Source organism: Enterobacter sp. BIDMC93 (assembly GCF_001037805.1).
Taxonomy (GTDB): domain Bacteria; phylum Pseudomonadota; class Gammaproteobacteria; order Enterobacterales; family Enterobacteriaceae; genus Enterobacter; species Enterobacter hormaechei_C.
Map to the genome: position 1 here is coordinate 2792907 of NZ_KQ089962.1, position 57292 is coordinate 2850198.

The 57292-nt window shown below is 55.5% G+C and carries 58 protein-coding genes (2 of these 58 only partly in view); 15 read left to right on the forward strand and 43 right to left on the reverse strand.

Features of this window, described 5'->3' with window-relative positions:
* Together SK58_RS13085 and SK58_RS13090 are read right to left on the reverse strand one after the other, a co-directional pair.
* Positions 1–1110, reverse strand: partial view of a glycoside hydrolase family 28 protein gene (locus SK58_RS13085; RefSeq protein WP_048220045.1) — the 5' portion only. It extends 183 nt beyond the left edge of the window; 1110 of the gene's 1293 nt are visible here — the first part of the coding sequence; it begins with the start codon at positions 1108–1110; the stop codon falls past the left edge of the window.
* 104 nt (positions 1111–1214) lie between these two features.
* Positions 1215–1973, reverse strand: coding sequence for a DeoR/GlpR family DNA-binding transcription regulator (locus SK58_RS13090; protein ID WP_048220047.1), 759 nt, complete (start codon positions 1971–1973; stop codon positions 1215–1217).
* A gap of 86 nt (positions 1974–2059) precedes the next feature.
* Here SK58_RS13090 and SK58_RS13095 point away from each other — a divergent pair, with 86 nt between their 5' ends.
* Both SK58_RS13095 and tam read left to right on the forward strand, forming a co-directional pair.
* On the forward strand, positions 2060–2644 hold the full coding sequence (locus SK58_RS13095; RefSeq protein ID WP_032653590.1) for an NUDIX domain-containing protein: 585 nt from the start codon (positions 2060–2062) through the stop codon (positions 2642–2644).
* 84 nt (positions 2645–2728) lie between these two features.
* Complete coding sequence (gene tam, locus SK58_RS13100; protein WP_048220049.1) at positions 2729–3487, forward strand: trans-aconitate 2-methyltransferase; 759 nt, start codon at positions 2729–2731, stop codon at positions 3485–3487.
* Positions 3488–3493: 6 nt separating this feature from the next.
* On the opposite strand, the gene SK58_RS13105 is transcribed toward tam, so the two are convergent.
* The 9 genes from SK58_RS13105 to SK58_RS23080 all read right to left on the reverse strand — a co-directional run bounded on the left by SK58_RS13105 (position 3494) and on the right by SK58_RS23080 (position 13227).
* Complete coding sequence (locus tag SK58_RS13105; protein ID WP_048220051.1) at positions 3494–4684, reverse strand: cytochrome c biogenesis protein/redoxin; 1191 nt, start codon at positions 4682–4684, stop codon at positions 3494–3496.
* A 135-nt stretch (positions 4685–4819) separates the two neighbouring features.
* Positions 4820–6115: an ATP-binding protein gene (locus SK58_RS13110; RefSeq protein ID WP_048220053.1), complete on the reverse strand. Its 1296-nt coding sequence runs from the start codon at positions 6113–6115 to the stop codon at positions 4820–4822.
* Positions 6112–6852, reverse strand: a complete 741-nt coding sequence (locus tag SK58_RS13115; RefSeq protein ID WP_022651194.1) for a response regulator — start codon at positions 6850–6852, stop codon at positions 6112–6114. The genes SK58_RS13110 and SK58_RS13115 overlap by 4 nt, the downstream gene beginning before the upstream one ends.
* Before the next feature lie 45 nt (positions 6853–6897).
* Complete coding sequence (locus tag SK58_RS13120; RefSeq protein ID WP_047719556.1) at positions 6898–7893, reverse strand: alpha/beta fold hydrolase; 996 nt, start codon at positions 7891–7893, stop codon at positions 6898–6900.
* Positions 7894–8038: 145 nt separating this feature from the next.
* The gene (locus SK58_RS13125) at positions 8039–8266 is read right to left on the reverse strand and encodes a GNAT family N-acetyltransferase (RefSeq protein ID WP_255299318.1); all 228 of its coding nucleotides are present in this window, start codon (positions 8264–8266) and stop codon (positions 8039–8041) included.
* Between the two features lie 11 nt (positions 8267–8277).
* On the reverse strand, positions 8278–10485 hold the full coding sequence (locus tag SK58_RS13130) for a peptidase domain-containing ABC transporter (RefSeq protein ID WP_017382355.1): 2208 nt from the start codon (positions 10483–10485) through the stop codon (positions 8278–8280).
* Complete coding sequence (locus SK58_RS13135; RefSeq protein ID WP_032624257.1) at positions 10485–11738, reverse strand: HlyD family secretion protein; 1254 nt, start codon at positions 11736–11738, stop codon at positions 10485–10487. Before SK58_RS13135 ends, SK58_RS13130 begins: the two co-directional genes overlap by 1 nt.
* A 14-nt stretch (positions 11739–11752) precedes the next feature.
* Positions 11753–12397 carry a CPBP family intramembrane glutamic endopeptidase gene (locus SK58_RS22370; protein ID WP_032103015.1) on the reverse strand — a complete coding sequence of 215 codons (645 nt, stop codon included), beginning with the start codon at positions 12395–12397 and terminating at the stop codon, positions 11753–11755.
* Positions 12398–12894: 497 nt separating this feature from the next.
* Positions 12895–13227, reverse strand: coding sequence for a hypothetical protein (locus SK58_RS23080; protein ID WP_075262148.1), 333 nt, complete (start codon positions 13225–13227; stop codon positions 12895–12897).
* 444 nt (positions 13228–13671) lie between these two features.
* Here SK58_RS23080 and SK58_RS13140 point away from each other — a divergent pair, with 444 nt between their 5' ends.
* Positions 13672–14220, forward strand: coding sequence for a GNAT family N-acetyltransferase (locus SK58_RS13140; protein WP_032619665.1), 549 nt, complete (start codon positions 13672–13674; stop codon positions 14218–14220).
* Here SK58_RS13140 and SK58_RS13145 read toward each other — a convergent pair.
* The 8 genes from SK58_RS13145 to sad all read right to left on the reverse strand — a co-directional run bounded on the left by SK58_RS13145 (position 14208) and on the right by sad (position 22977).
* Positions 14208–15122, reverse strand: coding sequence for a bestrophin family protein (locus tag SK58_RS13145; protein WP_003857155.1), 915 nt, complete (start codon positions 15120–15122; stop codon positions 14208–14210). The genes SK58_RS13140 and SK58_RS13145 overlap by 13 nt on opposite strands.
* Positions 15123–15323: 201 nt before the next feature.
* Positions 15324–16775, reverse strand: coding sequence for a tagaturonate reductase (locus tag SK58_RS13150; RefSeq protein ID WP_048220056.1), 1452 nt, complete (start codon positions 16773–16775; stop codon positions 15324–15326).
* A gap of 117 nt (positions 16776–16892) precedes the next feature.
* The gene (locus tag SK58_RS13155) at positions 16893–17420 is read right to left on the reverse strand and encodes a GNAT family N-acetyltransferase (RefSeq protein WP_023296618.1); all 528 of its coding nucleotides are present in this window, start codon (positions 17418–17420) and stop codon (positions 16893–16895) included.
* Positions 17421–17502: 82 nt separating this feature from the next.
* Entirely contained in the window at positions 17503–18468 is a 966-nt protein-coding gene (locus SK58_RS13160; protein WP_048220057.1) for a sensor domain-containing diguanylate cyclase, read from the reverse strand.
* A gap of 58 nt (positions 18469–18526) precedes the next feature.
* Complete coding sequence (locus tag SK58_RS13165; protein WP_003857163.1) at positions 18527–18889, reverse strand: DUF4186 domain-containing protein; 363 nt, start codon at positions 18887–18889, stop codon at positions 18527–18529.
* Positions 18889–19815 carry a glutaminase B gene (gene glsB, locus SK58_RS13170; protein WP_023303730.1) on the reverse strand — a complete coding sequence of 309 codons (927 nt, stop codon included), beginning with the start codon at positions 19813–19815 and terminating at the stop codon, positions 18889–18891. Before glsB ends, SK58_RS13165 begins: the two co-directional genes overlap by 1 nt.
* A gap of 62 nt (positions 19816–19877) precedes the next feature.
* Complete coding sequence (locus tag SK58_RS13175; protein ID WP_048220058.1) at positions 19878–21467, reverse strand: methyl-accepting chemotaxis protein; 1590 nt, start codon at positions 21465–21467, stop codon at positions 19878–19880.
* 127 nt (positions 21468–21594) lie between these two features.
* Positions 21595–22977 carry a succinate-semialdehyde dehydrogenase gene (gene sad / locus SK58_RS13180; protein WP_048220059.1) on the reverse strand — a complete coding sequence of 461 codons (1383 nt, stop codon included), beginning with the start codon at positions 22975–22977 and terminating at the stop codon, positions 21595–21597.
* A 99-nt stretch (positions 22978–23076) separates the two neighbouring features.
* Between sad and SK58_RS13185 the strand changes: the two genes are divergently transcribed.
* Entirely contained in the window at positions 23077–23955 is an 879-nt protein-coding gene (locus SK58_RS13185; protein WP_017382364.1) for a putrescine utilization regulator PtrR, read from the forward strand.
* On the opposite strand, the gene SK58_RS13190 is transcribed toward SK58_RS13185, so the two are convergent.
* Positions 23952–24764, reverse strand: a complete 813-nt coding sequence (locus SK58_RS13190; protein ID WP_032619672.1) for a PhzF family phenazine biosynthesis protein — start codon at positions 24762–24764, stop codon at positions 23952–23954. The two genes, SK58_RS13185 and SK58_RS13190, sit on opposite strands and share 4 nt — an antisense overlap.
* A gap of 22 nt (positions 24765–24786) precedes the next feature.
* Positions 24787–25575, reverse strand: a complete 789-nt coding sequence (locus SK58_RS13195; RefSeq protein ID WP_048220060.1) for a PhzF family phenazine biosynthesis protein — start codon at positions 25573–25575, stop codon at positions 24787–24789.
* Positions 25576–25751: 176 nt separating this feature from the next.
* On the opposite strand from SK58_RS13195, the gene SK58_RS13200 reads away from it, so the two are divergent.
* On the forward strand, positions 25752–26948 hold the full coding sequence (locus SK58_RS13200; RefSeq protein WP_017693434.1) for a sugar transporter: 1197 nt from the start codon (positions 25752–25754) through the stop codon (positions 26946–26948).
* Between the two features lie 237 nt (positions 26949–27185).
* On the opposite strand, the gene SK58_RS13205 is transcribed toward SK58_RS13200, so the two are convergent.
* Complete coding sequence (locus SK58_RS13205) at positions 27186–27851, reverse strand: MarC family NAAT transporter (protein WP_003857180.1); 666 nt, start codon at positions 27849–27851, stop codon at positions 27186–27188.
* 255 nt (positions 27852–28106) lie between these two features.
* On the opposite strand from SK58_RS13205, the gene marR reads away from it, so the two are divergent.
* The 3 genes from marR to marB are packed head-to-tail and all read left to right on the forward strand — an operon-like array spanning position 28107 to position 29190.
* Positions 28107–28541: a multiple antibiotic resistance transcriptional regulator MarR gene (gene marR / locus SK58_RS13210; RefSeq protein ID WP_017383983.1), complete on the forward strand. Its 435-nt coding sequence runs from the start codon at positions 28107–28109 to the stop codon at positions 28539–28541.
* Between the two features lie 20 nt (positions 28542–28561).
* Positions 28562–28942 carry an MDR efflux pump AcrAB transcriptional activator MarA gene (gene marA, locus SK58_RS13215; protein ID WP_001303241.1) on the forward strand — a complete coding sequence of 127 codons (381 nt, stop codon included), beginning with the start codon at positions 28562–28564 and terminating at the stop codon, positions 28940–28942.
* 32 nt (positions 28943–28974) lie between these two features.
* Entirely contained in the window at positions 28975–29190 is a 216-nt protein-coding gene (gene marB, locus SK58_RS13220) for a multiple antibiotic resistance protein MarB (protein WP_015570538.1), read from the forward strand.
* A gap of 38 nt (positions 29191–29228) precedes the next feature.
* On the opposite strand, the gene eamA is transcribed toward marB, so the two are convergent.
* The gene (gene eamA / locus SK58_RS13225; RefSeq protein WP_048220061.1) at positions 29229–30128 is read right to left on the reverse strand and encodes an O-acetylserine/cysteine exporter; all 900 of its coding nucleotides are present in this window, start codon (positions 30126–30128) and stop codon (positions 29229–29231) included.
* A gap of 193 nt (positions 30129–30321) precedes the next feature.
* On the opposite strand from eamA, the gene ydeE reads away from it, so the two are divergent.
* Positions 30322–31539: an efflux MFS transporter YdeE gene (gene ydeE, locus SK58_RS13230; protein ID WP_048220062.1), complete on the forward strand. Its 1218-nt coding sequence runs from the start codon at positions 30322–30324 to the stop codon at positions 31537–31539.
* Between the two features lie 46 nt (positions 31540–31585).
* Here the strand turns inward: ydeE and zinT are convergent, their stop codons facing one another.
* The 8 genes from zinT to SK58_RS13270 all read right to left on the reverse strand — a co-directional run bounded on the left by zinT (position 31586) and on the right by SK58_RS13270 (position 39594).
* Entirely contained in the window at positions 31586–32224 is a 639-nt protein-coding gene (gene zinT / locus SK58_RS13235) for a metal-binding protein ZinT (RefSeq protein ID WP_017383986.1), read from the reverse strand.
* 52 nt (positions 32225–32276) lie between these two features.
* Positions 32277–32975 (reverse strand): urea ABC transporter ATP-binding subunit UrtE, encoded by a 699-nt coding sequence (urtE, locus tag SK58_RS13240; protein ID WP_032103021.1) that lies wholly within the window; start codon positions 32973–32975, stop codon positions 32277–32279.
* Between the two features lie 9 nt (positions 32976–32984).
* A complete protein-coding gene (gene urtD / locus SK58_RS13245; protein WP_015570541.1) occupies positions 32985–33782 on the reverse strand; it encodes an urea ABC transporter ATP-binding protein UrtD in 798 nt (265 codons plus the stop codon).
* Positions 33782–34855, reverse strand: coding sequence for an urea ABC transporter permease subunit UrtC (gene urtC, locus SK58_RS13250; protein ID WP_015570542.1), 1074 nt, complete (start codon positions 34853–34855; stop codon positions 33782–33784). The genes urtD and urtC overlap by 1 nt, the downstream gene beginning before the upstream one ends.
* Positions 34855–36429 carry an urea ABC transporter permease subunit UrtB gene (urtB, locus tag SK58_RS13255; RefSeq protein ID WP_015570543.1) on the reverse strand — a complete coding sequence of 525 codons (1575 nt, stop codon included), beginning with the start codon at positions 36427–36429 and terminating at the stop codon, positions 34855–34857. Before urtB ends, urtC begins: the two co-directional genes overlap by 1 nt.
* A gap of 22 nt (positions 36430–36451) precedes the next feature.
* Positions 36452–37723, reverse strand: a complete 1272-nt coding sequence (gene urtA, locus SK58_RS13260; protein WP_015570544.1) for an urea ABC transporter substrate-binding protein — start codon at positions 37721–37723, stop codon at positions 36452–36454.
* 200 nt (positions 37724–37923) lie between these two features.
* Positions 37924–39027 carry a cobalamin-independent methionine synthase II family protein gene (locus tag SK58_RS13265; protein WP_015570545.1) on the reverse strand — a complete coding sequence of 368 codons (1104 nt, stop codon included), beginning with the start codon at positions 39025–39027 and terminating at the stop codon, positions 37924–37926.
* 156 nt (positions 39028–39183) lie between these two features.
* On the reverse strand, positions 39184–39594 hold the full coding sequence (locus SK58_RS13270; RefSeq protein ID WP_017383989.1) for a rhodanese-like domain-containing protein: 411 nt from the start codon (positions 39592–39594) through the stop codon (positions 39184–39186).
* A gap of 73 nt (positions 39595–39667) precedes the next feature.
* Here SK58_RS13270 and ftrA point away from each other — a divergent pair, with 73 nt between their 5' ends.
* Positions 39668–40666, forward strand: a complete 999-nt coding sequence (ftrA, locus tag SK58_RS13275) for a transcriptional regulator FtrA (RefSeq protein WP_032653544.1) — start codon at positions 39668–39670, stop codon at positions 40664–40666.
* A gap of 148 nt (positions 40667–40814) precedes the next feature.
* On the opposite strand, the gene SK58_RS13280 is transcribed toward ftrA, so the two are convergent.
* Positions 40815–41177: a hypothetical protein gene (locus SK58_RS13280; RefSeq protein WP_015570547.1), complete on the reverse strand. Its 363-nt coding sequence runs from the start codon at positions 41175–41177 to the stop codon at positions 40815–40817.
* 243 nt (positions 41178–41420) lie between these two features.
* On the opposite strand from SK58_RS13280, the gene SK58_RS13285 reads away from it, so the two are divergent.
* Positions 41421–41654 (forward strand): DUF2554 family protein, encoded by a 234-nt coding sequence (locus tag SK58_RS13285; RefSeq protein WP_015570548.1) that lies wholly within the window; start codon positions 41421–41423, stop codon positions 41652–41654.
* Here SK58_RS13285 and SK58_RS13290 read toward each other — a convergent pair.
* Together SK58_RS13290 and SK58_RS13295 are read right to left on the reverse strand one after the other, a co-directional pair.
* Positions 41651–43615: a peptidase U32 family protein gene (locus SK58_RS13290; protein WP_015570549.1), complete on the reverse strand. Its 1965-nt coding sequence runs from the start codon at positions 43613–43615 to the stop codon at positions 41651–41653. The two genes, SK58_RS13285 and SK58_RS13290, sit on opposite strands and share 4 nt — an antisense overlap.
* An 80-nt stretch (positions 43616–43695) precedes the next feature.
* Positions 43696–44223 (reverse strand): helix-turn-helix domain-containing protein, encoded by a 528-nt coding sequence (locus SK58_RS13295; protein WP_015570550.1) that lies wholly within the window; start codon positions 44221–44223, stop codon positions 43696–43698.
* Between the two features lie 92 nt (positions 44224–44315).
* Here SK58_RS13295 and SK58_RS13300 point away from each other — a divergent pair, with 92 nt between their 5' ends.
* Positions 44316–45482 carry a benzoate/H(+) symporter BenE family transporter gene (locus tag SK58_RS13300; protein ID WP_048220063.1) on the forward strand — a complete coding sequence of 389 codons (1167 nt, stop codon included), beginning with the start codon at positions 44316–44318 and terminating at the stop codon, positions 45480–45482.
* Here SK58_RS13300 and SK58_RS13305 read toward each other — a convergent pair.
* The gene (locus tag SK58_RS13305) at positions 45462–46334 is read right to left on the reverse strand and encodes a helix-turn-helix domain-containing protein (protein ID WP_006810606.1); all 873 of its coding nucleotides are present in this window, start codon (positions 46332–46334) and stop codon (positions 45462–45464) included. The genes SK58_RS13300 and SK58_RS13305 overlap by 21 nt on opposite strands.
* Before the next feature lie 174 nt (positions 46335–46508).
* Here SK58_RS13305 and SK58_RS13310 point away from each other — a divergent pair, with 174 nt between their 5' ends.
* Positions 46509–47405, forward strand: coding sequence for a DMT family transporter (locus tag SK58_RS13310; RefSeq protein ID WP_017693442.1), 897 nt, complete (start codon positions 46509–46511; stop codon positions 47403–47405).
* Positions 47406–47439: 34 nt separating this feature from the next.
* Here the strand turns inward: SK58_RS13310 and SK58_RS13315 are convergent, their stop codons facing one another.
* Positions 47440–48114: a DUF3313 domain-containing protein gene (locus SK58_RS13315; protein WP_003857221.1), complete on the reverse strand. Its 675-nt coding sequence runs from the start codon at positions 48112–48114 to the stop codon at positions 47440–47442.
* A 133-nt stretch (positions 48115–48247) separates the two neighbouring features.
* Complete coding sequence (locus SK58_RS13320) at positions 48248–49843, reverse strand: ABC transporter substrate-binding protein (RefSeq protein ID WP_048220064.1); 1596 nt, start codon at positions 49841–49843, stop codon at positions 48248–48250.
* A 111-nt stretch (positions 49844–49954) separates the two neighbouring features.
* Here SK58_RS13320 and pepT point away from each other — a divergent pair, with 111 nt between their 5' ends.
* A complete protein-coding gene (pepT, locus tag SK58_RS13325; protein WP_047365007.1) occupies positions 49955–51184 on the forward strand; it encodes a peptidase T in 1230 nt (409 codons plus the stop codon).
* Here pepT and tehB read toward each other — a convergent pair.
* Both tehB and tehA read right to left on the reverse strand, forming a co-directional pair.
* A complete protein-coding gene (gene tehB, locus SK58_RS13330; RefSeq protein WP_048220065.1) occupies positions 51181–51774 on the reverse strand; it encodes a tellurite resistance methyltransferase TehB in 594 nt (197 codons plus the stop codon). The genes pepT and tehB overlap by 4 nt on opposite strands.
* The gene (gene tehA, locus SK58_RS13335; RefSeq protein ID WP_023296595.1) at positions 51774–52769 is read right to left on the reverse strand and encodes a dicarboxylate transporter/tellurite-resistance protein TehA; all 996 of its coding nucleotides are present in this window, start codon (positions 52767–52769) and stop codon (positions 51774–51776) included. Before tehA ends, tehB begins: the two co-directional genes overlap by 1 nt.
* A gap of 121 nt (positions 52770–52890) precedes the next feature.
* On the opposite strand from tehA, the gene ydcK reads away from it, so the two are divergent.
* Positions 52891–53871, forward strand: coding sequence for a YdcK family protein (gene ydcK / locus SK58_RS13340; RefSeq protein ID WP_048220066.1), 981 nt, complete (start codon positions 52891–52893; stop codon positions 53869–53871).
* Here the strand turns inward: ydcK and rimL are convergent.
* From rimL to SK58_RS13360, 4 genes are all read right to left on the reverse strand, one after another.
* A complete protein-coding gene (gene rimL, locus SK58_RS13345) occupies positions 53866–54405 on the reverse strand; it encodes a 50S ribosomal protein L7/L12-serine acetyltransferase (RefSeq protein WP_048220067.1) in 540 nt (179 codons plus the stop codon). The two genes, ydcK and rimL, sit on opposite strands and share 6 nt — an antisense overlap.
* 95 nt (positions 54406–54500) lie before the next feature.
* A complete protein-coding gene (locus SK58_RS13350; RefSeq protein WP_017384001.1) occupies positions 54501–56156 on the reverse strand; it encodes a glucan biosynthesis protein D in 1656 nt (551 codons plus the stop codon).
* A 229-nt stretch (positions 56157–56385) separates the two neighbouring features.
* Entirely contained in the window at positions 56386–57159 is a 774-nt protein-coding gene (locus SK58_RS13355) for an ABC transporter substrate-binding protein (RefSeq protein WP_003857237.1), read from the reverse strand.
* Between the two features lie 10 nt (positions 57160–57169).
* On the reverse strand, positions 57170–57292 hold the end of the coding sequence (locus SK58_RS13360; RefSeq protein ID WP_048220068.1) for a pyridoxal phosphate-dependent aminotransferase. 1047 nt of this gene lie beyond the right edge of the window; 123 of the gene's 1170 nt are visible here — the last part of the coding sequence; the start codon falls outside the window, past its right edge — the gene reads right to left on this strand; its stop codon occupies positions 57170–57172.

Below are 57292 nucleotides of genomic sequence, written 5' to 3' on the forward strand. Positions count from 1 at the left end.
GAAATATTTGTTGTCTGAGCGACGCGCCGTCATATTTTTAATCGTCAGTCCGCTGACCGCAGTAAGACCGGCTTCGCCCTCAACACCTTCAGCCAGCTTGCGCCAGTGTTCTGGTTTATCAGATAAATTTCCCCGGTCGCCATAGCTGTACTGCGGAAACCAGTTCAGCTGGATCAGCACCGGAAAACGCACGTCCATAAGCCGTAAATTTTGGACGGTGATATCACGGATAAACCCGCCCCGGTTGCGGGCCGACTTAATGCGAAACCCGACGCCCGTACCGTTAAACGCGTTATCTTCTATCAGGACGCGTTCAATGCCGCCTGTGGTTTCGCTCCCCAGCGTGATCCCGGACCCCTTATTCAGCGTACATCCGCGAACCACTATATCCCTTGCGGTACGTGCTTTTTGCGCCGCTTCGCGTCCTCGTCCTGATTTTATGCAGATATTGTCGTCATTACAGGAAACAATGCAGCGTTCAACCCGCACCTGTTCACAGGAATCGATATCAATCCCGTCGGTGCTCGGCCCCGCAGAATTGCTGATTTTCACGCCCTCAACCGTGATATGGCGCGAATAACAAAGGTGCACGTTCCAGAATCCGGACTCCCGACTGGTAACATCACGCAGCAGAATGCTCTGGCTTTCAAAGACCAGAATATTGCGCGGGCGCTGACAGTCGTAATCAACCACCCAGCGCAATCCTCTGGCGCTGTAATCGCCGACCATGCCGCTGCGCTCGTCATCGCCCCAGAAGCGTTGCCACCAGATAACACCCTGCCCGTCTATCGTGCCTGTACCGGTAATACTGACGTTTTCACAATCGATGATATTAATAATGCCTGCCGGCCAGCGCATATCAATGCCCGCCACCCGGGTGTTTATCAACGGATAATCAGCCAGATCCTGGCTTCCAACGAGCTGTGCGCCAGCGTCCAGGCGAAGCGAAACACCGCTTTTCAGGAACAGTGCTCCGGTCAGAAAACGGCCTTGCGGAATAACAATGACATCGTTCTGTTGAGCGCTATTTATGGCCTGCTGAATGGCAGACGTTGACAGGCGTTGCGCGGTTGGGTCCGCGCCGCACGTCAGAATGGAGACCGCTTTCATGGCTTGTCCTTAAACAGATGAAAGCCTTAGTCTAGAAATCCGCGTGAAGGATAACCTTTGTCTGTTTGACAGCCACGCGGTCAGGCTGGCAAAAAAGCAGATATTTACTGGCTTGCGATCACCGCAACGCCCTTTTCTTTCAGAGCGCTCACCCAGCGTTCATCCGTTGTGTTTTCAACAACCATCGTATTCACCAGCGACAGGTCGCCAATCACAAACGCCGAGGCCGTGTTGATCTTTTCCGGTGAGGCCAATACCACCGTTTCCGCCGCTCTACCGGAAAATGCACGTTTGATGCACGCTTCTTCGTAATCTCCGGTGGTCAGCCCGGCCTCAGGATGGACGCCGGTGACCCCCATGAAGAACAGATCCGCATGAATATTATTGATGCCTTCAATAGCGGCCGCGCCGACCGTGACGATGGAGTGTTTATACAAACGACCACCAATCAGGATCACCTCTATGCATGGATGGTCGACCAGCCCCAAAGCGATACCCGGGCTGTGCGTCACCACGGTTATCCGTAAATCGGGTGGTAAGAACGTAATAAGTTCGGAGGTGGTCGTCCCGCCATCAATGATCACCACCTGCCCCGGTGAAATGAGCTGCGCGCCTCGCCGTGCCACGCGTTTTTTTGCATCCATTTTAACGGACTGACGCTCGGCAAAAGGCGCAATCGCTGACGATGCTGGCAGTGCGCCGCCGTGAACACGCTGCAAACGCCCTTCTGCCGCCAGTTCACGTAAATCCCGGCGGATAGTGTCCTCAGACACCGAGAAAAAGAGGCTGAGCGCAGTAGACTGGACCTGACCTTCCGCCTCCAGTTTTTCCAGAATCAACTGTTTACGCTGGCTTGTGAGCATGAATTATTCCTGTTGTTGCACGATATGCCTTGTATTTGCACGATAGTGCTGTTTATGATGCTTACTCTACGAGAGGAGAGCCAAACGTGCAATCAAAACGTGCAGATATACGCATTATCAACAGCGAAACGTTGTCCGACAACTGGTATAACCTGAAAAAATATACTTTTGACCTCCAGCGCAGCGATGGCGACTGGCAGCGACAAGAGCGTGAAGTGTATGACCGGGGGAATGGCGCGACGATCCTGCTCTATAATCGCGACAGCAAAACCGTCATTCTGACGCGTCAGTTCCGTTTCCCGGTGTTTATAAATGGTCACGAAGAGGATCTCATTGAGGCGGCCGCCGGGTTGCTCGATAACCTTGACCCGGAAAGCCGGATTAAGGCCGAAGCGGAAGAAGAAACCGGGTATAAGGTGACGCGCGTAGAGAAAATTTTTGAGGCCTATATGAGCCCGGGCTCGGTTACCGAGAAACTCTACTTCTATCTGGCGGAATATCACCCGCAGGATCGGACCAGCGCGGGCGGCGGCGTTAAAGCAGAGGGAGAAGATATCGACGTACTGGAAATGACGCTGGACGACGCGCTTCGGAGCATTGAAAATGGGCAGATTGTCGACGGAAAAACCATCATGCTGCTCTATCACCTGGCCCTGAAAGGCATTTTATAATCTCACCATTAGCCAGATACCTGCCCCGGCGCAGGTATTTGCCTGTGCTATTCTTGCTGAACACCTCAACATGGAGATGCGAAAATGGCCGACTGGGATCCCTCTCTTTATCTACAGTACAGCGCAGAACGCACACGTCCCGCCGCTGAGTTGCTCGCCCGGGTGCCGCTTGCTGACATAACCTCTGGCGTGGATTTGGGCTGCGGGCCAGGCAACAGCACCGCGCTGCTGAAACAGCGCTGGCCTTCTGCGCAGATCGCCGGCGTGGATAATTCCCCGGCCATGCTGGAGGAAGCCCGACAGGTCCTGCCAGACTGCCACTTTGTTGAGGCGGATATCCGGCACTACAAACCTGACCAGCCGCTCAGCCTGATCTACGCCAACGCCTCACTGCAATGGATCCCGGACCATTACCACCTTCTGCCACACCTGGTTTCACTGCTCCAGTTAAACGGCGTGCTGGCGGTGCAAATGCCTGACAACTGGCTTGAGCCGACGCACGCCCTGATGCGTGAAGTTGCCTGGGAACAGGGCTACCCCGATCGTGGCCGCGAGCCATTGCCGGGTATCCATGCCTACTACGATATTCTGACGGAAGCGGGATGCGACGTGGATATCTGGCGCACCACCTACTTCCATCAGATGAGCTCTCATCAGGCGATTATTGACTGGGTCAGCGCGACGGGGTTACGGCCGTGGTTACAGGAACTCAACGAAAGCGAGCAGAAAAACTATCTGAAACGCTATCTTGAGCTGCTGAAAGAGCAGTATCCGCTCCAGGAGAACGGGCAGATACTGCTGGCATTTCCGCGCCTGTTTATGGTGGCTCAGCGGGTTCCGTAAGCCGGATCAGGAACGCGCTTCCTTGAGCAACAGCTGAATCACAGCCTCCTGCTTGTCGTAGTTCCCCTCGCCAAACGCGGTGTAACGCAGTTGCCCTTTCGCATCGAAATAGTAATGCGCAGGCCAGTACTGATTTCCGAACGCGCTCCAGATTTTGTAGTTATTATCCGTCACTACGCGGTACGGCAGCTGCCATTTGTTGACCGCGTTTTTCACCGATGATAACGGCTTTTCCCAGGGGTATTCCGGGGTGTGGACGCCAATCACTACCAGACCTTCAGACTGATATTTCTTCGCCCAGTCACGCACATGCGGAAGCGTATGCTGGCAGTTGATACAGTCCCAGGTCCAGAAATCGATAAGCACAACTTTCCCCCGCAAGGCCTCAGACGTGACAGGGTCACCGTTTACCCAACCCGTACCGCCGCTTAATGACGGTAGCTGGCTGCTCGGCATCGTGTCAGCGACCGGTTGCAGTTTCACCTGCGTGGAGGTGGGTTGCGCAAGGCTCAACAGGGCATTTTCCAGCTGGTCGGCAATACCGTTGGCACCTTTCAGGGCTGAGGTCATCCCGCTGGCGTTGAACGCAACGGCGGCTAACATCATCACTCCCGCTCCCTGACGCAAACGTGCCATCAATGCGGATTTGGCTCTCAGAGGGGTTATCAGCTTACGGCCCCCCGCGACAAGCAGCCCCAGCATCAACGCGCACCCGCTGCCGTAAGCGGCTAACAGCGCTCCGGTTGCGATGGCCGAGTGGCCCGCAATATTAATGCTGAAGATCGCCCCGAGAATCGGTCCGGCACAGGGGGACCACAGCAGCCCGACGGCCAGCCCTGCCAGAAAAGCCGAAACCAGGCCGCGTCGCTGCATGCTGTGGGTGTTGAGAACGTTTCCCGCGCTAACCGCCGGGCGGCCAATGCGCTGAGCGAACTGCGGAAAGATCAGGGCCAGGGCGGCAATGCTCAATACCAACAGCGCAATCCAGCGACCGATAATGGTGGCGTCAGCGATCCACTCGCTGGCAACCGTTACTACCATCGCCACCAACGTGAACATCACAATCATTCCCGCCAGAAGCGCCAGAATGTGTTTGCGCTGCCCCTGAAAGCCGGCGAACAGCAGAGGAATGACGGGAAGCGTGCACGGACTGAGCAGACTAATCATGCCGCCTAAAAAAGCGATTATCATAAACATAACGACCTCACGATACGGTTGCTGCGAAGATGCAGTGAGGTCATTTCATCGTACGAATGTGTTCAGGCCGTGTGTGAAAAGCTGGATTTTGTCTGCCTGCGTATCGGCGCGGGGTGCAGATACACAGGCGTACAATTAACCGCGCGGAAGGGTCACGCTTACGGCCAGCCCTCCCTCTGCCCGGTTTGCAAGATGCAATTTCCCGTCAAGCTGGGCGGTGAGCTGCGCGGCAATGGCGAGGCCTAACCCGGTGCCGCCCGTTTCCCGGTTGCGCGACGTTTCAACTCGGTAGAACGGCTGTAACACCGCCTCCAGTTCTGCCTCCGGGATGCCAGGGCCGTTATCCATAATGCGGATCGCGACCTGCCTTTCATTTTCATCAATCTCTATTACCGCGCTATCGCCAAACTTTAGCGCATTATCCAGCAGATTGGTCATTACCCGGCGCAATGCCTGGGGACGAGTGACGATCGGCAGACGCGCATTGCGTGCATGAAACTGCACGTTTTTACCAATGTCCTGATAATCACTGGCGATGCTGTTAACCCACGCGTTCAGCTCCAGCTTCAGCGTGGTCTCTTCCAGGGATTCTGATGACCGGGCATAGGCAATCCCCTCCCGTACCAGGCGCGACATATTATCCAGGTCGCTCAGCAGCTTATCGCGGAGTTCGGGCTGATCCGCCATTTCGATCCGCAGCTTCATGCGCGTGATGGGCGTCTGGAGATCATGAGAAATGGACGCCAGAATCTGCGCGCGTTCACGCAGATACGTCTGTATCCGCGACTGCATCTCATTAAAAGCGTGCGCTGCCTGGCGCACCTCAACCGGACCTTTTTCAGTCATCGGAGAATGGGCCGCAGGATCGAGGGAATCAACCGCGCGCGTGAATTGCAGGAAGGGCCGGACAACCTGGCGCACGGCAACCCAGGAGCAGAGCGCGACAAGTAACAGCTGAAGAACCAGCACCACGGGTAACCAGCTGGCGACAGGCGGCATGCGTGGGATCAGATCGATAGTGAGCGGTGCGCCGTCGCGGAGCGTCAGATGGGCCTGAATATGGGAAATCGGCCCTGGCACCGCCGTAAACTGAAGCGGATATTGGGCTGAAAGCGTCTCTTTCAGGGTGCGAATCGCATCCCGCGAGCGCTTGTCCGTTGGCGCGGCGCCTGCCTCGCCGGGGCCAAGGATATAACGATAATTACCGCGACTGAGCCGTTCCAGCCACTCTGGCCGCTCTTTGGCCGGAAGCCGGTCGAGAATGGCCACGCTGGTCGCCACGTCGTTCTCAAGATTGCCCAGCATAACCGTACGCGCGCTGCGCATTCGCTCAACCATGACCAGCGTCAGGCTGAGCGCGTTAGCCAGCAAGAGTCCAAGCAGCACAATGATCAGCAGCCGGGCCAGTAAGGTGCGGGGCCATAGCGTCATTCATTGGCCTCGACGATGGTCACCGGCATGGTAAAAACGTAGCCTTCGCTGCGAACGGTTTTAATGTAGGCGGGCGTGCGGGCATCTTCATTCAGACGCTGTCGCACGCGGCTCACCAGGAGATCAATCGAACGCTCAAACAGCTCGGCATCACGTCCCTGCGTCAGGTTCAGCAGCTGGTCGCGGGTCAGCACCCGTTGAGGATGATCGAGGAATACGCGCAAAAGGCGATATTCCGCCCCGCTGAGCGCCACAACCATACCCTCGTTATCAATCAGATGACGCGCCACGGTATCCAGCTGCCATTCACCGAACACCACCAGGCGCCCTGCCTCGGTCACCTGAAGATTAGGCGGCATAGTACGAAAACGACGCAGGATGGCTTTGATTCGCGCCAGCAGTTCGCGGGCCACAAACGGTTTCACCACGTAATCGTCGGCGCCCATCTCCAGCCCCAGGATGCGGTCCGTGTCCTCGTTGCGCGCGGTGAGCATCAGGATCGGCAGATCCTTATGCCTGCTGCTGCGCAGCTGTCGACACAGCGTCAGGCCATCATCGCCGGGCATCATCACGTCCAGCACCACCAGGTCGATATGCTGTTTGTCGAGCACTACGCGCATCTCTTTCCCGTTCGCCGCGCCAGAGGCGTGGTAGCCGGATTTCACGAGGTAATCGACAATCAGCTCACGAATATCCCTGTCGTCATCGACGACAAGGATGTGATCAATATGCTCCACCGCAGGCTCCCTGATTAAGAGGTAACGGATTGAAAATAGCACATATCAGAGCTTATCCGCGTCGACAACGGCGTTAACAAAGTCCTGCGGATCTTCCTGCGGCGGGTTGTGGCCAACCGTTGCGCCGAAAGTCCGGTGCTCATATTTTCCGGTGAATTTCCCCGCATAGGCTGCGGGTGCAGGATGTGGTGCCCCGTTGTTACCGCCCTCGATGGTGATGGTCGGCACCGTAATGTTCGGCAGCGTAGCCAGCTTTTGTTCGTAGGCGTCATATTTCTGCTCCCCCTTCTCCAGCCCCAGACGCCAGCGGTAATTACTGAGCGTGACGGCAACGTGGTCCGGGTTATCGAGGGATTTGGCGCTCGCATTGAAGGTGGCATCGCTGAATTTCCAGTCAGGCGAAGCCTGGGACCAGATCAACCGGGCAAAATCGTGCGTATTTTTAGCATAGCCTTCCGCACCGCGCGGCGTGGCGAAATAGAACTGATACCACCACTGAACCTCTGCCTTCGGCGGTAAAGGCTGTTTGCCAATCGCCTGGCTGCTGATCAGGTAGCCACTCACCGAGACCAGCGATTTCACCCGTTCCGGCCAGAGCGCCGCAACGATATCCGCGGTACGCGCCCCCCAGTCATAACCGGCAAACACCGCCTGTCTGATATTCAGGGCGTCCATCAGGTTGACGATGTCTTTTGCCATCGCCGCAGGCTGGCCGTTTCGCGGCGTTTTTTCAGAAATAAAGCGCGTGGTGCCGTACCCGCGCAGGGACGGCACAATGACACGATACCCCTTCGCAGCCAGCGCGGGGGCCACGTCTGCATAACTGTGAATGTCGTACGGCCAGCCATGCAGCAGGATCACCGGTTGCCCCTCTTTTGGCCCGATATCGACGTAACCGACGTTCAAATCGCCAGCGTTAATCTGTTTAACCTGGTTAAAGGCCGACGCGTAATCCTTACCCGTCGCTTCTGCCTGACAGGACATCACGATGCCAAGTGAAACGGTCAGGGCGACGGCTGAGTATGCGAGTTTATTAAACATGATGTTATCTCCGGGTAAGTTCAGTTGACGGAGATATAACACCATGCGTTTGTATAGGAGATGTGTGCGGATGCGGTTTTATTGCATACCTGTGTATGTATCACAGACGCAGATACAGTGTGATACAAACCCAGGTATGAAACGACTAAAGCGAGATTCGGTACCGGACGTAATCGTCGGCTTCACCATAGTGGTCATACAGCTTACGCGCCGGATTGTGCATGCGGGTTACCCAGTAGAGTTTTGACCACCCTTCCCGCTTACCCTCATCGATCAGGGCGTCGATAAGCGCTTTACCCGCCCCTGCGCCACGTTCGGCAGCGTCAACAAATAGATCTTCCAGATAGGGGTAAGTTTGGATATCGAAAATTATGTACGTTAAGGTTAATTTTTTGCCATCACGTCATTAGTATATTCACAAACAGACTCGCCATTATTGACTGTATGCTGGAGATTCAGCTCCGTTAAGTAGCCGTCTGCCAGATACAAAACCCGGTCTGCAGAGGCTATGGTTTCCGGGCGATGGGCTATCAGCAGAACAGGAAGCCCCAGTTGACGTAAGGTCTGGCTTATCCGGATTTCACTCTCAACATCAAGGTGGCTGGTCGCTTCATCCAGTAACAGGAATCCCGGTTTCTTGTACAACGCCCTTGCCAGCAGAATGCGTTGTTTTTGTCCTCCGGAAAGCCCTCCGCCGGTTTCACCAATCAGCGTCTGATACCCCATCGGCATTGCCATAACATCGCTGTCGATAAGTGCCAGTCTTGCGCACTGGATCATTCGTTCATAATTTCGGTCATCACTGAAAAAAATAATGTTATCTGCTACAGAACCTTTGAAAAGATGGTCATCCTGCAGTACGGTACCGATACGCTGACGAACCTGAAAATAATCCGGATGCGTATGCAATATGCCAAATGCCCTGATCCTGCCCTCATCAGGGATGTGGATCCCAAGGATAAGCTTCACCAGTGTCGTTTTCCCGCATCCGGATTTACCTGTAATGGCAACGACTTCTCCGGGATTGAGTGTCAGCGACACCCCGCCGATTATCGGATTTTCCCCTCCCTTGTGGCTGAAGATGATGTGCTCAAGTACTAGAGGAGCATGAGCATATTCATCCATCTCCCTGCGGGATACAGAAGGAATGTGCGAAGCGTTGTTATGCTCACGAAAAGGCTGTTGCTGAAGGCCTTCTGTCGGGGTCAGTACAATATCAGCCAGTCGTTCGTTGTAAACATCGAGCATACGCCAGGAAAAAAACTTATCAGTCAGGCTACTGATACTGGAAGAAAAACGCGTCTGATAGGATAAATAAGCAACCAGCATGCCGACGGTGAAGGTTCCATTCAATACCTCCCCGGCGCCTTTCCACAAAATGATTGCTGATACCACGCTGCCGGTAAGAGTGTGAGCAATGTCATAGCACATCAGCAGACGGCTCTGACGCAACTGCGTATTTCTGCGGGCAACGTTGAGATTCAGCCAGGCGGCCTCACGATGTGCCGTCACACCGTTAATTCTCAGGCTGAGGATCCCGTTGAGTGTTTCAAGAAAATGCCCGGACTCCTTGGCACCTGCATCCCAGGCATCTTCTGCCGACTGTCGAAGGGACGGATACCACAGTGCCCTCAACACACCATAGAAAATGGCTGCAAGTACGGCGATCAATGTCATTTCAGGACTGTACAGCAGCATCATGCAAAGCGCAGTCACCACGAGCAACACATCCAGAATACCTTCCAGCACTTGCGTAGTCAGCGCCTGCTGGATGGTATCTACCGCCTCAAAACGAGCATTAATACTCCCCTTACTGCGTGCATCAAACCAGGCCAGAGGAAGATGGACCAGATGATGGAAAACCCGTGCTGTCCACTGCATGTTAAAATTGACGGACAGTGTAATACTCGCCCACTGGCGGGCCAGTGACAGCAGCATCTGGGTCAGTGACATCAGCAGAAGCGCAATAATAATGACGGTCAACAAACTCTGGTCGGCAGCCACCAGGACTTCATCAATCACCAGCTGGTTGAGAAGCGGGCTTCCCAGTGTCAGGATTTCGAGTGCCACGGCAAAAACGATAATTCGCGACATTGCCGACAACAGACCCGGTGTTTTACCTGTCAGTTGGCGCAGATGGATTTTTTTCCTTTCATCCCGAGCGGTAAAATCACTGGCTGGCATCAGCTCCAGCGCGACGCCGGTGAAATGTTTTCCAGCATCCTGTAGGGAGAGCGTTACTTTTCCCTTTTCCGGATCATGAATAACCAGCCTGCTTCCGCGAACTTTATGTAGCACAACAAAATGATTCATGTTCCAGTGGAGAATACACGGGAGAGAAAGGGATCTTAGGTCCTCAAGCTCCAGCCGAACTGCCCGGCTGGATAATCCGATACCGGCCGCACATTCAGTCAGTCTCTGCAGGGTCATCCCTTGTGAGCTGATACTGAAACGTTCGCGCAGTGTGGGTAAGTCTGTTTGCAGACCATGCCAGCAGGCCATCATGACCAGGCATGCCAGACCACATTCCGCTGACTCTGTCTGTCGGGTGAGAGGAAGCTGTTTTCTCCCGGTCCATTTAAGTGTATCCATCACAGCTTTCCTTTCAGGCTCCAGAGCGGCTCAGTCAGCCACTCCCACAAATTGCGGGTATCCAGGCTGACATCCCCCTCAAGAACCATGCCGGGGCGCAGGGCTTCCTGTTTCCCATAAGCCAGAATAAAAGTATTTTCAGGTTCAACGATGACGCGGTAATGACCTTCATTCTCCTTCCAGGTCACAGGAGATACGGAGAGTAAATCAGAAGATGTCAGCGTTGTATGGCTTATTTCACGGATAGTCCCGTACTGCACACCAAACTTCTGATAGGGGAAGGCAGAGAACCGCAGGGCAACACGCTGCCCCGCCTGAATAAAGCCAGCATTCTGACTGGTAGCATAGAGTTCTATCTGCAAACGGGCATTGTCGGGAATGAGGGTCATGACAGGTTCAGATGCCCTGACAGACTGTCCCTGTCTGACCAGCACGGCAGCAACGGTTCCGGATACCGGTGAAGTCAGCGTGAAATTTTCCTTACCTGCCAGTTCGTCCTGCTGTTGCCTGATCACCTGCAACTGCCTGTCCATTTCAGCCTTCCGGCTTTCACCCTGAACGATGAGATGGTCAAGGTCGTCTTTAGCAGCCTCCATCGCGGTGTGCAGTTGCAGAAGCCCCTGACGCTGATCCTCAACGTTTTGCTGTGACGTTGAAACGTCAATCTGCTTCTGCTGGTATTCGATATCTGATACGTAATGCGTATCAGCAAGTTTCTTATAGCGCTCCATAACAGACACGGCCAGCGCAGCCTGATGCACGGCAAGTGACAGACGCTTTTCTGCACTTTTAACCTGAGGTTTCAGGGAAACTATTCGCTGTTGTATGGCATGCTGCTGCTGACTGTTGTCACGCAATTCCAGGGTCTGTTGAGAAGTCAGCATTGTAAACTGAGTTTGTAGGGAAAGTCTTATAGCAGCGAGTGTACCTGCCCCCTGTTCGTTGAAATGTTCACCGCTGATATGATAAAGAGTCTCACCGGCAATAATGTGTTGACCTTCTGAGGCGGTCAATTTGGTTACGTAGCCAGCATATTGAGGAGTGATTTTTACCAGCCCGGATGAGGGCATAACGATTCCGGAAAGGTGAGCCTTACGTGTATAGCTACCATAAAGAATAAAGAGTATCAGGCACAGAAATATGAATAACGTTGTGAGTGCGCTTACTGATAAACCGAATGACGCAGGTAAAACAATCTCACCATAATCAGAATCTGTTTGATGATTTAAAGCCTCTTCCCTGAAGATATTCATATCCCAAATACCCTTCAAAAATTTAACGACAAAACAAAAGCATTCATGCACGAATGAATTATAATAGGATAAAAAAGCCCTCTGCTTCTTATTCTAACTATTAATAGCAATATTGACACCAAAAAAAGAATGGATTGATCTAAAATGTTATAATACTGTCCATGCATCAGACAAAAAGACAATGAAGTCAATATACATGGGATAATATACTTTTTATTAAAAATTGAGTGGAAAACACCGAAGATACAGCCCCTGTATATAATCTCCTCATAATATGGGACTACGAAGGTGGCTATTATAAATGCTATAAAACTAATATGGGAAGGTCCATAATGATATAAATTATCCCTGTAAAGATAAACATTATACTGAACCAGCAAAATGACAAACAACACAACAATAGAAAATTTTATTGAAGCTAAATCTCTACTTGGGCGTAATTTAAAACCATCCAACTTCCTTAAGTAAAAAATATACAAGAAAAATGCAATTGAAAATTCCGCAATAAACAATAAGAAAAATGACACATCGAGAGTAAGATAGCGGAGGGTTATGGATGGCGATAACGTAATTATTATTGAGATAACAGACGCAATAAAAAGAACAATTACGTTTTTCTTACTATAAATGAATGGATAGACATGCCTAAAGATTATCATGTTCAACCTATTATTAATTCATATTTTATATAAGAATCAACAAATATGGCTATGATATCGTAATCATTTTTTGATATCATGCACTTTAACTTCAGTGAACATTTGTAATGATTCTATTCTGCAACACAACAATTTTTATCGGAGTGTGCTTTATTTACTTTTAAACCTATTCATCAAGTTAACGCCCCATCGAGTTACTGCTATTAATACAATCAACGCAATAAGAAACCTTGATATAATCCCTGGCCGTGATACTTCGTCAAACTCAAGAACTTCAGCGTATTTCAAAAGGGTAAATGCGATAATGAAAAAAAATAAGTAAATTAGGAAATTTAAAAATTGTTTCATGCTTAACCCGATACTTGTGATTACATTAACTTTATCAAAAACAATAGCTCATCATGACTACTTCGAATAATCATTAAATATCGAAACACCTAGAATAACATTCAGTTATAATGAGCTTTTAAATTATTATCACACACAACTCAAATTACTTACCAACGGCATTGTCCGGGGCCGTTGTAATTATTACTTTTATCTTTACTACCACGATCTGAAAAACTTTCTTTTGTGCACTGGCCAGCTATAGCTCCACCAATTACCCCAGCGGTCATACCCACTGGCCCCCCAGGAGAGCCGGCGATTAGACCACCGATGATTCCTGCGCCGCATGAGTCAACGCCCTTGTAAATAGAGCCATTGTTTCCTTTTGAATTACCAGGTTTAGAGCTGGTGTTACGACTACCGGCACCTTCATAATTACCGCTTCCATTGCCGCCACTTACTAATGCTATCTCATTAAGGCTTAATGCTCTTATATTCGACATAAATCATCTCCATTTAATTTAGTTTTGCATTTTGTGCTAAAAAAATATCTTACATTACTTAATGTAAAGAAAGTGTATTTATGTAAGCAAATGTAAATAAGCTATTGAACTTCGTAAACCGTAGCTCCATTTGGGAGCAGTTCAGCTCCTGCATGGGCAGGCCTATAACACGAAATCGACCTGGAGGTACGGTAATGTTCAGGCATCTTTTCTGACGTCCAGCGCGCAATCACTTCTGCGTCGTAACAGATTTTACAGCCATGGCGCATCGCTTCGTTACGGACGTGCCAGAGTGTTTCGGCTTCTTCGGGCCTGGCTTTTCTTGGCATTACATACTCCTTTATGGATAAATCTGAATAACAAAAGCACGACCAACTGGAATGTGATATTGATGAAATATCAGAACCCAAACAAATGATAACGCTCAAATATGGAGATCACCGGATGACGATACCCACGCTTACGACAGAACGCTTATTACTTAAACCCCTTGTTGCCGCCGATGCCGTCCAGATCCAGCAACGCTATCCGCGCTGGGAGATTGTCCGCTATATGGTGGCTTCAGTCCCCTGGCCCTACCCGGAAAACGGTGCAGAAAATTATGTCAACAACGTTGCACTGCCCGATATGGCCAAAGGGATTGCGTGGTTCTGGACGATTCGCCGTCGCGAAGCGCCTGACGAACTGATGGGGTTGATTTGCCTGTATGACGTGGAGGACAACAATCGGGGCTTCTGGCTCGCGCCGGAATTTCAGGGCCAGGGATATATGCGCGAGGCGAGTATTGCGGCCACGGATTACTGGTTCAATACGCTCAATAAATCGGTGTTGCGCGCGCCGAAAGCGGCGGCCAACAGCCGCTCCCGACGTATTTCAGACAGCAGCGGCATGCGGCTCATCAGGACGGAGAAGAAAGCCTATGTCAGCGGCCTGCTGGATTCGGAGCTGTGGGAAATCACCCGCGACGAGTGGAATGCCCGTCAGGTCAGCTGATAATGCTTATCCGGCATCAGTCTTTCAGGGATGTTCTCTTCATCGTTCATCTGCAACAGATCGCGCTCCATCATGTTGCAGATGGCGTCCAGCGGCAGATCGTTATCTTCTGTCCCAAACGGATCTTCCAGCTCTTCCGCCAGCGTGTCCAGCGAGATAAAGGTGTAGGAAATCAGCGCAGAGACAAAGGGCGTCATGTAATGCAGATCAACTACCAGCGCAAACGGCAGCATGATGCAGAACAGATACACCGTCCGGTGCAGGATCAGCGTATAGGCAAACGGGACTGGCGTATTGGCGATACGCTCACAGCCAGCCAGCACGATGGACATATCATTCAGGCGGTTGTTGAGGCTGTGAAACAGAATGTCTGAAAGGTGCCCGCTACGCCGCCGTACGGCCAGCCACTCCCCCATGATCAGCAGGATACGGTTCGCCGGCGAGTTGGCGTCCATCACTTTGCGTAAATCGTCAGGAGCCAGATAGCGGGACAGCTGATCGGCATTGGTTTCTCTGCGCAGGGTCATACGCAGACAGTTAGCAAACGCGATTTGCAGGCGGACAAACTCTCCAAGATGTTTATCATCCGGCAAGGTGTTTTTTACCTCGCGAAACAGCGAGCGCGCCGCTATCATCAACTGCCCCCAAAGCAGACGCGCCTCAACGTAGCGCGAATAACAGGCGTTATTGCGAAATCCCAGGAAGATGGCGATAGCCACGCCCAGAATGCTGAACGGCGCGACGGTAAACCGGATACCCAGCGAGGTGTACCACGGCAGCATGACAATCACGGCGATGGAAAGCAGGAAGTTAAGCAGCAGTCGGGTATAAATTTTGGGAAGTACCGAACCATGCCAGACAAAAATCAGTTGCAGCCAGTGCTGTTGAGGACGAACAATCATAATCAGCTTCAGAAAAGTAAAGAGCGCGGCTATTAAACGTGATCCCCCTCACGGTTGCAAGCATGTTAATAGTTCATTGCATTTTCTGACCTGTTAAGCCTCAACCGCACGGTGCTGCATGTGCTTTTTAAAAAAAGAACGTATAGTATGTTGTAACTAAACAGGGTCTTTAAAAAACCCGGCCAACGCCGGGCATTATGGTTAGCAGAGCGGTTTTACCGCATCGCGCATGCCTTTGCTTAAAATTGCATCCAGATCCAGCGCAACCTGGTCTACCAGTCCGTTCACCAGAGTGAGATCCTGTTCCCAGTGCTCGCTCACGCTTAACACTGACGATACCAGTTCACGGGTAGTGACCTGTTTGTCGTGATGTTGCGTCCACAACTGCTGGTAACGTTCAAGCCAGTGCGCATCGTCCTGCACCGGATAGCGCTCACCGTTGCGCTCGGCACGGTAAAATGCAATCAGCGCCGCCAGAGCAAAGGTCAGACGTGCTGGCAGTTTGCCGGTCGCCTTCTGCCCTGCCAGCAGTTGCGGCAGAATGCGGGTGCGGTACTTGGTCATCCCGTTCAGGGCAATCGACAGCAGCTGATGCTTAATGTACGGATTTCGGAAACGCCCCGTTACGGCACTGGCGAAGGAGTGCAGCTCGTCGCGCGGCAGATCCAGGACCGGAATAATCTCCTCATAAATAGCCTTCTCTACGAACGCGCAAATTTCCGCGTCGTTCATGGCTTCCCCCACCGTATCCAGGCCGGCCTGAAAAGCGACCGGAACCAGCGCCGTGTGCGCGCCGTTGAGGATCGCCACCTTACGCTCTTTATACGGTTTGATATCGTCAACAATCAGGACGTTGAGTGGGTATTTATCCAGGCGCAGTTCAGCTGCAAGTGATTTCGGCCCCTGAATAACAAACAGATAGAAATGTTCCGCCGTGTCGAGGAAGCTGTCGTGATAGCCCAGCCCGGCTTCCAGCTCTGCCACCTCATCACGCGGATAGCCGGTAACAATGCGGTCAACCAGCGTCGAGCAGAAGGTGTTAGCATCATTCAGCCACGTAATGAATGCCGCCGGCAGCGCCCACTCCTGTGCATAGCGCAGCACCAGTTCACGCAGGGCATCGCCGTTGTAGTCGATGAGTTCGCAAGGAATGATAATCCAGCCTTTATCCGCTGCCCCGTTAAAGTGGGTAAAGCGCTCGAACAGCAGACGCGTCAGTTTGGCCGGATAGCTGACAGCTGGCGCATCGTCAAACTTATCCCCCGCGTGATAGCTGATCCCCGCCTCCGTGGTATTGGAGAAGACAAACCGCATGTCCGGGTTATGGGCGAGCTTCAGAAATTCATCGTACTGGCTGTAGACGCTGATTTCACGGTTCACGGAACGAATAAGACGCGCATCGCTTACCGCTTCCCCCTGCTCATTCAGACCACGAATAATCGTGGTATACAGGCCATCCTGGGTGCTCAGCGACGGGGGAAAATCGCTCTGGATCGGCCGCACAATCACCACACCGGCATTGAGATCGGTATGCTCGTTTAAGAGGTCGATTTGCCAGTCAACGAACGCGCGCAGGAAGTTACCTTCGCCAAACTGGATGATACGTTCAGGATAGCGCGCACCGGGGAAATCACGACGGTTGAGTGTGTTCACAATGGAGGTCCTTTATGATTAGTCATACAGCCTGATAAGATTGGTGTGATAACTTATCAAAACTTCAGGACCATAACCCCTGTCTGGATCAACTCAGGACGCGATGGTGAAAAATAATCACAGAAATTTATAGAACACCGAGGTCGCCGTCATGTCCCCGTTCGGCATCAGGGCGTAGCGTGGGATCTCCCCCGCCTTTTGCCAGCCTGCTCTCTGGTAAAACGTCTCCGCGCCGCTGCCGGTTGAGGTATCAAGCACCAGTACCGTAAGCGCTTTTTCACGTGCAACCGCCTCCAGGGCTTCCATCAGCGCCATTGCCGCCCCTTTACGGCGCGCGTTCTCATGAACCAGCAGTTTCGCGACATCTGCACGGTGCGGCTGGTTTTCAGGCTGATCGGTGATCAGCTGGACCGTGCCAACCAGCCCCTGCTCCGCATCAAAACAGCCCAGGACGGTACGCTCGTCGCGCCCGACGCTGTCTGCGACGCCGACCCAGAAGGTTTGGGCTTTCCCGGCAGAAAAAGGCAGCATAAAGCTGACGGAGGCGCCGCCGTTGACACAGTTGACCAGGATATCGTTCAGGGCATCGATGTGGGTGAGGATGTCCTGCCGGGAGAGAGGTTTAATCAGCATGGGAGAGTTCATTTCGCGTCCTTAGGTTGAATCTCTCCACTTTGCTATTAACATTTTTGTAACGCAATAAGCGATGACATAGGATTTTGTTATGTCATTTTTCGCCGTGGTGTTGCCGCTTCATGGCGTACATTTGCGCATCCGCGTGTTTTAGCCATGCCTGCATATCGTTGCGGTGATGATCGAACTCGCTCAGCCCCCAGGAGAACTGTAACGACCAGGGATGCAGCTGACGCGCGTTATACTTTTCCGTTTGTTCCACGAGATACTGCATGGCGATCCAGGCGCCAGGCTCATCGGTATCCGCAAACAGCACCGCGAACTCATCTCCCCCGAAACGTACCAGCAGATCGGCCTCGCGGAACGAGGAACGCATCAGGGCGGCCATCGCTTTCAGAGCTTTGTCCCCCTCCTGATGTCCGAAGCGATCGTTAATGGTTTTGAAATGGTCCAGATCCAGCCAGCCAAGGGTTAAGGGTTCTGCCCGACGCTGCGAAACCGACAGTGCAAACTGCGCAAACTGGTTAAACCCGCGACGGTTAAACAGCCCCGTGAGTTCATCGGTTGTGGCCGCGCTAACGGCCGCAAATTCATCCTCTGCCAGCGCGCTGAGATCGGCCAGTACGGCGGCATCCGCCGCGGTAAACTCACGAGGCGCGTAATCAATAAGACACAACGATCCCACGCACGCCCCGTCACGTAAACGCAGCGGGAAACCGGCGTAAAAGCGCACGCCCGGATCTCCCACCACCTGCGGATTATCCGCAAAGCGTTCGTCCAGCTGCGTGTCACTCACCACCAGCGGCGCGTCACCCAGGATCGTATGACCACAAAACGAGAGATCGCGAGGCTGGGTGGCAGGTACCTGGCCGTCGGCAGACTTCACGATCGCGGCGTGGTCATCCACCAGCGTAATCATCGCCAGCGGCACCCTGAAAAAGCGTGTTGCCAGCCGAGTAAGACGATCAAACGCGGGGTAATTGTCGATCTCAAGCAGACCGGACTCGCGCAGAGCATTCATGCGCTCCGCTTCATTCACGGGAATTTGAGGTGCCTTCATAACGTCTCCTGACGCTGAGCATTAGTAAAAGCGTAGCTTAAACAGAGACATTGTCAGTTCAGGAGGCACGATTTACCTCTATGACCAGCCAATGATGGATTACGTTGACGATATACTGTTGTTGCTGCGCACTCAGCGGCACGCCCTGCGGGATAGCGTGCCACTTAGCCAGACAGCCCCGACAGCAGGTTGCCGTGGCATGCTGGGCGATAAAAACCGGATGGCCGCGCATTGGCGTCTGCTTACCGTCATTCACCGGGTGTGCAGGCGCCAGCCGCGCGGCGACAAAATCAGCAGCATGCTTATCGATAGTCTCCGCGCCCTTATCCCAGCAGTATTGCCGCTCTTTCGTCCCTAAATGAAATCGTGAACGGAACGTGGAGCGAGCCAGGCGCGCGAACAGAGGATCTAACGTGGACATCAGTATACGGACCGTCCAAGGCGTTTGGTCAGCTGTTCCAGCGCCGCCACGCCCGCCAGTGAATTTCCGGTCTCGTCCAGTTCCGGGCTCCAGACGGCAATCGCCATCTCGTGAGGGACAATCGCCACGACCCCACCGCCAACGCCGGATTTTGCCGGCAGCCCCACGCGCCAGGCAAACTCCCCGGCATTCTGATACATCCCGCTGGTTGCCATTAAGGCGTTGATCTGCCGGGCCTGCATCGGGGAGACAACGTCCTCGCCCAGATGCGGGGCATGGCCCTGATGCGCCAGAAACAGAAAAGTCTGCGCCAGTTCGACGCAGTTCATCTTCAGCGCGCAGTAATGAAAATAGTTTTGCAGCACCGTGGCGACGTCATTATGAAAGTTGCCGAAGGACTTCATCAGCCAGGCAATGGCGGCGTTACGTGCAGAGTGTTCAAACTCAGAGCGCGCTACCACCGGATCGTAGGCGATGTCCTGCACGCCGGAAAGCTGCCGCACAATCTGGAGCATCCGCTGGCGCGGCGCGCTCAGCCGGCTTTGCAGCATATCGCACACCACCAGCGCCCCGGCGTTAATAAACGGGTTACGCGGCTTACCCTGTTCGATTTCCAGCTGGAGAAGGGAGTTGAACGGCTGACCGGACGGATCTTTGCCCACCCGCTGCCAGATCTCCTGCTCGTCATACTGGCGCATGGCGGCAACGAGGCTAAGCACTTTTGAGATCGACTGAATCGAAAAGCGCTCAAGCGCGTCTCCCGCCTGAAAACGCTGACCGTCGACAGTACAAATGGCGATACCGAGCTTATTACCGCTGACCGAAGCCAGCGCGGGAATGTAATCGGCAACCTTACCCTGCCCCAGTAACGGACGAACCTGCGCCAGAATCTCGTCCAGCATCTCATTATGGATGACCGCAGCCACACTTTGCTCCTTGCCCTCAGGCTAAAACGGGCAGCGAGTATAACAGACGCTTATACGTCACGTCAGGCAGGGAGACGAAAACGCGAGACGGCCTGCAACAAAAGATCGGACTGCTGATGCAGGCGCTCAGAGGCATTTGACGCTTCGCTAACCAGCACATCTGTCCGACGCGATACCTGATTCAGCGCCTGAAGCTGACGGGTCATCTGATGAATGCTGTCCCCCTGATTCAGGGTAGCCAGCGAAATATCATTCAGCAGGCTGCTCAGATTCGCCACCAGCCCGGTGACCTGTTGCAAATTCTCTTCCAGACGGTTTACCACCTGAGAACCTTCTTCAATGCCCTGTAGCGAGTGGTTAATTAGCGCCTGAATGGTTTGCGTAGAGTGACTGCTTTTTCGGGCCAGCAGCCCCACTTCCCGGGCAACCACCGCAAATCCGCGCCCCTGCTCTCCTGCATGGGCGGCTTCAATGGCAGCATTGAGGGCCAGAATGTTGGTCTGAAACGCCACGCTGTCGATCATCGCGACGATCCCGCGCATCTCTGAGGATCGGTCGACGATCGTCTGCATCGAGCCATTCACCGCTGACATCATTTGCTCCCCCCCAGCGGCAGCCTGTCGGGCTTCATCCGCGCGCGAGCGGGCGAGTTTTGCATAACCCGTGTTCCCCTCAACGTGGGTTTCGAGATCGGCGATGTGTGCGGTCACCTCCTCCAGCTCTTTGGCCTGTCGCGTAGACTGCTGATAAAGCTTCTGATTCCCCTGCGCAAGCGATCCGATATTTTCAACCATGGAGGTAGTGGCCTCGCTGACCTGGGTCACCAGTTGCTGGAGCCCGCGCTGCATGGCGGTAATACTGCCGCTGAGCTGGCTGATTTCACGGTTAAAGCGCACAACGTCAGGCGGCGTGCCTGACAAATCCCCTGCCGCAAGCTGGTTAATATGGATAATCAGACGGCGTAGCGGGGATATCACCCACTTCGCCATTCCGAGCCAGACGGCTATGGCAATGGCCAGTAGCACCAGCGGCGCAAACAGGAACAGCCGTTGCAGACCTGAGAGTTGTTCCATGAGCGACTGACGCCCCTGTATCGTCTGCTTCTCACTCCGTTGCTGATAGCGTGCGAAGTTGTCATTAAAATCGGTCTGAAACGCCTGGGCGGGTACGGCGAAAAAGAGGTCAATGCTGTTGGTTTTCACCAGCCCCTCCGCCTGCTCCCGGATGGCGTCGAAAAACAGCTGATAGCTGTTAACCAGCCCGTCGTCTTTCGGCGGGTTAAGCGCAAGCCAGGCCTGCCATGCCTGCTGTGACGCCGCCAGGGATTTTTGCGCCTCGTCCATCAGGCTATGCCAGCTCCCTTCCGAGCCGGTCTCTTTATCCTGCATAAAGTACACGCCGGCGCGGTTGAGCAGATCGCTGGCCGCCAGCAGGGAAATACGGGCCTGATCCAGCCTGCTCTGCTGCTGCCAGGCCAGCTGATTGCGCTGTTCGTTACGCTGGGCTTGATTCAGGGAGGCGGTGAGCAGGAAGGAGGAAGAGAGTTGCAGGGCGGAGAAAAGGCCAATAATACAAAAGATGCCGGTCAGCAGGCCAAACTGACGAGGAATAAAGCGCGGCGCAAGACGGCGAAAAATTTGCGTTAGGTTCATAATTTTCTTCTGTAACAATACGTTAGACGCGAGCGAGTCTACGAAACGAAAATGACAGAACCATTACGCAAAAATGACAGGAAACGTGAACTGCCGGGTAGCGGCCTGGCCTTACCCGGCAACAAGACTAGACGCGATCCTTCCACACCGTCTGCACATTACAGAACTCATGCAGACCGAAATGAGAAAGCTCTCGCCCGAAGCCGCTCTTCTTCACCCCGCCAAACGCAACGCGCGCATCGCTGGCGCTGTAGCCGTTGATAAACACCCCGCCACACTCCAGCTCGCGCGCAAAGGTTTCAGCCAGCGCATCGTTCGCGGTAAAGACCGTCGCCGATAAGCCAAAATCGCTGTCGTTAGCCAGCTGCAACGCGTGCGCCGCATCGTTCGCGACGGTAATTGCGGCGACCGGGCCAAACAGCTCCTGACGGAAGGCCGTCATCTGTGGGGTGACGCCGCCGAGTACGGTTGGGGCATAATAGTTACCGCTCCCGGCAAGCTTCTCTCCGCCGAGCAGCAGGGTCGCCCCTTCCGCCAGCGTAGCCTGCACCTGCTGATGCAGTTCATCGCGAAGATCAAATCGCGCCATCGGGCCAATATAGTTATCTTCCTCATCCGGTGCGCCCATCTTCAGCGCCTTGACCGCGTCAACAAAGCGTTGGGTAAAGGCGTCAGCCACGCCCGCCTCCACAATAAAGCGTTTCGCCGCCGCACAAACCTGTCCGGTATTCTGATAACGTCCGGCCACCGCCGCGTTGACAGCCAGATCCAGATCGGCATCGTTCAGAACGATAAACGGATCGGAGCCGCCCAGCTCCAGCACGCATTTCTTCAGCGCCGCGCCCGCCTGCGCGCCAATCGCCGCACCAGCCCGAACGCTGCCGGTTACGGTCACCGCCGCGATACGACGATCGTTAATCGCCTGGCTGACGCCGTCATTCGTCGCGTTCACCCAGCCAAAGGCCCCCTCCGGGAAACCGGCATCCGCGAACACCTTCCCGATCAGCTCCGCCGAGCCGAGCACATTTGGCGCATGTTTAAGCAGATAGCTGTTCCCTGCCAGCAGGATCGGCACCGCACCGCGCAGCACCTGCCACAGCGGAAAGTTCCACGGCATAACAGCCAGAATCGGCCCCAGCGGGCGGTACTCAATCACCGCATTATCGACCTGGGTAGATTCCGGGTGCAGCATCGCCGGGCCGTGTTCAGCGTACCAGTCGCAAAGGCTGGCGGATTTAGCCACCTCCGCACGCGCCTGCATAATGGGCTTGCCCATCTCCCGGGAGATAGTCTGCGCCATCTCTTCCGCACGACTACGCAGCGCCGTACCCAGATCGCGAAGTTTTTGCGCCCGGTGCGCCACGCTTTCGCGTCGCCACTGACGAAAACCGGTATCCGCCTGCGCAATGGCACGCTCAACGTCACCGGACGTTGCCCACGGGTAAGCAGCCAGCGTTTCGCCGGTAGCCGGGTTGACAGAGTGGGCATGGGTAGCAGATGAATAGGTCATGATGTTCTCCACGTAATAACAGTTGATTGATTGTGGCCTACTCTGCTATTTCTTAAAAATGAATAATACTCATCACCTTATTCACGAATCGAGAACGGTATGGACTTAACTCAGCTTGAGATGTTTAACGCCGTCGCACTGACCGGCAGCATTACCCAGGCGGCGCAGAAGGTACACCGGGTGCCGTCAAACCTCACCACCCGCATCCGACAGCTAGAAGCGGACCTCGGCGTGGAGCTGTTTATTCGCGAGAATCAGCGCCTGCGGCTTTCCCCCGCCGGGCACAATTTTTTGCGCTACAGCAAGCAGATCCTGGCGCTGGTCGACGAAGCGCGAATGGTCGTCGCCGGGGATGAACCGCAGGGATTATTCTCGCTCGGCGCGCTGGAAAGTACCGCCGCCGTGCGCATTCCGGAAAGTCTGGCGCGGTTTAACCAGCGCTACCCGCGCATTCAGTTTGCGTTGTCCACCGGACCTTCCGGTACGATGATTGACGGCGTGCTTGAGGGGACGCTCAGCGCCGCCTTTGTCGACGGGCCGCTCTCGCATCCGGAACTGGAAGGGATGCCGGTTTACCGGGAAGAGATGATGCTGGTCACCCCTGCGGGTCACGCGGAAGTATCAAAAGCCACGCAGGTGAGCGGCAGCGACGTGTATGCCTTTCGCGCCAACTGTTCTTACCGGCGTCATCTGGAGAGCTGGTTCCATGCCGACCGCGTCACGCCGGGAAGGATCCATGAGATGGAGTCCTATCACGGGATGCTCGCCTGCGTGATTGCCGGGGCAGGCATTGCGCTGATGCCCCGCTCCATGCTGGAGAGCATGCCGGGCCATCATCAGGTGGCGGCGTGGCCGCTGGCGGAAAACTGGCGCTGGCTCACCACCTGGCTGGTGTGGCGACGCGGGGCGATGACCCGCCAGCTTGAGGCGTTTATCGCGCTGCTGAACGAGCGTCAGCCACCAGCGCCCAGTTGTTAATGATGAACGTAGTCCTGGAGTCGAAGGAAAATTTTTCCCTTCATATACAGCGTGGCCTGCCCGCCAATCAGCACGCGGTCGCCTTTCAGCTCGCAGCGCAGATCCCCGCCGCGCAAGGAGACCTGGCGGGCCGACATCTGCGTTTTACCAAGCTTTTCACTCCAGTACGGGATCAGCATGCTGTGAGCTGATCCCGTCACCGGATCTTCCGGCACCCCTTCCCCCGGGCAGAAGAAGCGGCTGACGAAATCATACTCATCCCCCGGCGCCGTAACGCAGACCATTTTCCCCAGCGGGAGCATAGCCGCGATATCCGGCGTCAGCGCTTCCACCTGCCGCTGGCTGTCGAGCACCACCATGTAGTCACGCCCCACACGCACCTCGTCTGCTGCGTTAATGCCCAGCGCGCTGAACAGCACTGCGGGTGGAGTATCAACAACCTCGGTTGACCACGCCGGGAAATTAAGCGTCAGCCAGTCGCCGCTGCGTTGTACCGTCAGATCGCCGACAAAGCGCGTGGTGAAGGTGATTTCCGTATGCGGATAATCCAGGTATTCGAAAATAACGTGAGAAGCCGCGAGGGTTGCGTGGCCGCAGAGGTTAATTTCATCCTGCGTGGTAAACCAGCGCAGTTCAAACCCGTTATCCGTTCGGACAAAGAACGCCGTCTCTGACTGATTATGCTGCTTCGCCATCTTCAGCAGCGTCTCATCCGGCAGCCACGCTTCCAGCGGACACACCGCCGCCGCATTGCCGCCGAACGCCCTGTCGCTGAAGGCATCTACCAGATAAAAATCAATTTCCTGCATCGTTGGTTCCTCTTAGATTTGTTCAGCGCAGAAATACTGTGCCCTTCAGATACAGTGCCGCCTGCCCGCCCATCCGCACGCGGTGGCCTTTGAGTTCGCAGCGTACGTCGCCACCACGGGCAGAAACCTGGCGGGCAAACATCTGTGTTTTGCCAAGCCGTTCACTCCAGTACGGGATCAGCATGGTGTGCGCGGAGCCGGTGACAGGATCTTCCGGCACGGCCACGCCTGGCGAGAAGAAACGGCTGACAAAGTCGTATTCCCCCTCGTCCCGGGCAGTGACGGCCACTTTATGCTCGCCCGGCGTCATGGCGGAGAAATCCGGATTAAGGGCTTCAACCTGCTCGCGGCTTTCCAGTACCAGCACCCAGGCGCGGCCTTTTCGCGCCTCGACGTAGTGGCTGATACCGAGTGCGGTGAGCATCTCCGGTGGCGGCGTCTGTGCCTGCGTCGGGCAGGCCGGGAAGTCCAGCGTCATCCAGTCACCGTCACGGCTGACGGTCAGGCGACCAGAGGCGGTGTCGAAATGAAGGCGTGAGTCCGGATAATCCAGTTCGTTAAACAGAACATACGCCGCGGCAAGCGTCGCGTGACCACAGAGATTAACCTCGGTGAGCGTGGTGAACCAGCGCAACTCGATCCCCCCTTTGGTACACACAAAAAACGCGGTTTCCGACTGGTTATGCTGTTGTGCCATCCGCAGTAACATCTCATCCGGCAGCCACGCGTCGAGCGGGCACACCGCCGCCGGGTTGCCGCCAAAGGAGGACGCGCTGAACGCATCTACCAGATAAAAATCAATCTCCTGCATCGTGTTACCGCCTGTTTTTGTTGTGTTGTTCTTTATCTTCGATGAAAACAACCCCGTTCGCTACCGCTGCATGAAGGTAAATTTTGTGATTCATATCACATAACGGTTGAGTTTTCGCCGTTTAAGGCTTTAAGATCGTCTCCTCATCTTTCAGGCAACGAATCCCAGATATCCCTATGACAACACACACGGTTTCCCGCAGGGTCGCGTGGCTACGCGTGGTCACGCTCGCCATCGCAGCGTTTATTTTCAACACCACGGAATTTGTTCCGGTTGGGCTGTTGTCCGACATCGCCGCCAGCTTCCATATGGAAACGGCACAGGTTGGCATTATGTTGACCATCTATGCATGGGTGGTGGCGCTGATGTCGCTGCCGTTTATGCTGCTGACCAGCCAGATGGAACGCCGTAAGCTGCTGATTGGGCTGTTTGTGGTGTTCATTGCCAGCCATGTGCTGTCATTTATGGCATGGAACTTTACCGTGCTGGTCATCAGCCGCGTCGGCATCGCGTTTGCCCATGCCGTTTTCTGGTCGATCACCGCGTCCCTCGCCATTCGTCTGGCTCCGGCGGGAAAACGCGCCCAGGCGCTGAGCCTGATTGCCACCGGTACGGCGCTGGCGATGGTGTTAGGCCTGCCGATCGGGCGCATTGTGGGACAATACTTCGGCTGGCGCACCACCTTCTTTGCCATCGGCATGGGGGCGCTGATCACCCTGGTGTGTCTGATCAAACTGCTGCCAAAACTGCCCAGCGAACACTCCGGCTCGCTGAAAAGTCTGCCGCTGCTGATGCGTCGACCGGCGCTGATGAGCATTTATCTGCTGACCGTGATTGTGGTGACCGCCCATTACACGGCCTACAGCTATATTGAGCCGTTTGTTCAGGTTGTGGCGGGCTTTAGCGCTAACTTCGCCACCGTTCTGCTGCTGATCCTGGGCGGCGCGGGGATTATCGGCAGCATCCTGTTCGGGAAGCTGGGCAATCAGCACGCGTCTGCGCTGGTAAGCAGTGCGATTGGTCTGCTGCTGGCATGCCTGCTGTTACTGATGCCTGCGGCAGGCAGCGAGAGTCATCTGGCGATCCTCAGTCTGTTCTGGGGCGTGGCAATCATGATTATTGGTCTGGGAATGCAGGTCAAAGTGCTGGCGCTGGCCCCGGACGCCACGGACGTAGCGATGTCGCTCTTCTCCGGGATTTTTAATCTGGGGATTGGAGCCGGTGCGCTGGTGGGAAATCAGATCAGCCTGCATGTATCGATGTCGGCCATTGGTTATCTCGGGGCGATTCCGGCGCTGATCGCGCTGATCTGGTCGGTGCTTATCTTCCGTAAATGGCCGGTCGCGATGGAAGAACAGTCCAGCCACGGTTGACGTTTGTTATGCCGGGTGGCGGCTTCGCCTTACCCGGCCTACGAAGCATTAATATCCGTGTTCTTCATCACCGCCAAGATAACGGAATCTTTCATCTGTCATTTTGGTCTGACAATCATAGATACCGATTCTCGTTGCCAGAGGAGTGGTTGCAGAAGACGCATCGCTTTATATTCATAAGAATTATATCCATTGCGAGTAGGCCGGGTAAGGCGAAGCCGCCACCCGGCAACGTTCTCAATGATACGTCTTAACAATCTCCAGCACGCCGTTAATAATAAACTGCACGCCCATACAGACCAGCAGGAAGCCCATCAGACGGGAGATAGCCTCAATCCCCCCCTTGCCCACCCAGCGCATAATCGCCCCGGAGCTGCGCAATGACCCCCAGACGATAATAGCGATAAGCGCAAAAATGATCGGCGGCGCAACGGTGATAACCCAGTGCGGGAATGTCGACCCATCACGCACCGTTGAGGCGGAACTGATGATCATCGCAATCGTCCCCGGCCCCGCCGTGCTCGGCATGGCTAACGGCACAAACGCGATGTTGGCGCTCGGTTCGCTTTCAAGCTCCTCCGATTTGCTTTTGGCTTCCGGGGATTCGTGCGCTTTATGCGCCGGGAACAGCATCCGGAAACCAATAAAGGCCACAATCAGCCCGCCAGCAATACGCAGACCGGGAATCGAAATACCAAAGGTATTCATCACCAGTTGCCCGGCGTAATAAGCCACCATCATTATGGCAAAGACATAGACAGAGGCCATCATCGACTGCTGATTGCGCTCTGCGCTGTTCATGTTCCCCGCCAGCCCCAGAAAAAGCGCCACCGTCGTTAACGGGTTCGCCAGCGGCAGCAACACCACCAGTCCAAGCCCCACTGCTTTAATCAAATCCAACATAATGCACCGCAGTCCTTATCCTTATTCAACATCGCAATTATAGGGGCAAATCCTCGTCCGGAGCCATCCGACAGCGTAACCATAATTGTCTCGCGTAATTCATAACCCCAGATTATCTGTATGATTTAAAAGCGTACAGAATAAGTTCCTGAAGCGTTTTAGCATTTCGTGGCATCGGTCGATTCATTCAGTTGACTTATACTTGCCTGAGCAATAATATCTGCCGTGACTAAACTACTTGCCAGGGCAACCATTGTGAAAAGCACCAGTGACCTCTTTAACGACATAATTCCACTGGGTCGTCTTATTCATATGGTTAACCAGAAAAAAGATCGCCTGCTCAATGACTATCTGTCACCGCTGGATATCACCGCAACACAGTTCAAAGTGCTGTGTTCCATTCGCTGCGAAGTGTGTATCACGCCGGTTGAGCTGAAAAAGGTGCTCTCTGTCGATCTGGGTGCGTTAACCCGCATGCTGGATCGTCTCGTCTGTAAAGGATGGATAGAACGAAGCCCTAACCCGAATGACAAACGTGGCGTACTGGTGAAACTGACCAGCGATGGCGCGGCCATGTGTGAGCAATGTCATCAATTAGTAGGACAAACACTGCACCAGGAACTGACAAAAAACTTATCGGCAGATGAAGTGGCAACGCTTGAGCTCTTACTCAAGAAAATCCTGCCGTAAACAGAAAAAGAGGTATGACGATGTCCAGACGCAATACTGACGCTATCACCATTCATAGCATTTTGGACTGGATCGAAGATAACCTGGAATCTCCACTCTCTCTTGAGAAAGTGTCTGAGCGTTCAGGTTACTCAAAATGGCACCTGCAACGGATGTTTAAAAAAGAGACCGGCCATTCATTAGGACAATATATTCGCAGCCGCAAGCTGACGGAGATTGCCCAAAAACTGAAAGAAAGCAATGAGCCGATCCTCTATCTGGCGGAACGCTACGGATTTGAATCGCAACAGACCCTGACGCGTACGTTCAAGAACTACTTTGACGTGCCGCCTCATAAGTACCGTATTACCAGTATGCCGGGTGAATCCCGTTATCTGTATCCGCTAAAACATTGCAGTTAATCATCGCCTGTTAAGACGTAACCGAGGAAATCATGAAATTTATCGCCTCCGCCGCCCTCACCTTGCTGGTGCTGGTTTCCGGCCAGAGCTTCGCGGAGCAAACCCCCAATGCGGGGCAGCAAAATAATCGTGACACCATGATTATGCCGTCCACGCAAAACCAGTCGCCCTGGGACTTCAATCACATGGGCGCTGGCAGCGACAAATCCGACGAATTAGGCGTGCCGTATTACAACCACGACCTGTAATTCGTTTTTGCCCCGCTCATGCGGGGCTTTTTTCTGCCTTAACCCCGCACCCGCGTTGCCCGACGCACCCGCAAGCCAAAGACGTTGATATACAGCCCGGCCATAATCAGCCCTGCGCCACACAGTTGCAGCGCGCTGAGCGTTTCATCCAGCAACAGTGCGGCGCTGGCAAGTCCGACCACCGGTACCAGCAGCGATAACGGCGCCACACGCCAGGTTTCATAGCGTCCGAGCAGCGATCCCCAGATACCATAGCCAATGATTGAGGCGACTAACGCCAGGTAGATCAGCGACAAAATCGTCGTCAGGTCGATCTCCACCAGGCTTTTCAACATCGCCTGCGGACCATCCAGAATAAACGACGCGGCCATAAACGGCACGATTGGGATCAATGCGCTCCAGACCACCAGCGATAAGACCGGCGGACGCGTCTCGTGCTGCATTATCAGTTTGTTAAAGATATTGCCGCACGCCCAGCTCAGCCCCGCCGCCAGGGTGAGCATAAAGCCTAGCAGCGCGACATGCTGACCGTTGAGGCTGCCTTCAATCAGCACCAGCACGCCAAAGACCGCAAGGCTAATGCCCGCCAGCTGCTTGCCCTGCAAGCGTTCGCCGAAGACAAATGCGCCGAGAATGATGGTAAAGAACGCCTGCACCTGAAGCACCAGCGAAGCCAGGCCCGCAGGCATACCGAATTTGATGGCGCAAAAAAGAAACGCAAACTGACCAAAGCTGATGGTAAGGCCGTAGCCCAGCAGCAGCTTAAGGGGAATTTTCGGGCGGGCAACGAACAGCAGCGCCGGGAAGGCCACCAGCAGGAAGCGCAGCCCCGCCAGCATCAGTGGAGGCATGTTGTGCAACCCCATTTTGATGACCACAAAATTGAGTCCCCACACCGCGACAACCAGCAACGCTAACAGCCCGTCTTTCCGCGTCATTTTCCGCCCCTGAATTATTAAAATTTTGTAAACACTTCAAGGTAACAGAAAAAATAGCCCCGCGAGAAGATCATTAATTCTGGTACTGGAGAGAAGCACCTGCGGATAAATTGGGTGCTATACAAGCTGCCGATCCCATGATAATCCTGTAATAACACAACAAAAAAAGCATAAGCATTTGTCGGGCAGGAAAATGAAACCATCAATCAGGCGCTCAACCGCAGCGCTGCTGGCATCGTCATTGTTATTAACAATTGGCCGCGGGGCAACGCTGCCCTTTATGACCATATATCTCACACGCGTGTACGATATGAGCGTGGAGAATATTGGCTATGCCCTTACCGTGGCGTTGACCATCGGCGTGGTGTTTAGCCTGGGGTTTGGCATCCTGGCGGATAAGTTCGACAAAAAACGCTATATGCTGATCGCCATCGTGGCCTTTATCGCCGGGTTTGTGGCGATTCCGCTGGTGAATAACGTGACGCTGGTGGTGCTGTTCTTTGCCCTGATTAACTGCGCCTATTCCGTCTTCTCAACGGTGCTGAAAGCATGGTTTGCCGACGTGCTGACCTCCAGCGAAAAGGCGCGCGTTTTCTCACTCAACTACAGTTTCCTGAACATTGGCTGGACGATCGGGCCGCCGATCGGCACCCTGCTGGTGATGTACAGCCTGCAACTGCCGTTCTGGCTGGCCGCCTTCTGCGCCGCACTGCCGCTCGGGTTTATCCATTTCTTTGTGCAGAAAAGCATAGCCTCAGACAGCCCTGAGGAGAAAATGCCGTGGCAGCCCTCGGTGCTGCTGAAAGACCGGGCGCTGTTCTGGTACACGCTCTCCGGCCTGCTGGCGTCGTATGTGGGTGGATCGTTCGCCACCTGCATTTCCCAGTATGTCCTCGCCGCACATGCGGACAGTGATTTCGCAGAAAAGGTGGTGGCCGTTGTGCTTCCCGTCAACGCGGCGGTGGTCGTCACCCTGCAATACGCGCTTGGACGTAAGATCACCGCCAGCAATATCCGTCCGCTAATGACCGCCGCGACGCTTTTTTTCATCCTCGGGCTGGGCGGGTTTATGCTTTCCGGCGAGAACCCGATTTACTGGGGGATCGCGGCGGCGATTTTCACCCTGGGTGAAATTATTTATGCACCGGGTGAATACATGCTGATCGACAATATCGCCCCGCCGGGCATGAAGGCGAGCTATTTCTCCGCCCAGGCGCTGGGCTGGCTCGGCGCGGCGGCGAACCCGATGATCACCGGGCTCATCCTGACCCATCTACCGCACTGGTCATTATTTATCATTATGATGGCCGCCATCATTGCGGCCTGGCTGATGATATTGCGCGGGATGCGCGTGAAAAGTGAAGATAGCGTGTCGGGTGGCGCTGCGCTTACCCGACCGACAAAACCCTAATCGTAAGCCGGGTAAGGCGAAGCCGTCACCCGGCAAAACCAACACCCTAGTGGTGCAACATCTCCTCCACCACCTGCTCTTTGTACATCTCATTCGGGTAGTAGGTCGGCCAGTTATCCATCTCTTTCAGCAGCGCCTCGTGGGAGGTGTTGCCCATAAAGATATGGAAGTGTGAAGAGGCTTTCGGCCCGATGATATGGTCGCTGAACTGCACAAACTTAGGCGCCTGGCTCGCGTTATCCTTGCATTCAAACAGGTAGCGCACGCCTTTTTTCCCCGACGCATAGGTCAGAATTTTGTAGCCGCTGTAGTCGTAGCGGCAGCTGCTCACCGTTTTGCCTCGGTGGAATTCCATCACGTTGTTTTCAATGCCGATGGCGTCCACGTCCGTCGCGTACCCCTTGCGGTAGTAGGCCTTCACCTCGGCAGCGGATTTTTCTCCCTTCTGCGCTTTCTTTTCGAAAACCGGATCCAGCGAACCATCAAGCAGGAACGGATAAACGGACTGCCAGGTCCCGTCCCAGTCAGACAGCGTCCTGTCCCTGACGTCTTTATCCTCAAAGACGCCGTTCGCCGCCTTCTGTTCCGCCTCTGTCATCTGATGACCGTGCGAATGGGCAAAAAGCGAGCCGCTTACCAGCAGCGTTCCCAGAGTCAGCGCAATTTTTGCAAGTTGTGCAGCCACAGCAAAATCCTCATTCCGTTTTATAAGAATGAGGATGTTATATTATAACATTTCAGATCGCAACCAGCCCGCGAACGCCCTCCTGCTCCATGTTCTCCCCGCGCCCCTGCTGGACGATGCTGCCGCGCGACATCACCAGATAGCTGTCGGCCAGCTCTGCCGCAAAATCATAAAACTGCTCCACCAGCAGGATGGCCATATCCCCCCGGTTCGCCAGGCTGCGGATCACCTGCCCAATCTCTTTAATCACCGACGGCTGAATACCTTCCGTGGGTTCATCCAGAATCAGTAACCGTGGACGGCTCGCCAGCGCGCGACCTATCGCCAGCTGCTGCTGCTGACCACCGGAAAGATCGCCTCCGCGTCGGTGCTTCATCTCCTTCAGCACCGGGAAAAGCTGCCAAATCTCCTCCGGTACGCTCCTTGCGTTTCCCGCGGAGAAGCGTGACAGCCCCATCAGCAGGTTTTCTTCTACGGTCAGACGCGGAAAAATCTCCCGCCCCTGCGGAACATAGGCCACGCCGGACTGCACCCGCTGGTGCGGTTTACTGTGAGTGATGCTCTTTCCCTGCCAGACCACCTCCCCGCCTTTCACCGGGATCAGCCCCATCAGGCACCTCAGCAGCGTGGTTTTGCCCACCCCGTTGCGCCCCAGCAGGCAGGTAACTTCCCCGACGACCGCCTCAAAGCTCACCCCGCGCAGAATATGACTTCCGCCGTAGTACTGATTCAGTTCGCTAACCTGTAACATCACCTCTCCTTAACGTCCCAGATAGACGTCAATTACCTGTTCATTGGCCTGTACCTCGCGAAGCGAACCTTCCGCCAGTACCCGCCCCTGATGCAGCACCGTGACGTGGTCGGCGATGGTCTCGACGAAGCCCATATCGTGCTCAACCACCATCAGCGAATGCTTGCCTGCCAGGGTGCGGAACAGCTCGGCAGTGTATTCCGTCTCTGCGTCAGTCATACCGGCAGCGGGTTCGTCCAGCAGTAACAGGTGCGGGTCCTGCACCAGCAGCATGCCGATCTCCAGAAACTGCTTCTGTCCGTGGGAAAGCAGCCCGGCACGGCGATCGCGCTCGCTGCCAAGCCGCAGCAAAACCAGCATCTCATCAATGCGGTCGCGCTGCTCGCCGCTGAGCGTGGCCCGCAGGCTCGCCCAGACGGACCTGTCGGCTTTCATGGCGATTTCGAGGTTTTCCCCTACGGTCAGCGCTTCAAACACGGTCGGCTTCTGGAACTTACGGCCAATGCCCTGACGGGCGATGGCCGCCGGTTCCAGGGCAGTCAGATCGATGGACTGATCGTAAATAGCTTTCCCGCTTTTTGGCCGGGTTTTGCCGGTAATCACGTCCATCAGCGTGGTTTTACCGGCGCCATTAGGGCCAATGATGCAGCGCAATTCTCCGACGCCGATGTTCAGCGAGAGATCGGTCAACGCCTGAAAACCGTCGAAACTGACGTTAATGGCCTCGAGCTGCAACACCGGATCGGTCTGCTCGCGGTAACGGTCGCCCGGTAGCTGGCGGGTAAAGAGTCCTTCAGAGGGCTGCATTAATTCTCTCCCTTACGAAACAGACCGAACACGCCGCGCGGTAAAAACAGCGTCACGGCGATGAAAATCAGCCCCAGAAACAGCTGCCAGTACTCCGGCATCGCCACGGTGAAAAAGCTCTTCGCACCGTTGACCAGCGCCGCGCCAATCACCGGGCCCACCAGAGTGCCGCGTCCACCCAGCGCTACCCAGATGGCCGCTTCAATCGAGTTGGTCGGCGACATTTCACCCGGGTTGATAATGCCCACCTGCGGAACGTACAGCGCTCCCGCCAGGCCACACAGCACGGCGGAAAGCGTCCAGACCAGCAGCTTGAAACCGCGCGGATCGTAGCCGCAGAACGTGAGACGGTTTTCCGCATCGCGCACCGCCGTTAAAATGCGGCCAAATTTACTCTTCGCCAGCGCGTAGCCTGTGCCCAGGGCCAGAAGCAGCAGCACGACCGTTGCGAGAAACAGCGCGATCCGCGTGGTGGTCGCCGTGACGGAAAACCCGAGCAGCGTGGTAAAGCCGGTAAAGCCGTTATTGCCGCCAAAGCCGGTTTCGTTGCGAAAGAACAGCAGCATGCCCGCGTAGGTCAGCGCCTGGGTCATGATGGAGAAATAGACCCCTTTGATCTTCGAGCGAAAAGCAAACCAGCCGAAGACCAGCGCCAGCAGGCCGGGGATCGTCACAATTAACACCAGAGCCCAGGCAAAATGCTGCGTTCCCCACCAGAACCAGGGCAGCTCGCTCCACGAGAGAAACGACATAAACGCGGGCAGCCCGTCCCCGGCCGCCTGGCGCATCAGGTACATGCCCATCGCATAGCCGCCCAGGGCGAAGAATATGCCGTGCCCCAGTGAGAGCATACCGGCATAGCCCCAGACCAGATCGAGGGCCACGGCGACAACTGCGTAGCAGAGGATCTTGCCGATGAGCGTCAACATCCATGTAGAAACGGCCAGCGGATGCGTTGCGGGCAACAGCGCGAGAAAAGGCAGCACCAGCAGCGCCGCAACCAGCAGACTGCCGAAGATTTGCGTGGAGCGCGGTGCCCTGCGCGCCAGTGTTAAAGTCAATGGCTGGCTCATCAGTCTGTCACCCTCCCTTTAAGTGCGAATAACCCCTGCGGACGTTTCTGAATAAACAGAATGATCGCCACCAGAATCAGGATTTTGCCCAGCACGGCGCCCATCTGCGGTTCAAGAATTTTATTGAAGATCCCCAGACCAAAGGCCGCCGCGACGCTACCGGCCAGTTGGCCGACGCCGCCGAGCACCACCACCAGGAACGAATCAATGATGTATCCCTGGCCCAGCTCCGGTCCCACGTTCCCCAGTTGGGACAATGCCACGCCACCCAGCCCGGCAATGCCGGACCCGAGGCCAAACGCCAGCATATCTACCCGTCCGGTGGGGACGCCGCAGCAGGCCGCCATGCTGCGGTTTTGCGTCACCGCCCGCACGTTCAGCCCCAGACGCGTTTTATTCAGAATGAGCCAGGTGAAGAACAGCACCATCAGCACAAACCCGAGCACCACAATGCGGTTCCACGGTAGCGTCAGGTTGGCGAAAACCTGCACCCCGCCGGACAGCCAGGCCGGGTTTGCGACCTCAAGGTTCTGGGCGCCAAAGGTCATGCGCACCAGCTGGATAAGCATCAGGCTGATCCCCCAGGTGGCGAGCAGGGTTTCCAGCGGGCGGCCATACAGATGGCGGATCACCGTGCGCTCCAGCACCATCCCGATACCTGCCGTCAGGCAAAACGCCACCGGCAGCGCCACCACCGGATAAAGCGCCAGCCACTGAGGCATCCACTGCGCCATAACCTGCTGCACCATCCAGGTGGCATACGCCCCGAGCATCAGCATTTCGCCGTGGGCCATGTTAATCACCCCCAGCAGACCATAGGTGATAGCCAGCCCGAGCGCGGCCAGCAAGAGTACCGATCCCAACGACAGGCCCATGAAGGCCTGCCCCAGCAGTTCGCCCCACATCAGCCGGTGCTGAATACGGTCCAGGCTCTCAGCGGCGGCGGCACGTACCCGTGCGTCCGGCTCGGTTTGCGCCCGGGTGAACGGCGTCAGCGTGGCCTGAACGTCCGGATCGTCAGACTGTCCCAACAGTTCAACCGCGTTGAGGCGCGTTTCCGCCTGCGGACTCGCCAGCTGAAGATTTGCCAGCGCCAGCCTCAGCGACTGTCGGGTGACGTCATCCGTTTCGCGGTTAGCCCGCTGTTGCAGAAACCCGAGCATATCCGGCTGGGCGTCACGCTGAAGTTGCCGCGCGGCATGACGCCTTTCGGTGACACTGTCACTGACAAGCTGATGCGTCGCCAGCGCCGTGACGGTTAACACGCGCAGCCGGTTGGTCAGCCGCACGGCTTTGGTCGTTCCTTCGGCGCTCTTTGCCGCGCCCAGGGCAACCATTTCGCCGTCGATGCGGGTAAAAGCCTTCTTCTGGCTGTCGGTGTAGAGGTTCTCCTGTTGCAGCGCTTTAAGCAGCGGCAAACGTGCAGGTTCCGGCGTGGCTGCCCAGCGGGTCAGCATGGCGGTCTGCTGGCTGCGGCTAGCGGCAACGAAATCATCGGCATCCGATGCCTGCACCATCCCTGGCAGCAGTCCGGTAAGCCACACAATCGCAATAATTATGCGCATGGCGTTCATGACGTCTCTCCCTGGTGGTGGCTTAGTTGCTGGCGGTTTTCATCGGCTGGTCAGGTTTTTTGTCATTCCCGGCGATAAACGGGCTCCACGGCTGAGCGCGTACCGGCTGTTCGGTTTGCCAGACGACATTGAACTGGCCGTTGCCTTCGATTTCACCAATCATGACGGGCTTATGCAGGTGGTGGTTGGTGGCATCCATGGTCAGCGTAAAGCCGGACGGCGCGTTGAACGACTGGCCCGCCATTGCTGCGCGCACTTTGTCCACGTCGGTTGTCCCCGCTTTTTCAACCGCCTGCGCCCACATATGCAGGCCGACATAGGTCGCTTCCATCGGATCGTTGGTGACGACGGTATCGGCATTCGGCAGCTTATGGGCTTTCGCGTAGGCTTTGTAGGCCGCGACAAAGGTCTGGTTGGTCGGGTTATCGACGGATTCAAAGTAGTTCCACGCCGCCAGGTTACCCACCAGCGGTTTGGTATCAATGCCGCGCAGTTCCTCCTCGCCCACCGAGAACGCCACCACCGGCACGTCCGTGGCTTTCAGCCCCTGGTTCGCCAGCTCTTTATAGAAAGGCACGTTGGAATCACCGTTGATGGTGGAGACCACTGCCGTTTTACCGCCCGCGGAGAATTTCTTGATACTGGCGACGATGGTCTGGTAATCGCTATGACCAAACGGGGTGTAGACCTCTTCAATATCTTTATCTTCCACGCCTTTCGAGTGCAGGAAGGCGCGGAGGATCTTGTTCGTGGTGCGCGGGTAAACGTAGTCCGTTCCCAGCAGGAAGAAGCGTTTCGCGCTGCCGCCGTCCTCGCTCATCAGGTACTCCACCGCCGGGATCGCCTGCTGGTTAGGCGCCGCGCCGGTATAGAAGACGTTAGGTGACATCTCTTCACCTTCATACTGCACCGGATAGAACAGCAAACCGTTCAGCTCCTCAAAAACCGGCAGAACTGATTTACGCGATACGGAGGTCCAGCAGCCAAACACCACGGCGACCTTATCCTGGCTCAGAAGCTGGCGGGCCTTTTCGGCAAACAGCGGCCAGTTGGATGCCGGGTCAACCACCACCGGCTCCAGCTTTTTCCCGAGCACGCCGCCTTTGGCGTTGATTTCGTCGATGGTCATCAGGGCGACATCTTTCAGGGGCGTTTCTGAAATGGCCATCGTGCCGGAGAGTGAGTGCATGATCCCGACTTTAATGGTCTCTGCGGCCTGGACGCCAAAACTGACCCCCATGGCGACCACGGAGGCGGACAAGGCGAACGCTTTTATAAAGGTACGACGGTGCATATTTTCACTCCTGAAAAAGAAAGCTGTGCGAAGACGTCCGTTACCGCCCGGACGCAGAAAAAGTAACGTCAGTTTCAGGAGAGCAAAAAGGGTGCCAGGTTGCAGAGGCAGGATTTAAACGGGTTCGAAGAGAGGATCTACGGGAAACGACTCAGAATGGTACAGCGCTGCACTGTAATAATGCAGCGCTGTGAACGATGTTACCAGACGTCGCTGGCGATTTGCGTCACCAGGCGAACTTTATCCCACTGCTGGGCTTCGCTCAGGCTGTTACCCTCTTCCGTGGAGGCAAATCCGCACTGTGGGCTGAGGCAAATCTGCTCTTTCGCCACGTAGCGCGCGGCCTCTTCCAGACGCGCTTTCACCCCTTCCGGGTTCTCCAGTTCACCGTGCTTGGTGGTGATTAGCCCCAGAACCACCTGCTGTTTACCCGGGCGCACAAAACGCAGTGGCGCAAAGTCGCCGCTACGGTCGTTGTCGTACTCCAGGAAGAACGCGTCGACGTTCACCGTACCGAACAGCACCTCCGCCACCGGCTCATAGCCGCCTTCGGAAATCCAGGTTGAGCGGAAGTTGCCGCGGCAAACGTGTAGCCCAATGGTCAGATCGTCCGGTTTGCCCTCCAGCGCCTTATTCAGCACCCGGGCATAGGTTCGGGCAAGTTCGTCTGCATCATCACCGCGCTCGCGGATCTGCCGGCGCTGGTCTTCTGAACAAAGGTAGGCCCAGACGGTGTCATCCAGTTGCAGATAGCGGCAGCCTGCATCGTAAAAGGCCCGAATGGCATCGCGCCAGGTGGTCGCCAGATCGTCAAAGTAATCTTTCAGATCCGGGTAGACCGTGGCATCAATATCCTTGCGGCCACCGCGGAAGTGCAGCACGCTCGGGCTCGGAATAGTCATCTTCGGCTGTGCGTTACCGCTGATGCTTTTGAGGTAGCGGAAATCTTCCAGCATAGGATGATCGCCGAAGCCCAGTTTGCCCGTTACGCGCACGCCATGGGCTTTGGTCTGCACCCCGTTGAACTGAATGCCCTGCTGCGAATCATAACGCTCTACGCCCTGTAGCCCGTCAAAGAAGTCAAAGTGCCACCAGGCGCGGCGGAATTCACCGTCCGTTACCACATGCAGACCGCAGGCGCACTGCTGCTCGACAACATGGCGAATGGCCTCGTCCTCAACAGCGCGAAGCTGACCGGCATCGATCTCACCGCTGGCAAATTGCAGACGGGCCTGTTTAACAGAATCCGGGCGTAAAAAACTGCCGACTACATCGGCGCGGTACGGGGCGTGGTGTCGCTGCATGGAAATCTCCTCTGTCTGTCGGCGTTAATTGCCCACAGTGATAATTCATCTCTTGAATCTTTAGACTTCTGGATGTCTAAACGTCCTAAAAAGATGTCATACCGGCTCGCCGCCGACAAACGAGAAAATTTCATCTGTGTTGAAATAAATTCATGTTCACAGGGCGGGTGATGAAGATCCTGCAAACGCGAACCGCTCATCTTCCCAGCCGGTGATGCCCCCGAGCATAATCTTGACCGGCAGACCCAGACGCGCCAGCTTCAGCGCCGCCCTGTCCGCCCCGTTGCAGTGCGGGCCTGCACAATAGACGACAAACAGCGTGCCCTCTGGCCACGCTTTCATCCGCTCGGCGGTGATCTGGCTCCAGGGTAAATGCAGCGCGCCGGGCAGATGCCGCCGGGCAAAATGTTCAGGTTTTCCGACAACGTGCAGCAGAACAAAGTCCTGCTCACCGCTGGATACCGCGTGATGGACATCGGCGCAGTCCGTCTCGACGCTCAGACGACGCAGGAAATGCCCCACGGCTTCCTGCGGCTCAGCAGCCGGAAATTCAGTAACATAGCTCATGAATCTTCCTCATTTGTGGTGTTTGTGTTAACACTACTTTATCCCTTAATTCAGCCCATGAATGCGTCCGCCTATGCCAGAAAACAGCAAAAAGATGACAAACTTAAGACATCCCTCGCCGCGCGCGGTCGTGCTGGCATATGACGGTTTATGTACCTTTGAGTTTGGCGTGGCGGTAGAGATCTTTGGCTTGCCGCGCCCGGAGATGGGCGAGGACTGGTATCAGTTCGCCGTGGCGAGCGTGGATGACGGCGAGCTCCGGGCAACGGGCGGGATCCGTATTCTGGCCGATGGCGATCTGCGTCTGCTGGAGACGGCGGATCTGGTTGTCGTACCCGGCTGGCGAGGGCTGGACGAACCCGTACCCGACGCGCTCTGCCAGGCGCTCCGCGCGGCGCATGCCCGCGGCTGCCAGCTACTCTCAATCTGTTCTGGCGTTTTCGTTCTGGCAGCCTCAGGCCTGCTTGACGGGCGGAAGGCAACCACCCACTGGCGCTACACGCAAGCTCTGAAAGCACGCTATCCCGCTATCACCGTGGTTGAGGATGTGCTGTACCAGGACGAAGGCGATATTCTCACTTCCGCAGGCAGCGCCGCGGGGATTGATCTGTGCCTGCACGTGGTGCGCCGGAATTACGGTATTGAAGCGGCAAACCGCGTGGCGCGTCGGCTGGTGATCCCGCCCCATCGGGACGGCTCGCAAACCCAGCAGCTTAGCCGACCGGTGGCTCAGTTGCGGGAGAGCCAGCGCCTGGGCCAGCTGTTTGATTATCTTCACCAGCATCTGGCCGTTTCCCATACCGTCGAATCGCTGGCCCTGCGGGTGGGTATGAGTCAGCGCACCTTTCTGCGCCGTTTCCAGGACGCGACCGGAACAACGCCCGCGCGCTGGTTATTAACTGCACGATTGCAGCGGGCAAAAGATTACCTCGAAAACAGTCGGCTCAGCATCGACAATATTGCGGAACAAACCGGTTTTGGACAAAGCGGCACGCTGCGCCACCATTTCCGGCAGCAATTTGCGCTTTCGCCCGCGCAATATCGCAAACAATTTTCACAGCCGGTACGATAAACGGGCAAAAAAAAACCGCCATAATCTGGCGGTAAATGCTTGCATGGATAGATTTGTATTTTGGTATCTACGCTCCGGTATTCCATACCGGGATGTGGATCATCTGCAATCTACCACTGTGAGCCTCAACGAAGCATAAACGAATCGATTAACCCGCTTTGGTATTAATTTGCAGATAACGCATCAGCCCCTGCTCTGCACTCTGGCGGGCATCATCATTAATCGCTTCGAGATAAAACGCACGAGAGACCCCATACGGCGCCTGCTCAGATGGGTAAACGGCGAACTGGAAGGTTTTGCCCCTCGCCTTATTGGTACAGCCCAGCTCCCAGCGATCTTCACTTACCTGGGTGCTATTACATTCGACACGTCCGTAATCGCTGGTTAAATACGATCCGACACGGCTTTTTGCTGACTGAATATATTCTGGTTCTTCATTTGAATAGATGCTGGCCGCAGCACCCACCGCAACCACTACGCCCAGAAGTGATAGCACGATTATTTTTTTCATTTATTCGATCCAATCCTTAGCCAGAAAAATCTTATTGTAAATGATTTCCCAATAAATCTAGCTTCTCTTTGCATACCAGAAATGGGAGTTTACAACGGCGATATTGCTTTTAAGAATAGTCTTAAGTGAGTTTTATTGCGACCACAATTTTTGACAGTCTATTTTCTCAAATTTAAACAGTCGAATAATTACTCTATGAAATTATCCCTACGATGACCGTAGCGTATTTTCAGGGGATAAAGGATGTTCAGAAAAGAATTTTCGCTACTGCTGGTGATTAGCGCCCTGTTCTCAGGGCAGATTATGGCGGAGCACAAAGGGCATGAATTTGTGTATGTGAAAAACGCCGACCATCAGCTTCGTCATGAAGCTGACAGCGACGAGTTACGCAGCGCGGCTGAGGAGTCTGCGGAGGGGTTGCGCGAGCACCATGCCTGGCAGAAATCGCGCAAACCGGATACCCACTCTGCGGGTTAGCTGCCTTTACGCTTCGGCAGGGTCTTCATCAAATCGTCAGGGCTGACGGAGGCCACAATGCTTCCCGGAGGCGGCATTTTGAAGATGTGATTCTTCATCTTGCCGATAACGTGCATTTCACACGGACGGCAGTCAAACTTCAGCGTCAGCACTTCATCGCCATTCACCAGCTGCATCGGCGTCGCTTTCCAGCTTTTAATATTGCCTTTCGCCTGTTTCGGACAAAGGTTAAAGGCAAACCGCAGGCAGTGTTTGGTGATCATCACCGGCACATCGCCCTTCTCTTCATGCGCTTCATACGCGGCGTCAATCAGCTGCACGCCGTGACGATGGTAAAACGCACGCGCTTTGTGGTTGTAAACGTTCGCGAGGAACGAGAGATGCGTGTCCGGGTAGACCGGCGCAGGCACCGTTTCGGCCTTACGGCTGCCGCGCGGATAGTTTGCCAGCCGTGCTTCATCCAGCATCTCTGCCGTTTCACGGCGGAACTGGTTCAGCAGGCTGTTCGGCACGAACAGCGCGTCCGGCAGATTCACCTCAATATTGCGCGCGTAATAAATGGTCTGCCCCAGCTTCGCCACGCCATCCTTGAGGTTGCTAAGCGCTTTCTCCGCATTGTTCGCCACCTCGAACAGGCCGTCGAGCGTATGCGTCACGCTGATACCGTCTTCGCAGGTCATGGTCAGGATCAGCTGCTCTTCCCAGCCCCCCAGCGCGATATCCACCGCAATGCGGCGCTCGCTGGAGGTCTTGAGCAAGGCCTGCTGCCAGTTGTGATCCAGGTTACGGTTAAGCGCCGCATTAGGACGGGCTTTATAGAGATCGGCAGGCATTTCGTTCGGCCAGACGCGATAGCGATTTTCGCCGGTTTTCTCCACCGTATTGGCGCGGAAACCCACTACTTCACGTTTGATCATCACGTTGAGACCATCGCCGTTCGCCAGCGGCTCTGTAACCTGAACGTCAAGATGATCTTTCGCCACTTTCAGCACTTCACCCACCGGTAAACCGATAAACTTCGGTGAATCGAACGCGCCAATATCCCCTTTACGGGCATTCACGAAATAGTCCGTGCTGCCGCGGTGGAAGGTCTTGTCCGTCGACGGAATAAAGAAATGCTCTGTACGACCGGCGGACGCGCGCGCCAGGTCACCGCGATCGTCGATGATGGCATCCAGCATCTGACGATAATGGGCGGTGATATTTTTCACGTAGCTCATGTCCTTGTAGCGCCCTTCAATTTTGAAGGAGCGTACACCGGCATCGATCAGCGCGCCGAGGTTGGCCGTCTGATCGTTATCTTTCATCGACAGCAGGTGTTTTTCGAATGCCACCACGCGGCCCTGATCGTCTTTCAGGGTATACGGCAGACGGCAGGCCTGAGAGCAGTCGCCCCGGTTAGCGCTGCGCCCCGTCTGGGCGTGAGAGATATTACACTGCCCGGAATACGCCACACACAGCGCACCGTGGATAAAGAATTCAATGGTCGCGTCGGTCGCCTGGTGGATATCGCGGATTTGGTTCAGGTTCAGCTCGCGCGCCAGAACAATCTGCGTAAACCCGACGTCCGAAAGAAACTTCGCCTTCTCAACGGTGCGGATATCGCACTGGGTGCTGGCGTGCAGCTCAATCGGCGGGATATCCAGTTCCAGAACGCCCATATCCTGAACGATCAGGGCGTCAACGCCGGTCTGGTAGAGATCGGTAATAAGACGCTGCGCGGGCTCAAGCTCATCATCATGAAGAATGGTGTTCAGGGTCACGAACACCTTCGCCCCGAAACGGTGGGCGAACGGGACCAGCTCGGCAATGTCGCGCAGGCTGTTGCTGGCGTTATGACGGGCACCGAAGCCAGGGCCGCCAATGTAGACGGCATCTGCTCCGTGAAGAATGGCTTCACGGGCAATGGCGGCGTCGCGGGCCGGGCTTAGCAGTTCAAGATGATGGGAGTGCAGGCGCATACTTCGTCGTTATCCGTTATGGTCAAAATGGCGGCTATTGTAGTCAGAAGTCTGTGCCAGTGAAACCGTTTTGCGACGCTTTAGCGGGGATAATGGATCAGAGAGTGAAAATGCACCGTCCGGGCGCTGCTGTTGCGGTACGCGTGCGGTTTATCGCCGGCAAAACGCACGCCGGAATCAGCGTATAGCGTGCGCCAGACACCGTCAATCTGCATGTCCAGCTCACCGCTTATCACTACCACGTGCTCGATCACCCCGGCTTCGTGCGGCGTGGACTCACTCAGTGCGCCGGGCGACAGGGTGATGGAGAAATGGTCGAACTTAAGCTGTTCATCCCAGGGGAAAAGCGGTTTCACCACCATCGCCTGCTGCTGCGGATCGAACACCGCCTGCGGTTCGCTTTCTGGAGTGATAAACGCCGAAAAAGGTACGTTCAGCCCGGTGGCGATTTTCCACAAGGTAGAGACCGTCGGGCTGGACTCATTGCGTTCGATTTGCCCAAGCATCGCTTTCGACACGCCCGTCTCTTCCGCCAGTTTCGACAGGCTCCAGCCCCGCGCCTGACGCAGCGCTTTCAGTGTGGTTGCCAGGTGTTGAGTGATATCCATAGTTCCTCCCGTTGCGGCAAAGCATACCACTTGTACGCTATAGCGCACAGTGATACCTTATCCCGGACGTTATAACGCACAACGGAGTTTCCATGCGATCGACTGCCTCTCTCTTTCCTGCCGTGCTGGCCGGTTTTGTTGCCGTGCTGGTGGGCTATGCCAGCTCTGCCGCCATTATCTGGCAGGCGGCTGAGGCGGCTGGCGCCAGTACACAGCAAATCGCCGGATGGATGACCGCGCTGGGGCTCGGGATGGGGATCAGCACGCTGGCATTGTCGTGGTGGTATAAAGCCCCGGTGCTGACCGCCTGGTCGACGCCCGGCGCGGCGCTGCTCGCCACCAGCCTGCAAGGCGTGACGCTGGCGGAAACCATCGGGGTATTTATATTCGCGAATGCGCTGATTCTGCTGTGCGGCGTCACCGGCCTGTTTGCCCGGTTGATGAAATTGATCCCGCACTCGCTTGCCGCCGCTATGCTGGCGGGCGTGCTGTTACAGTTTGGCCTGAAGGCATTCAGCAATCTTGAGGGACACATTTTTCTTTGCGGCAGTATGCTGGCCGCCTGGCTGGTGACCAAAGCCGTAGCGCCCCGGTACGCCATTGTCGCCACGCTGCTGGTGGGCGTGTTCGTGGCATGGGCCGGAGGTGACGTTGTCACGAACAGGATGACGTTATCAGTCATCATGCCGGAATTCATTGCCCCTGCGTTCACCTTCACCAGCCTGATCAGTATCGGCTTACCCTTCTTCCTGGTGACCATGGCGTCGCAGAATGCGCCCGGCTTCGCCACCATGCAGGCATCGGGCTATCCGCTGCCGGTCTCACCGCTGATCGTTGCCACCGGCGGGCTGGCACTGCTGTTATCCCCCTTCGGCGTTTATTCTATATGCATCGCCGCCATCACTGCCGCCATCTGCCAGAGCCCGGACGCCCATCCGGATGCCAGAAAACGCTGGCTGGCCGCGGCGGCGGCAGGCGGGTTTTATCTGCTGGCGGGGGTGTTCGGCGGGTCGATTTCCGGGCTGATGGCCGCCCTGCCGCTGAGCGGCATCCAGACGCTGGCCGGGCTGGCCCTGCTCGGCACTATCAGCGGGAGTTTGTATCAGGCACTGAACCATGAAGCAGAGCGCGACGTGGCGATCGTTACCTTCCTGATGACCGCCAGCGGCGTCACGCTCCTGGGAATTGGCTCCGCCTTCTGGGGGCTGGTGCTGGGAGGGATCTGTTACGCCGTCTTCTCACGCCTTCGCCGCGCGTAGCTGTGACGGCGTGATGCCGGTCATGCTGCGAAAACGGTTACTGAAATGGCTGGCGGAGTTAAATCCGCAGGCCAGCGCGATGTCGGTGAGCGGCGTGGTCGTGTGCTGTACCAGCGCTTTGGCCTTCTCCATGCGGCGCTGCATAACGTACTGATGCGGCGCCAGCCCCATCGACTGGCGGAACATCCGCGCAAAGTGATACTCACTGAGTGCGGCCTGGCCCGCCAGTTCCGCCAGGGTTAAGGGTTGTGCAAGGTTTTCCTCGATAAAGGCCAGCACGTTGCGCAGTACAAACGGCGATAACCCGCCGGTCACCACCGGCAGCTTCCACTGTACGCTGGAATAGTGCTGGACCAAATGCGTCAGCAATAAGGTCGACGCGGTGCTCAGGGTGAGCTGATTGGCGTTTTGCTGCCAGTCGCAGCCGAGCAAAAACTGGCGATAAAGGGCAGTGATTTTCGGATCGCTGCCGAAGATTTTTTCCTCCAGCGTCAGCGATAGCGGTCGTTTATCCCAGATTTTCTCCCCCACGTCCCGCAGGTGTTCATCGGTGCAGTAGAGGTGCACAAACGACAGGTCGTCGCGGATATCCCACGTGGATTCGCTCTCTTCCGGCATCAGACAAAAACGGTCCGGCCCGCCGCCATTTTTCCAGCCACCCGGCGTTTTTTGATAGCTTTCATAGCCATCCGCCACGTACAGGCTAAGGGTGTGATGGTTGCTTTTCACCGTGATCGTGTCGTGCTTGTTGTACCACGCCGCCAGTTGAATGCCAGTATTGAGCGCGACGGTTTCCCGCAGCACTGCATTTTGTTGGCGTAACGTTTCAAAGGTGTCGTAAACGAGAGACATGGCCGTAAACAGGTGATTAATCAGACTGTCAGTCTAAGAAGTGTTGCAGCCTGTTACCAGCCATTGTGCGAGAAAAAAGCGCAAGAATTTGCAAGTCCGGCGCAAGGCGATGAAAGCCGGCCCCCCCTTCTTTCGCCACACTGTTGTTTTTCGCGGTATGAGAAGAGAGACACCATGAACGCATTACTCTATGGGCTGGTCGTTGTTATCTGGGGCACGACCTGGATCGCCATTTTTTTACAACAGGGGCCGGTTGCAGCGCCGGTCTCCATTTTCTGGCGCTTCGCCGTGGCCAGCGCCACGATGATGATCGTCCTGGTCGCCCTTCGCCGCCTGCGCAGGCTGGCGCTGCGGGATCATCTCTATTGCATGCTTCAGGGCTGCTGCGTTTTCTGTTTCAACTTCTGGTGCTTTTACACCGCCGCCGCCCATATCAATACCGGCCTTGAGTCGGTGATTTTCTCGATGGCCGTGCTGTATAACGCCATCAACAGCTTTATCTTCTTCGGCCAGCGCCCACCCGCACGCTTCTGGACGGCGGCAGCGCTGGGGCTTATCGGGATCATTACCCTTTTCTGGAACGATCTGCTCGCCAGCGGCTGGAGCGCGTCGTTGCTTACGGGCATCGGGCTTTCCGCCCTCGGCACCTACGGCTTCTCGCTGGGGAATATGATCAGCATGCGTCATCAGCGAAACGGGCTGGAAACTATGACCACCAACGCCTGGGCGATGCTGTACGGCACCGTCGTGATGGGCCTTATCGCGCTCTTCAGGGGCGATAGCTTTATGCCGGAATGGACGGTGAGCTATATGGGGGGGCTGCTCTATCTTGCGCTGTTTGGCTCGGTGATTGCCTTCGGCGCCTACTTTACGCTGGTAGGCCGCATTGGTCCCGGTAAAGCCGCGTACAGCACCCTGCTGTTCCCGCTGGTGGCGCTGTCGATTTCAACGGTGTACGAGGGTTACGTGTGGCATCTCAACGGGATCGTCGGCCTGCTGTTGATACTGGGGGGGAATATGGTGATGTTTACGAAGCCGGAAACCTGGTTCCGCCGCCTGCGGACGGCATAAAAAAACGGCCTGCGAAAATGCAGGCCATTTTTTATTAATTTGCTGTCTGATGAACATCAAACATGGTGGCATCCGTCGCCATGTCATCCACAACCTGCTTCAGGGTGCCGAAGCCCATTGGCGTATTCTCGTTCGCCAGCTCTTTCCCTTCACCCTTACGAACAACCTTAATCACTGGTTTGTTCGTGGCCGCATCGATTAACTCACCTTCGAAGAACAGATGCGTATCCATGGTACGATGGCCCGTTGCCATCTGCGTACCCGCAACCAGCAGCGCCACAGGCACCACTTCATAGAACTGCAAACCTTCTTTGTCTGAGCTCACACCCGTGATGGCGCCGCGGAAGATCAGGCTATGTTTGCCCGGCGTCGTCACAATCGGCTTACGCTGGCCAATCGCGGTTTTCAGTTTGGTATTGGTATAATTCAACAGCTCATCAAGCGTTTTTTGCCCAAGCTGAGTGGTCGGTTTTGGCGTCGGATAATAGGTTATCGGCGTCCAGATAATGCTGTCGTAATTCGCCTCATTATAGGACGGGTCAACCCAACGCAGGGTTGGCTTCCCGGTTGCAGATTTCATCTCCTGCAAGCCGGAGTAATCTTTTAAAAAGCCTGAATATTGATCGGGGGCTGCGACTTTTGACGCACAGCCGGAAAGGGCCAACAGACCAGAAAGCACTGCAACTTTAAAAAAAGTGTGAGTACGCATGATGGTATTCCATGTTATCTGCAAGTATGCACTTGAAGTTATAACAAAAAACCGGGCGATGTGTTGTGGCAAAAAATGACGAAGACAGCACAAATAGCGAAAAAACTGCCCGACCGAAACCGGGCAGTGAAAATTACTCTTTCAGGTCCACTTGCCAGAACAGGTGTTTGCCGAAGGGATCGATTTCATAGCCCGTGACCTCTTTACGGACTGGCTCAAAAATCGTCGAGTGGGCAATCATTACCGCCGGCATTTGATCGTGCATCATCTGCTGCGCCTGCTTGTACAGCGCCACGCGTTTTTCGCGATCGGTTATCGATTTAGCTTCGGCAATCAGGTTATCAAACGGCTTATAGCACCATTTGGCCGAGTTCGACCCGCCGTTGGCGGACGTACAGGTAAACAGCGGGCCGAAGAAGTTATCCGGATCGCCCGTCGCCGTTGTCCAGCCCATCAGTGCGGCCTGATGCTCCCCGCCCTTCACGCGCTTCAGGTATTCGCCCCATTCGTAGGTCACGATTTTGGTCTGCACGCCCACTTTCGCCCAGTCCGCCTGGATCATCTCCGCTATACGCTTCGCGTTCGGGTTATACGGCCGCTGCACGGGCATGGCCCACAGATCGATGCTTACGCCGTTGGCAAATCCCGCCTCCTTTAGCAGCGCTTTCGCTTTTTCTGGATCGTAATCATAGTCTTTCAGCTCGCTGTCGGCACTCCAGACGCCAGGCGGCAGCAGGTTTTTCGCCGCCGTGCCGGTGCCGTGGAACACCGCCTCAATGATGGCCGGTTTGTTAATCGCCATCGCCAGCGCCTGGCGCACTTTTACGTTATCCAGCGGCGGCTTTTGCGTGTTAAACGCCAGGAAACCGGTATTCAGACCGGCCTTGCTCATCAGGTTGATGTCTTTGTTAGCCTTCATACGCGGCAGGTCCGCCGGGTTCGGGAACGGCATCACCTGGCACTCATTCTTCTCGACTTTGGCAAAACGCACCGAGGCGTCCGGCGTGATGGTGAACACCAGACGATCCAGCTTCGATTTTCCCTGCCAGTAGTCAGGGAAAGCGGTGAAGAGGATGCGGGAATCCTTCTGATATTGCGCCAGCTTAAACGGCCCGGTGCCAATCGGCTGCATATCGACCTTTTCTGGCGTGCCCGCTTTCAGCATGGCATCGGCATACTCCGCCGACAGAATGGAGGCAAAGTACCACGCCAGATCAGCGACAAACGGCGCTTCCGGATGCGCCAGGGTGAAGCGCACGGTGCGATCGTCAACTTTATCAATGGCGGTAATCAGGCTGCCGAACTCCAGACTTTCGAAGTTGGAATAACTGCCGTTGGAGACGTTATGGTAGGGATGATTCACATCCTTCTGGCGCATAAACGAAAAAATCACGTCGTCCGCGTTGAAGTCGCGCGTCGGCGTGAACAGCTTATTACTGTGGAATTTCACCCCTTTGCGCAGGTGGAAGGTGTAGATCTTGCCATCCTCGCTTACCTCCCAGCTTTCCGCCAGGCTCGGCACCAGTTCGGTAGTGCCCGGTTTGAAATCGACCAGACGGTTATAAACCGGTACGGCGCTGGCGTCCACGCTGGTCCCCGACGTATAGAGCTGAGGATTGAAATTTTCCGGCGATCCTTCGGAGCAATACACCAGCGTTTTTGCCGCGACGGTGGAACTGACCGTCAGCGCAGCAAGCGCCAGCGTTATCATTGTGAATGTGCTTTTCATCATTTATTCCTGTCTTTTTAATTCGACGGCTAATTACCTCTTTTGCCATTTCATAAATAACATTAAAGTGATGGCGCAAACACATGAAAAATAAATACAGAAGGAAACACTATGGGCTCAGAACTCTCCAGACAATTAACCCAACGCTTTTTCCGCTATCTCGCCATCACCAGCCAGAGCGACCCGAAAGTCAAAACCCTGCCCTCCACCCCGGGTCAGCACGACATGGCGCGGGAGCTGGCGAAGGAGCTGAAAACGCTGGGGTTAGATGATATTGTGATAGATGAGTTCGCCACCGTTACCGCCGTGAAAAAAGGCAATGTTCCCGGCGCGCCGCGGATTGGTTTTATTACCCATATCGACACCGTCGACGTCGGTTTATCCCCGGATATTCATCCACAAATATTAACGTTTACGGGGGATGATCTCTGCCTGAATAAAGAGAAAGATATTTGGCTGCGCGTAAAAGAGCACCCGGAAATTCTGGCTTATCCTGATGAGGAGATTATTTTCAGCGACGGAACCAGCGTATTAGGCGCAGATAATAAAGCGGCCGTCACCGTGGTCATGACGGTGCTGGAAAACCTCACCGCTGAACATAAGCATGGCGATATTGTGGTGGCGTTTGTGCCCGATGAAGAGATTGGCCTGTGTGGCGCGAAAGCGCTGGATTTGAAGCGCTTCGACGTCGATTTTGCCTGGACCATCGACTGCTGCGAGCTGGGGGAGATTGTTTACGAGAACTTTAACGCGGCGGCGGCTGAAATTCGCTTTACCGGCGTCACGGCTCACCCGATGTCCGCCAAAGGGGTGCTGGTCAATCCGCTGCTGATGGCAACGGATTTCATCAGCCATTTCGATCGCCGGCAAACCCCGGAATGCACCGAGGGGCGCGAAGGTTATATCTGGTTTAACGGCATCCAGGCCGGGCAGAACGAAGCGATACTGAAAGCCAATATTCGTGATTTTGACAAAGATGGTTTCGCCGCCCGCAAGCAGCACATTGCCGATGTGGCGGCGCAAATAGCCGCGCAGCATCCCACGGCAAACGTGGAATACCGCATTGAGGATACCTACAGCAATATCAGCAATGCGATTGGCGAAGACCGCCGCGCGATCGACCTGATGTTCGAGGCGATGGAATCGCTCGGCATCACCCCAAAACCGATCCCCATGCGCGGTGGCACGGACGGGGCGGCCCTGTCAGCCAAAGGCTTGCTCACCCCGAACTTCTTCACCGGCGCCCATAACTTCCACTCGAAGTTTGAGTTTTTACCGCTGTCGTCGTTCGAGGCCTCCTGTCGCACTGCCCTGCAACTCTGTCTGCTGGCCGCGCGTTAAGCGGGCTTGCGTGCGAGCAGGGTGGCGAAGCGTAGCTTGATACGGTTCCCGTTGGCATCGGTACGGTGGAGTTCCCCCACCTCTTCGTTGTACTTGATCAGCTCCCAGCCTTCGTAGTAGTTGCTCAGTTCACCGGTTTTGAAGGCAAACGGGAAGCCGACTGTGCACGGATAATCCTCCGTATCCATGGCGGCAACGATCAGGTTATAGCCGCCTGGTTTAGTGCAACGCTGCATATTGGCGATAAGACCAGGGATGGTTTTCGCTTCGAGGAACATCAATACAACGGTGGAAAGAATAAAATCATATTCTCCGTCAAAGGTCAGGTTGTTCAGATCCTTAATCGCCGTTTGCAGATTCGCGATCCCTTCCGCCGCCTTAATGCGCTCGATGTTATCGATGCTCATCGGGTTTTTATCCCACGCCGTCACGTCATAGCCATTGGCAGCGAGGTAGAGGCTGTTGCGACCATTTCCGCAACCGAGATCGAGCGTTTTTCCCGGCTTAACAATGTCCGCGCTGAGCAGCACCTCTGAGTGCGTGCGGGTCAGCCCATATTTCTCAGTAAAGTAGTTTTCATCGACAGTCATTATTTTTCCTCAGATTGCATAAGCAGTGCCTTATCAGCGCGCACCAGAAGTTTGCCCTGCATCAGCAAGATAAAAGTACGGACCAGCAGCATCGCGATGATGACGTTGGTGAAAATAAACAGGGGAACCGCGAGGGCATGAAAGAACCCTGACGGACTGCTCTGCCCAAGATGTAAACCGGTGGTCGCCAGCGCCGACACCCCGAACGAGAAGCTCCAGAACGACGCGTTAAACGGCTGCGACAGATACCACGGCATCAGACGCAGCATAAACAGGAGTTGCAACAGGCCATAGCCGAAAAGCATTTTGGCGAAGGTGTCCGCTTCGCCGCCGTTGACGCTAAACCAGGCGCTACAGGCCACCAGGGCAGGCGCAAGCTGGATACCGAGCGAGGTACGAAGGGCAGCGGGCAGTTCGCCCGCGCTGCGCAGGCGTTGCAAAATGACCGGCTCCAGGCTCAGCCAGGAAAAGACCCCGGCACCAAGGAACACCAGCCCCGCGTCGTGGAAGCCTAGCGCACCGCAGGCCATCGCGCTGATAAAATTGTTCGCTACCGTCGGCAGATACAGTCCCGGCGTCGTGGCTTCTTCCGGATGCTTGCCGCGCCACAGCCCGGCGCTTTGCCAGGCGGCATACGCAAGCTGGATCACCACGCCCACGCTAAACAACCCCAGCGCCAGCGGGCGATACCACGGCACAAAGCCGATGGCCACCAGCAGCGTTGTGGCAGGAAACAGGCTGACAAAACTGCTCATTACCGGATGCCGCATCTCGGCCAGCACGCTATGTGGAAACCGTACCGCACGGGTAAGAAACGCCACGCTCAGAAGGAACCAGATCCCCACCGCCAGCGCCACCAGGATCTCGCCCGGCCAGCGCGTCACCGGCCAGATGGTGCCGGCGTAACGCCAGGCGAACCCCATGCCTATGGTCCCGAGGACCATACCGAAATACCCGGCGGGCAAGTTAAGAACGCGTTGGTTTTGGTTATGCATTTTTTTTAAACTTTAAAATGTATTTTAAATGCCATTTTAAGGGGTTTCCTGTGCGGACGCCAGCACTTCGAAAAACCAAAACTTTGCTACGTTTATTGAAAGGCTTTTCAGGGATAACACGATGACAAAATATCGGCTTAGCAATGAAACGCGTCTCTGGCGCTGGCAGGACGGATCAACGCCGTGCACAACGCCTCTCAGACAAATTATTGCCGTGAAGGATTTTAACGATGTGACCAGCGGGACTAAAGGCGGTTGGGTTGAGGATGAACACGCGCTCGCCCAGGATGGGGATTGCTGGGTTTACGATGAAAACAGCGTGGTGTTTGCCGGGGCCAGGATATCCGGTAACGCCCGCCTCACCCAACCCTGCATCGTAAGCCACCGCGCACACGTTGGCGGCAACGGCTGGCTTGACGCGGCAGAGGTGAGTCACGGGGCGGTAATAAGTGACAACGTCACCATTCAGCACTCCACCGTACGCGGGGAATGCCGTATCGCGGGTGATGCGCGGGTGCTGCATAACAGCCTGGTGATTGCAGCCAAAGGGCTGACACCCGACCGTGAGCAGATCCTGCAAATCTATGACAGAGCCACGGTCAGCCAGTCGCGTATTGTGCATCAGGCGCAAATCTACGGCGATGCCATGGTGACCTGGGCCTTTGTTGAGCACCGCGCCGAGGTGTTCGATCGCGCCATTATTGAGGGCAACGCGCTGAATAACGTCTGGGTGTGCGACTGCGCCAAAGTGTACGGCAACGCCCGTCTGCTGGCCGGTCTGGAGGATGATGCCATCCCGACCGTGCGGTACAGTTCACAGGTCGCGGAAAACGCCCTCGTCGAAGGCAACTGCGTCATTAAACACCACGTATTAATAGGCGGCGAGGCGTGGTTACGCGGCGGGCCGCTCCTGATTGATGACAAAGTGGTCATTCAGGGGCGGGCGCGTATCAGCGGCGATGTCCTGATTGAGCATCAGGTGGAAATAACGGACGATGCGGTTATCGAGGCGCTGGAGGGTGAAAGCATTCACGTCCGGGGAGCCAAAGTGATCAACGGCGACACGCGGATCACCCGGACGCCGCTGCTGGGGGCGCTATAGCGTGAAGATTCTGGCGTACAGGTTCACGTCATCGTAGCGACCGTTGAGCATTTCCGCTTCCCGCAAACAACCTTCCAGCGTGAAACCGTTGCGCTGCGCCACCCGGTTACTGCTCTGGTTATCCACGCGACACTTGATCACAAAGCGGCGGATCTCGCCGCGCTCAACGTAATAGCGCATAAACGCCTGGAGCGCCTGAGAGAGAATGCCCTGCCCCTGATGCGCTTCGTCGAGCCAGTAGCCGATGTATCCGGCCTTATTCGCAGGCTCGATCGCGTTGAAGGAGAGCACGCCTACCAATTCGTCATTCATAAAAATCAGGAACATTTTTGCGTAACCGCGCTGGTGCAGCATCTGGTTGCTCTGCACGTTACGGCGCGTGTCCTCCTCGCTGCCGACATGCTGCGCCCAGTCGAAGGCGGTTTGCAGCCAGGTTTTGTTTTTGATTACGAGGTTATGCAGATCGGTGGTATAGCGCTCTTCGACGGCGCGAAGCTCGATTTCCTGGTTAACGGGGATGATTTCTGAAGACATGGTGCCTCTTAATTGCCGGGTGGCGCTAACGCTTACCCGGCCTACAAATGCGTCCAGAGCAGGCCGGGTCGCCACCCGGCACAAACCCATTAGGACTAGCGCATGATCCGGTCGTCAACGTAGTTACGTTTGTCCGGCGCGGGCGGGAAGTACTGGTACAGCCAGGTCTCGCTGATGGCATCGCCCTGACAGCGCAGGAACAGGCGCATATCCACCGGCTCGGTGGAGTCAGAGGTTGGATACCAGTCAAACAGAATGCGATATCCGTCGAACGGCTCGACGTAGAGGATCTCCACCTGCTTCGCTTCACCGCTGGACAGGGTGATCACCGGCTCAATGCCCTTCGGTGCGGCGGCCTTCAGATCGCCTCCGACGAAGTCAATGGCAAAGCGACGGGCCCACACTTTCGGGTAATTTTCACCCGGCGCCCAGCCCTCCGGGAAGCCACCCATACCGGTACGGGTGGCGTAGACGTTTGCCAGCGGGGAACGCACCGGCGGCTGCGCGCTCCAGTAGAGACGGTATTTGAAGTCCAGCTCATCACCCGCCTGCACCGGTTTCTCTGGCTGCCAGAAGCAGACCACGTTATCGAGCGTCTCGCCGGTTGTCGGGATCTCCATCAGGGCAATGGAACCTTTCCCCCAGTTGTTGCGCGGCTCGACCCACAGGCTTGGTCGCTTGTTATACCAGCCCATGACGTCCTGGTAATGAGAGAAGTCACGGTCAAGCTGCAACAAACCAAAGCCCTTCGGGTTTTTATCCAGGTAGGCGTTAAATTGCAGCTTTTGCGGGTTGTTCAGCGGCCGGCAGATCCACTCCCCGTTACCGCGCCACATCGCCAGGCGGTCTGAATCGTGGATCTGCGGATGAATGGTGTCGCACATGCGGCGTTCGTTGTTGCCGCAGCTAAACATGCTGGTCATTGGCGAGATGCCGAGCTGCTTGATGTCTTTGCGCGCATAGAGATGGTTTTCAACGTCCATGATCACCTGGCTCTTCTCACAGTGGATCACAAACTTATAGGCACCAGTAATGCTCGGGCTGTCCAGCAGCGCATAGACGGTAAAGGTGGTATCACCCGGCTTCACGGTTTCAAACCAGAAGGAGGTGAAATCCGGGAACTCTTCCGGGGTGTCGGTAAAGGTATCCACCGCCAGACCACGCGCGGAGAGGCCGTACTGGTAGGTATCATCCACCGCGCGGAAGTAGCTCGCGCCCAGGAACGAAACGATATCGCGTCGCGCCAGCTCCGGCGCTTTAAAGACGCGGAATCCGGCGAAGCCGAGGTCGCTCTGCCCTTCAAGCTGGCGGGTATCCACGCCCGTATCGCCGTAGCTGAACAGCTCAGGCCGGAAGTGGATCTCACGCGCCTGAGAGGTGGTTTGATCCAGCGAGAACATGCGCACGCGGCGGCGGAACCCCATCCCCATATGGAAGAACTGGGCGTCCAGCTGACGGCCTTCAATGTTATTCCACAGCGACTGCTTCTCATCGTAACGGATGGCGTTGTACGCCTGCGGCGTCATGGTGGCCAGCGTTTCCGGCAGCGGACGCGGCGCACCGCCCCACGCGGTTTTCGCCAGATCGTGCGCCATGGATTGCAGAACAGAGAAGTCAAAGCGACGGCTCTGACCGTCGGCAATGTCGGAGTCAGCAGCATACGCCGCCTGGGAAAACAGAGAAGCAAGGCCAGAAGTGCCGCTCAGGGCAGCCATTGCCAGGGAACCTTTGAGAAAACGTCTGCGATTCATGCCTGAGAAAACGTCCTTATGGTCGTGTGAATGAGTTTCGCGCGCAGCGAAATGACGGCAAGAAAGAACGCACAGCCTAAACAAAAACGGTTAAGAATCCAATTGTTGGCGGGTGATTATCTGAACAAACCGAGAAATATTTTCTGTCGACCAGAACGGCCTGAAAAAGGGGTAAAGTTATGTATAAAGTGTCCCGGCTGGACATCAACAGCCGGGACCAACGAGGCGGTTATTTTACGCTGACATCGATACCCGGGAAGTACTTATCAGCCAGTTTAGCGATCGTGCCGTCGGCACGTACTTTATCAATTGCGGCATCAAGCTGCTTTTTGGTGGCCTCATCCCCCTTACGCAGCCCAAAGCCGATCCCACTGCCGAGGATGGTGTCGTCCGACACCGGTTTGCCGATAAAGCCAAACCCTTTACCCTGCGGCTTACTGAGGAAACCTGCCTGCCCGGCCGCTGACATGACCAGCGAGGCATCGATGCGGCCATTCAGCAGATCTCCCCAGGCCATATTCTGATCTTTATAAGACACCACGGTGACACCGTGCTTTTCCCAGTGCTCTTTGGCGTAAGTTTCCTGAATTGAACCCTGAAGAACGCCGATGGTTTTGCCCTTCAGCCCTTCGGGGGTAGCCTCTACCGCAGAACCGGCTTTGCCCACCAGCTGGGAGGGAATGCGATAGATGGGCTGGGTGAAATCAATGCTTTTGCGACGCTGTTCGGTGATGTTCATCGCCGAGTTTATGGCGTCGAACTTTTTCGCCACCAGACCGGGGATCAACGCATCAAACGAGGTTTCAACCCAGCTGCACTTCAGCGCGGCGGCTTTACAGATGGCATTTCCCAGCTCTACGTCAAACCCTTCCAGCTCCCCTGACGCATTGCGGCTTTCAAACGGCGGATATTCCGCTTCCAGCCCGTATCGCAACTCGGTAGCGGCAAACGACGAGAATGAACACAACAGTCCCATGCCGACAACTAACGCGCGTAATTTCATCTCAAATTCCTTAACGTGGTGTAACCCGACAAAGGGCCTGGGCACCTGCCCGTAACGTCGCCTCATCTTTCGCAAAAGAGAGACGGATTAACTTATTGTCCGTGCCATCGGCATAAAACGCCGACAGCGGAAT

Coding starts and splice junctions, on each gene's coding strand:
- SK58_RS13090 (WP_048220047.1), bottom strand. CDS start 1,973: ATGCTCACAAGCCAGCGTAAACAGTTGATTCTGGAAAAACTGGAGGCG.
- tam (WP_048220049.1), top strand. CDS start 2,729: ATGGCCGACTGGGATCCCTCTCTTTATCTACAGTACAGCGCAGAACGC.
- SK58_RS13105 (WP_048220051.1), bottom strand. CDS start 4,684: ATGTTTATGATAATCGCTTTTTTAGGCGGCATGATTAGTCTGCTCAGT.
- SK58_RS13110 (WP_048220053.1), bottom strand. CDS start 6,115: ATGACGCTATGGCCCCGCACCTTACTGGCCCGGCTGCTGATCATTGTG.
- SK58_RS13120 (WP_047719556.1), bottom strand. CDS start 7,893: ATGTTTAATAAACTCGCATACTCAGCCGTCGCCCTGACCGTTTCACTT.
- SK58_RS13130 (WP_017382355.1), bottom strand. CDS start 10,485: ATGGATACACTTAAATGGACCGGGAGAAAACAGCTTCCTCTCACCCGA.
- SK58_RS13135 (WP_032624257.1), bottom strand. CDS start 11,738: ATGAATATCTTCAGGGAAGAGGCTTTAAATCATCAAACAGATTCTGAT.
- SK58_RS22370 (WP_032103015.1), bottom strand. CDS start 12,397: ATGATAATCTTTAGGCATGTCTATCCATTCATTTATAGTAAGAAAAAC.
- SK58_RS23080 (WP_075262148.1), bottom strand. CDS start 13,227: ATGTCGAATATAAGAGCATTAAGCCTTAATGAGATAGCATTAGTAAGT.
- SK58_RS13140 (WP_032619665.1), top strand. CDS start 13,672: ATGACGATACCCACGCTTACGACAGAACGCTTATTACTTAAACCCCTT.
- SK58_RS13145 (WP_003857155.1), bottom strand. CDS start 15,122: ATGATTGTTCGTCCTCAACAGCACTGGCTGCAACTGATTTTTGTCTGG.
- SK58_RS13155 (WP_023296618.1), bottom strand. CDS start 17,420: ATGAACTCTCCCATGCTGATTAAACCTCTCTCCCGGCAGGACATCCTC.
- SK58_RS13160 (WP_048220057.1), bottom strand. CDS start 18,468: ATGAAGGCACCTCAAATTCCCGTGAATGAAGCGGAGCGCATGAATGCT.
- SK58_RS13165 (WP_003857163.1), bottom strand. CDS start 18,889: ATGTCCACGTTAGATCCTCTGTTCGCGCGCCTGGCTCGCTCCACGTTC.
- SK58_RS13175 (WP_048220058.1), bottom strand. CDS start 21,467: ATGAACCTAACGCAAATTTTTCGCCGTCTTGCGCCGCGCTTTATTCCT.
- sad (WP_048220059.1), bottom strand. CDS start 22,977: ATGACCTATTCATCTGCTACCCATGCCCACTCTGTCAACCCGGCTACC.
- SK58_RS13185 (WP_017382364.1), top strand. CDS start 23,077: ATGGACTTAACTCAGCTTGAGATGTTTAACGCCGTCGCACTGACCGGC.
- SK58_RS13190 (WP_032619672.1), bottom strand. CDS start 24,764: ATGCAGGAAATTGATTTTTATCTGGTAGATGCCTTCAGCGACAGGGCG.
- SK58_RS13195 (WP_048220060.1), bottom strand. CDS start 25,575: ATGCAGGAGATTGATTTTTATCTGGTAGATGCGTTCAGCGCGTCCTCC.
- SK58_RS13200 (WP_017693434.1), top strand. CDS start 25,752: ATGACAACACACACGGTTTCCCGCAGGGTCGCGTGGCTACGCGTGGTC.
- SK58_RS13205 (WP_003857180.1), bottom strand. CDS start 27,851: ATGTTGGATTTGATTAAAGCAGTGGGGCTTGGACTGGTGGTGTTGCTG.
- marA (WP_001303241.1), top strand. CDS start 28,562: ATGTCCAGACGCAATACTGACGCTATCACCATTCATAGCATTTTGGAC.
- marB (WP_015570538.1), top strand. CDS start 28,975: ATGAAATTTATCGCCTCCGCCGCCCTCACCTTGCTGGTGCTGGTTTCC.
- eamA (WP_048220061.1), bottom strand. CDS start 30,128: ATGACGCGGAAAGACGGGCTGTTAGCGTTGCTGGTTGTCGCGGTGTGG.
- ydeE (WP_048220062.1), top strand. CDS start 30,322: ATGAAACCATCAATCAGGCGCTCAACCGCAGCGCTGCTGGCATCGTCA.
- urtE (WP_032103021.1), bottom strand. CDS start 32,975: ATGTTACAGGTTAGCGAACTGAATCAGTACTACGGCGGAAGTCATATT.
- urtD (WP_015570541.1), bottom strand. CDS start 33,782: ATGCAGCCCTCTGAAGGACTCTTTACCCGCCAGCTACCGGGCGACCGT.
- urtC (WP_015570542.1), bottom strand. CDS start 34,855: ATGAGCCAGCCATTGACTTTAACACTGGCGCGCAGGGCACCGCGCTCC.
- urtB (WP_015570543.1), bottom strand. CDS start 36,429: ATGAACGCCATGCGCATAATTATTGCGATTGTGTGGCTTACCGGACTG.
- urtA (WP_015570544.1), bottom strand. CDS start 37,723: ATGCACCGTCGTACCTTTATAAAAGCGTTCGCCTTGTCCGCCTCCGTG.
- SK58_RS13265 (WP_015570545.1), bottom strand. CDS start 39,027: ATGCAGCGACACCACGCCCCGTACCGCGCCGATGTAGTCGGCAGTTTT.
- SK58_RS13270 (WP_017383989.1), bottom strand. CDS start 39,594: ATGAGCTATGTTACTGAATTTCCGGCTGCTGAGCCGCAGGAAGCCGTG.
- ftrA (WP_032653544.1), top strand. CDS start 39,668: ATGCCAGAAAACAGCAAAAAGATGACAAACTTAAGACATCCCTCGCCG.
- SK58_RS13280 (WP_015570547.1), bottom strand. CDS start 41,177: ATGAAAAAAATAATCGTGCTATCACTTCTGGGCGTAGTGGTTGCGGTG.
- SK58_RS13285 (WP_015570548.1), top strand. CDS start 41,421: ATGTTCAGAAAAGAATTTTCGCTACTGCTGGTGATTAGCGCCCTGTTC.
- SK58_RS13290 (WP_015570549.1), bottom strand. CDS start 43,615: ATGCGCCTGCACTCCCATCATCTTGAACTGCTAAGCCCGGCCCGCGAC.
- SK58_RS13295 (WP_015570550.1), bottom strand. CDS start 44,223: ATGGATATCACTCAACACCTGGCAACCACACTGAAAGCGCTGCGTCAG.
- SK58_RS13300 (WP_048220063.1), top strand. CDS start 44,316: ATGCGATCGACTGCCTCTCTCTTTCCTGCCGTGCTGGCCGGTTTTGTT.
- SK58_RS13305 (WP_006810606.1), bottom strand. CDS start 46,334: ATGTCTCTCGTTTACGACACCTTTGAAACGTTACGCCAACAAAATGCA.
- SK58_RS13310 (WP_017693442.1), top strand. CDS start 46,509: ATGAACGCATTACTCTATGGGCTGGTCGTTGTTATCTGGGGCACGACC.
- SK58_RS13315 (WP_003857221.1), bottom strand. CDS start 48,114: ATGCGTACTCACACTTTTTTTAAAGTTGCAGTGCTTTCTGGTCTGTTG.
- SK58_RS13320 (WP_048220064.1), bottom strand. CDS start 49,843: ATGAAAAGCACATTCACAATGATAACGCTGGCGCTTGCTGCGCTGACG.
- pepT (WP_047365007.1), top strand. CDS start 49,955: ATGGGCTCAGAACTCTCCAGACAATTAACCCAACGCTTTTTCCGCTAT.
- tehB (WP_048220065.1), bottom strand. CDS start 51,774: ATGACTGTCGATGAAAACTACTTTACTGAGAAATATGGGCTGACCCGC.
- tehA (WP_023296595.1), bottom strand. CDS start 52,769: ATGCATAACCAAAACCAACGCGTTCTTAACTTGCCCGCCGGGTATTTC.
- ydcK (WP_048220066.1), top strand. CDS start 52,891: ATGACAAAATATCGGCTTAGCAATGAAACGCGTCTCTGGCGCTGGCAG.
- rimL (WP_048220067.1), bottom strand. CDS start 54,405: ATGTCTTCAGAAATCATCCCCGTTAACCAGGAAATCGAGCTTCGCGCC.
- SK58_RS13350 (WP_017384001.1), bottom strand. CDS start 56,156: ATGAATCGCAGACGTTTTCTCAAAGGTTCCCTGGCAATGGCTGCCCTG.
- SK58_RS13355 (WP_003857237.1), bottom strand. CDS start 57,159: ATGAAATTACGCGCGTTAGTTGTCGGCATGGGACTGTTGTGTTCATTC.